The sequence below is a fragment of the Halopseudomonas salina genome (assembly GCF_014637955.1).
Lineage (GTDB): Bacteria > Pseudomonadota > Gammaproteobacteria > Pseudomonadales > Pseudomonadaceae > Halopseudomonas > Halopseudomonas salina.
Map to the genome: position 1 here is coordinate 1 of NZ_BMFF01000001.1, position 55,228 is coordinate 55,228.

61 protein-coding genes (1 of these 61 cut by a window edge) are annotated in these 55,228 nt (G+C 55.9%); 44 read left to right on the plus strand and 17 right to left on the minus strand.

Annotated features, from left to right (window positions below):
- The first annotated feature begins 103 nt into the window (after positions 1-103).
- From IEV54_RS00005 to IEV54_RS00030, 6 genes are all read left to right on the plus strand, one after another.
- Positions 104-1,021, plus strand: a complete 918-nt coding sequence (locus IEV54_RS00005; protein ID WP_150277871.1) for an ankyrin repeat domain-containing protein — start codon at positions 104-106, stop codon at positions 1,019-1,021.
- A 102-nt stretch (positions 1,022-1,123) separates the two neighbouring features.
- Positions 1,124-1,990 (plus strand): PSE family carbenicillin-hydrolyzing class A beta-lactamase, encoded by an 867-nt coding sequence (blaPSE, locus tag IEV54_RS00010; protein WP_150277870.1) that lies wholly within the window; start codon positions 1,124-1,126, stop codon positions 1,988-1,990.
- Positions 1,991-2,146: 156 nt separating this feature from the next.
- On the plus strand, positions 2,147-2,425 hold the full coding sequence (locus IEV54_RS00015; RefSeq protein WP_150277898.1) for a type II toxin-antitoxin system RelE/ParE family toxin: 279 nt from the start codon (positions 2,147-2,149) through the stop codon (positions 2,423-2,425).
- Positions 2,426-2,435: 10 nt separating this feature from the next.
- Positions 2,436-2,750 carry a HigA family addiction module antitoxin gene (locus IEV54_RS00020; RefSeq protein WP_044385058.1) on the plus strand — a complete coding sequence of 105 codons (315 nt, stop codon included), beginning with the start codon at positions 2,436-2,438 and terminating at the stop codon, positions 2,748-2,750.
- A gap of 145 nt (positions 2,751-2,895) precedes the next feature.
- Complete coding sequence (locus IEV54_RS00025; protein WP_150277869.1) at positions 2,896-3,138, plus strand: type II toxin-antitoxin system Phd/YefM family antitoxin; 243 nt, start codon at positions 2,896-2,898, stop codon at positions 3,136-3,138.
- On the plus strand, positions 3,135-3,398 hold the full coding sequence (locus IEV54_RS00030) for a Txe/YoeB family addiction module toxin (protein ID WP_150277868.1): 264 nt from the start codon (positions 3,135-3,137) through the stop codon (positions 3,396-3,398). The genes IEV54_RS00025 and IEV54_RS00030 overlap by 4 nt, the downstream gene beginning before the upstream one ends.
- 79 nt (positions 3,399-3,477) lie before the next feature.
- Here the strand turns inward: IEV54_RS00030 and IEV54_RS00035 are convergent, their stop codons facing one another.
- Together IEV54_RS00035 and IEV54_RS00040 are read right to left on the minus strand one after the other, a co-directional pair.
- A complete protein-coding gene (locus tag IEV54_RS00035; protein WP_150277867.1) occupies positions 3,478-3,732 on the minus strand; it encodes a Txe/YoeB family addiction module toxin in 255 nt (84 codons plus the stop codon).
- Positions 3,729-3,980, minus strand: coding sequence for a type II toxin-antitoxin system Phd/YefM family antitoxin (locus IEV54_RS00040; RefSeq protein ID WP_150277897.1), 252 nt, complete (start codon positions 3,978-3,980; stop codon positions 3,729-3,731). Before IEV54_RS00040 ends, IEV54_RS00035 begins: the two co-directional genes overlap by 4 nt.
- A gap of 207 nt (positions 3,981-4,187) precedes the next feature.
- Between IEV54_RS00040 and IEV54_RS00045 the strand changes: the two genes are divergently transcribed.
- The 10 genes from IEV54_RS00045 to IEV54_RS00090 all read left to right on the plus strand — a co-directional run bounded on the left by IEV54_RS00045 (position 4,188) and on the right by IEV54_RS00090 (position 14,249).
- Complete coding sequence (locus IEV54_RS00045; RefSeq protein WP_150277866.1) at positions 4,188-4,412, plus strand: addiction module protein; 225 nt, start codon at positions 4,188-4,190, stop codon at positions 4,410-4,412.
- Positions 4,413-4,773: 361 nt separating this feature from the next.
- Complete coding sequence (locus IEV54_RS00050) at positions 4,774-5,403, plus strand: LysE family translocator (protein WP_150277865.1); 630 nt, start codon at positions 4,774-4,776, stop codon at positions 5,401-5,403.
- Positions 5,404-5,845: 442 nt separating this feature from the next.
- A complete protein-coding gene (locus IEV54_RS00055; RefSeq protein WP_150277864.1) occupies positions 5,846-6,130 on the plus strand; it encodes a hypothetical protein in 285 nt (94 codons plus the stop codon).
- A 77-nt stretch (positions 6,131-6,207) separates the two neighbouring features.
- Positions 6,208-6,879, plus strand: a complete 672-nt coding sequence (locus IEV54_RS00060; protein WP_150277863.1) for a PspA/IM30 family protein — start codon at positions 6,208-6,210, stop codon at positions 6,877-6,879.
- A 1-nt stretch (position 6,880) separates the two neighbouring features.
- Positions 6,881-7,567: a YqiJ family protein gene (locus IEV54_RS00065; protein WP_150277862.1), complete on the plus strand. Its 687-nt coding sequence runs from the start codon at positions 6,881-6,883 to the stop codon at positions 7,565-7,567.
- Positions 7,567-9,258 carry a flotillin family protein gene (locus IEV54_RS00070; RefSeq protein ID WP_150277861.1) on the plus strand — a complete coding sequence of 564 codons (1,692 nt, stop codon included), beginning with the start codon at positions 7,567-7,569 and terminating at the stop codon, positions 9,256-9,258. Before IEV54_RS00065 ends, IEV54_RS00070 begins: the two co-directional genes overlap by 1 nt.
- A 10-nt stretch (positions 9,259-9,268) precedes the next feature.
- Positions 9,269-9,655 (plus strand): hypothetical protein, encoded by a 387-nt coding sequence (locus tag IEV54_RS00075; RefSeq protein WP_150277860.1) that lies wholly within the window; start codon positions 9,269-9,271, stop codon positions 9,653-9,655.
- Between the two features lie 219 nt (positions 9,656-9,874).
- Entirely contained in the window at positions 9,875-11,041 is a 1,167-nt protein-coding gene (locus IEV54_RS00080; RefSeq protein ID WP_188434268.1) for a DUF2314 domain-containing protein, read from the plus strand.
- A gap of 205 nt (positions 11,042-11,246) precedes the next feature.
- Positions 11,247-12,806 carry a BCCT family transporter gene (locus tag IEV54_RS00085; protein ID WP_150277858.1) on the plus strand — a complete coding sequence of 520 codons (1,560 nt, stop codon included), beginning with the start codon at positions 11,247-11,249 and terminating at the stop codon, positions 12,804-12,806.
- Positions 12,807-12,869: 63 nt separating this feature from the next.
- Positions 12,870-14,249, plus strand: coding sequence for a C13 family peptidase (locus IEV54_RS00090; protein ID WP_150277857.1), 1,380 nt, complete (start codon positions 12,870-12,872; stop codon positions 14,247-14,249).
- Positions 14,250-14,258: 9 nt separating this feature from the next.
- Here the strand turns inward: IEV54_RS00090 and hemN are convergent, their stop codons facing one another.
- On the minus strand, positions 14,259-15,647 hold the full coding sequence (hemN, locus tag IEV54_RS00095; RefSeq protein ID WP_150277856.1) for an oxygen-independent coproporphyrinogen III oxidase: 1,389 nt from the start codon (positions 15,645-15,647) through the stop codon (positions 14,259-14,261).
- 236 nt (positions 15,648-15,883) lie between these two features.
- Here hemN and IEV54_RS00100 point away from each other — a divergent pair, with 236 nt between their 5' ends.
- The 3 genes from IEV54_RS00100 to IEV54_RS00110 are packed head-to-tail and all read left to right on the plus strand — an operon-like array spanning position 15,884 to position 18,997.
- Complete coding sequence (locus IEV54_RS00100; RefSeq protein WP_150277855.1) at positions 15,884-17,206, plus strand: diguanylate cyclase domain-containing protein; 1,323 nt, start codon at positions 15,884-15,886, stop codon at positions 17,204-17,206.
- 48 nt (positions 17,207-17,254) lie between these two features.
- Complete coding sequence (locus IEV54_RS00105; RefSeq protein ID WP_150277854.1) at positions 17,255-18,334, plus strand: T6SS phospholipase effector Tle1-like catalytic domain-containing protein; 1,080 nt, start codon at positions 17,255-17,257, stop codon at positions 18,332-18,334.
- 3 nt (positions 18,335-18,337) lie between these two features.
- On the plus strand, positions 18,338-18,997 hold the full coding sequence (locus IEV54_RS00110; RefSeq protein WP_150277853.1) for an NADPH-dependent FMN reductase: 660 nt from the start codon (positions 18,338-18,340) through the stop codon (positions 18,995-18,997).
- A 102-nt stretch (positions 18,998-19,099) separates the two neighbouring features.
- Here the strand turns inward: IEV54_RS00110 and IEV54_RS00115 are convergent, their stop codons facing one another.
- Positions 19,100-19,324, minus strand: coding sequence for a hypothetical protein (locus IEV54_RS00115; RefSeq protein WP_150277852.1), 225 nt, complete (start codon positions 19,322-19,324; stop codon positions 19,100-19,102).
- A 307-nt stretch (positions 19,325-19,631) separates the two neighbouring features.
- On the opposite strand from IEV54_RS00115, the gene IEV54_RS00120 reads away from it, so the two are divergent.
- Positions 19,632-21,899, plus strand: coding sequence for an ATPase, T2SS/T4P/T4SS family (locus IEV54_RS00120; RefSeq protein WP_150277851.1), 2,268 nt, complete (start codon positions 19,632-19,634; stop codon positions 21,897-21,899).
- A complete protein-coding gene (locus IEV54_RS00125; RefSeq protein ID WP_150277850.1) occupies positions 21,896-22,984 on the plus strand; it encodes an ATP-binding protein in 1,089 nt (362 codons plus the stop codon). The genes IEV54_RS00120 and IEV54_RS00125 overlap by 4 nt, the downstream gene beginning before the upstream one ends.
- A gap of 21 nt (positions 22,985-23,005) precedes the next feature.
- On the opposite strand, the gene arcC is transcribed toward IEV54_RS00125, so the two are convergent.
- The 6 genes from arcC to IEV54_RS00155 all read right to left on the minus strand — a co-directional run bounded on the left by arcC (position 23,006) and on the right by IEV54_RS00155 (position 31,641).
- Positions 23,006-23,911 carry a carbamate kinase gene (gene arcC / locus IEV54_RS00130; protein WP_150277849.1) on the minus strand — a complete coding sequence of 302 codons (906 nt, stop codon included), beginning with the start codon at positions 23,909-23,911 and terminating at the stop codon, positions 23,006-23,008.
- A 15-nt stretch (positions 23,912-23,926) separates the two neighbouring features.
- On the minus strand, positions 23,927-24,928 hold the full coding sequence (argF, locus tag IEV54_RS00135) for an ornithine carbamoyltransferase (protein ID WP_150277848.1): 1,002 nt from the start codon (positions 24,926-24,928) through the stop codon (positions 23,927-23,929).
- A gap of 18 nt (positions 24,929-24,946) precedes the next feature.
- Entirely contained in the window at positions 24,947-26,176 is a 1,230-nt protein-coding gene (locus tag IEV54_RS00140) for an arginine deiminase (RefSeq protein ID WP_150277847.1), read from the minus strand.
- A 20-nt stretch (positions 26,177-26,196) separates the two neighbouring features.
- A complete protein-coding gene (locus tag IEV54_RS00145; RefSeq protein ID WP_150277846.1) occupies positions 26,197-27,642 on the minus strand; it encodes a YfcC family protein in 1,446 nt (481 codons plus the stop codon).
- A gap of 169 nt (positions 27,643-27,811) precedes the next feature.
- Entirely contained in the window at positions 27,812-30,157 is a 2,346-nt protein-coding gene (locus IEV54_RS00150; RefSeq protein WP_223825454.1) for a DUF2309 domain-containing protein, read from the minus strand.
- On the minus strand, positions 30,154-31,641 hold the full coding sequence (locus IEV54_RS00155) for an NADH-quinone oxidoreductase subunit L (RefSeq protein WP_223825453.1): 1,488 nt from the start codon (positions 31,639-31,641) through the stop codon (positions 30,154-30,156). Before IEV54_RS00155 ends, IEV54_RS00150 begins: the two co-directional genes overlap by 4 nt.
- A 106-nt stretch (positions 31,642-31,747) precedes the next feature.
- On the opposite strand from IEV54_RS00155, the gene IEV54_RS00160 reads away from it, so the two are divergent.
- Positions 31,748-32,608 carry a LysR family transcriptional regulator gene (locus tag IEV54_RS00160; RefSeq protein ID WP_150277845.1) on the plus strand — a complete coding sequence of 287 codons (861 nt, stop codon included), beginning with the start codon at positions 31,748-31,750 and terminating at the stop codon, positions 32,606-32,608.
- Positions 32,609-32,643: 35 nt separating this feature from the next.
- Here the strand turns inward: IEV54_RS00160 and IEV54_RS00165 are convergent, their stop codons facing one another.
- Positions 32,644-33,252, minus strand: a complete 609-nt coding sequence (locus IEV54_RS00165) for a Crp/Fnr family transcriptional regulator (RefSeq protein WP_150277844.1) — start codon at positions 33,250-33,252, stop codon at positions 32,644-32,646.
- A gap of 128 nt (positions 33,253-33,380) precedes the next feature.
- Here IEV54_RS00165 and IEV54_RS00170 point away from each other — a divergent pair, with 128 nt between their 5' ends.
- Positions 33,381-33,578, plus strand: a complete 198-nt coding sequence (locus IEV54_RS00170; protein ID WP_150277843.1) for a YgaP family membrane protein — start codon at positions 33,381-33,383, stop codon at positions 33,576-33,578.
- 17 nt (positions 33,579-33,595) lie between these two features.
- Positions 33,596-34,060 (plus strand): DsrE family protein, encoded by a 465-nt coding sequence (locus tag IEV54_RS00175; protein ID WP_150277842.1) that lies wholly within the window; start codon positions 33,596-33,598, stop codon positions 34,058-34,060.
- Positions 34,061-34,130: 70 nt separating this feature from the next.
- Here the strand turns inward: IEV54_RS00175 and IEV54_RS00180 are convergent, their stop codons facing one another.
- Positions 34,131-34,673, minus strand: coding sequence for a rhodanese-like domain-containing protein (locus tag IEV54_RS00180; protein WP_150277841.1), 543 nt, complete (start codon positions 34,671-34,673; stop codon positions 34,131-34,133).
- Positions 34,674-34,795: 122 nt separating this feature from the next.
- Between IEV54_RS00180 and IEV54_RS00185 the strand changes: the two genes are divergently transcribed.
- Entirely contained in the window at positions 34,796-35,107 is a 312-nt protein-coding gene (locus IEV54_RS00185) for a YqfO family protein (protein ID WP_150277840.1), read from the plus strand.
- A 53-nt stretch (positions 35,108-35,160) separates the two neighbouring features.
- On the opposite strand, the gene IEV54_RS00190 is transcribed toward IEV54_RS00185, so the two are convergent.
- Positions 35,161-35,661 (minus strand): L,D-transpeptidase family protein, encoded by a 501-nt coding sequence (locus IEV54_RS00190; protein ID WP_188434269.1) that lies wholly within the window; start codon positions 35,659-35,661, stop codon positions 35,161-35,163.
- Positions 35,661-36,218, minus strand: a complete 558-nt coding sequence (locus tag IEV54_RS00195) for an NUDIX hydrolase (RefSeq protein WP_150277839.1) — start codon at positions 36,216-36,218, stop codon at positions 35,661-35,663. The genes IEV54_RS00190 and IEV54_RS00195 overlap by 1 nt, the downstream gene beginning before the upstream one ends.
- A gap of 120 nt (positions 36,219-36,338) precedes the next feature.
- On the opposite strand from IEV54_RS00195, the gene IEV54_RS00200 reads away from it, so the two are divergent.
- Genes IEV54_RS00200 through purT form a run of 4 tightly spaced genes read left to right on the plus strand, consistent with a single transcriptional unit; the run spans position 36,339 to position 38,875 of the window.
- The gene (locus IEV54_RS00200; RefSeq protein ID WP_150277838.1) at positions 36,339-36,947 is read left to right on the plus strand and encodes an NUDIX hydrolase; all 609 of its coding nucleotides are present in this window, start codon (positions 36,339-36,341) and stop codon (positions 36,945-36,947) included.
- Positions 36,944-37,468: a gamma carbonic anhydrase family protein gene (locus IEV54_RS00205; protein WP_150277837.1), complete on the plus strand. Its 525-nt coding sequence runs from the start codon at positions 36,944-36,946 to the stop codon at positions 37,466-37,468. The genes IEV54_RS00200 and IEV54_RS00205 overlap by 4 nt, the downstream gene beginning before the upstream one ends.
- A gap of 11 nt (positions 37,469-37,479) precedes the next feature.
- On the plus strand, positions 37,480-37,683 hold the full coding sequence (locus IEV54_RS00210) for a DUF1289 domain-containing protein (RefSeq protein ID WP_223825450.1): 204 nt from the start codon (positions 37,480-37,482) through the stop codon (positions 37,681-37,683).
- Positions 37,684-37,693: 10 nt separating this feature from the next.
- Positions 37,694-38,875 (plus strand): formate-dependent phosphoribosylglycinamide formyltransferase, encoded by a 1,182-nt coding sequence (purT, locus tag IEV54_RS00215; protein ID WP_150277835.1) that lies wholly within the window; start codon positions 37,694-37,696, stop codon positions 38,873-38,875.
- Positions 38,876-38,897: 22 nt separating this feature from the next.
- Here the strand turns inward: purT and IEV54_RS00220 are convergent, their stop codons facing one another.
- The gene (locus tag IEV54_RS00220; RefSeq protein ID WP_150277834.1) at positions 38,898-40,205 is read right to left on the minus strand and encodes an HlyC/CorC family transporter; all 1,308 of its coding nucleotides are present in this window, start codon (positions 40,203-40,205) and stop codon (positions 38,898-38,900) included.
- 37 nt (positions 40,206-40,242) lie between these two features.
- The gene (locus IEV54_RS00225) at positions 40,243-41,040 is read right to left on the minus strand and encodes a cytochrome C assembly family protein (RefSeq protein ID WP_150277833.1); all 798 of its coding nucleotides are present in this window, start codon (positions 41,038-41,040) and stop codon (positions 40,243-40,245) included.
- 155 nt (positions 41,041-41,195) lie between these two features.
- Here IEV54_RS00225 and ffh point away from each other — a divergent pair, with 155 nt between their 5' ends.
- The 11 genes from ffh to IEV54_RS00280 all read left to right on the plus strand — a co-directional run bounded on the left by ffh (position 41,196) and on the right by IEV54_RS00280 (position 50,576).
- Positions 41,196-42,590 carry a signal recognition particle protein gene (gene ffh / locus IEV54_RS00230; protein WP_150277832.1) on the plus strand — a complete coding sequence of 465 codons (1,395 nt, stop codon included), beginning with the start codon at positions 41,196-41,198 and terminating at the stop codon, positions 42,588-42,590.
- A 160-nt stretch (positions 42,591-42,750) separates the two neighbouring features.
- Positions 42,751-42,999, plus strand: a complete 249-nt coding sequence (gene rpsP, locus IEV54_RS00235; RefSeq protein ID WP_150277831.1) for a 30S ribosomal protein S16 — start codon at positions 42,751-42,753, stop codon at positions 42,997-42,999.
- 1 nt (position 43,000) lies between these two features.
- On the plus strand, positions 43,001-43,543 hold the full coding sequence (gene rimM / locus IEV54_RS00240) for a ribosome maturation factor RimM (protein ID WP_150277830.1): 543 nt from the start codon (positions 43,001-43,003) through the stop codon (positions 43,541-43,543).
- A gap of 3 nt (positions 43,544-43,546) precedes the next feature.
- Positions 43,547-44,296: a tRNA (guanosine(37)-N1)-methyltransferase TrmD gene (gene trmD / locus IEV54_RS00245; protein ID WP_150277829.1), complete on the plus strand. Its 750-nt coding sequence runs from the start codon at positions 43,547-43,549 to the stop codon at positions 44,294-44,296.
- A 32-nt stretch (positions 44,297-44,328) separates the two neighbouring features.
- Complete coding sequence (rplS, locus tag IEV54_RS00250) at positions 44,329-44,676, plus strand: 50S ribosomal protein L19 (protein ID WP_150277828.1); 348 nt, start codon at positions 44,329-44,331, stop codon at positions 44,674-44,676.
- Between the two features lie 136 nt (positions 44,677-44,812).
- The gene (xerD, locus tag IEV54_RS00255; protein WP_373286412.1) at positions 44,813-45,724 is read left to right on the plus strand and encodes a site-specific tyrosine recombinase XerD; all 912 of its coding nucleotides are present in this window, start codon (positions 44,813-44,815) and stop codon (positions 45,722-45,724) included.
- Between the two features lie 46 nt (positions 45,725-45,770).
- Positions 45,771-46,490, plus strand: a complete 720-nt coding sequence (dsbC, locus tag IEV54_RS00260; protein WP_150277826.1) for a bifunctional protein-disulfide isomerase/oxidoreductase DsbC — start codon at positions 45,771-45,773, stop codon at positions 46,488-46,490.
- Positions 46,491-46,569: 79 nt separating this feature from the next.
- Complete coding sequence (locus IEV54_RS00265) at positions 46,570-47,874, plus strand: homoserine dehydrogenase (protein WP_150277825.1); 1,305 nt, start codon at positions 46,570-46,572, stop codon at positions 47,872-47,874.
- Between the two features lie 103 nt (positions 47,875-47,977).
- The gene (gene thrC, locus IEV54_RS00270) at positions 47,978-49,387 is read left to right on the plus strand and encodes a threonine synthase (protein ID WP_150277824.1); all 1,410 of its coding nucleotides are present in this window, start codon (positions 47,978-47,980) and stop codon (positions 49,385-49,387) included.
- A gap of 129 nt (positions 49,388-49,516) precedes the next feature.
- Positions 49,517-50,101 carry an exopolysaccharide biosynthesis protein gene (locus tag IEV54_RS00275; protein WP_150277823.1) on the plus strand — a complete coding sequence of 195 codons (585 nt, stop codon included), beginning with the start codon at positions 49,517-49,519 and terminating at the stop codon, positions 50,099-50,101.
- 40 nt (positions 50,102-50,141) lie between these two features.
- The gene (locus IEV54_RS00280; protein ID WP_150277822.1) at positions 50,142-50,576 is read left to right on the plus strand and encodes a HemJ family protein; all 435 of its coding nucleotides are present in this window, start codon (positions 50,142-50,144) and stop codon (positions 50,574-50,576) included.
- Between the two features lie 29 nt (positions 50,577-50,605).
- Here the strand turns inward: IEV54_RS00280 and IEV54_RS00285 are convergent, their stop codons facing one another.
- Entirely contained in the window at positions 50,606-51,085 is a 480-nt protein-coding gene (locus IEV54_RS00285) for a DUF2231 domain-containing protein (RefSeq protein WP_150277821.1), read from the minus strand.
- 128 nt (positions 51,086-51,213) lie between these two features.
- On the opposite strand from IEV54_RS00285, the gene ctaD reads away from it, so the two are divergent.
- The 4 genes from ctaD to IEV54_RS00305 all read left to right on the plus strand — a co-directional run.
- The gene (gene ctaD / locus IEV54_RS00290; protein ID WP_188434270.1) at positions 51,214-53,745 is read left to right on the plus strand and encodes a cytochrome c oxidase subunit I; all 2,532 of its coding nucleotides are present in this window, start codon (positions 51,214-51,216) and stop codon (positions 53,743-53,745) included.
- The gene (locus IEV54_RS00295) at positions 53,745-54,104 is read left to right on the plus strand and encodes a hypothetical protein (protein ID WP_150277820.1); all 360 of its coding nucleotides are present in this window, start codon (positions 53,745-53,747) and stop codon (positions 54,102-54,104) included. Before ctaD ends, IEV54_RS00295 begins: the two co-directional genes overlap by 1 nt.
- Positions 54,101-54,922, plus strand: coding sequence for a cytochrome c oxidase assembly protein (locus IEV54_RS00300; protein WP_150277819.1), 822 nt, complete (start codon positions 54,101-54,103; stop codon positions 54,920-54,922). The genes IEV54_RS00295 and IEV54_RS00300 overlap by 4 nt, the downstream gene beginning before the upstream one ends.
- Before the next feature lie 83 nt (positions 54,923-55,005).
- Positions 55,006-55,228, plus strand: partial view of an MBL fold metallo-hydrolase gene (locus IEV54_RS00305; RefSeq protein ID WP_150277818.1) — the start only. 761 nt of this gene lie beyond the right edge of the window; 223 of the gene's 984 nt are visible here — the first part of the coding sequence; it begins with the start codon at positions 55,006-55,008; its stop codon lies beyond the right edge, outside the window.

Consider the following 55,228-nt stretch of genomic DNA (forward strand, 5'->3'; position numbering starts at 1 on the left):
CACTCTGCTCTCGGCAATATCAGTCCAGCAGAGTTTGAGCGCAGATGCGCATAACAGTGTCTACTTTTTGTGGGCAGGACCAGTTTTAAGGTAGCATCTACTAATGCCAACTTTCTTTAAAATTGTAGTGGTTTGCATAGCAATTAGCGTGACGCTGGTGAACGTAGTTTTGGTGACCGGCGACTCTGCAATGGAATCTTCTATTGCTCAAGCTAAGGACGAGAAACATTCAGAGTTAATCGAAAGTGGTGCTTCACAGAATGAAATTGACAAGGAGCTTATTTACGTTGAGAAAAAGATTAAATTGATCAATCAGTGGGAAAAATCTCAATTTGAAGATTTTGTGGCAGCCACAATGTTTGCAAGCATTTTGGGGTTCTTGGCTGGCGGCTTTATTTTTGCCTTTTTTGTTCGAAAGGTGTTCCGAAAAACGCAATTGGTATTGATATTTTTTGCATCATTAACCCCAGCGTTATGGCAAGCGTTTTTGTTTGGCACAGACGCAAGAGGTTTAACCATTCTATCTTCAATTGAATCAAAAGATTTCTCTTTCAATCCTTATGCAAAAGATGGTGGCTTCATTAGTCCTACAATGGCTTCTTGGCTCTTTATAAATCACCCTGAATTATATAATGAATGCGGAATGCTTTCCGAAAAGTTAGATCAATGTGATATGCCAATCATTTTTTACATAGGTAACACTCTTGAGTTTGGTAGTAGCGAAGTAACCGAGCGGCAATATAGCCTTCTAGAGGCGGCTATTAGCGACGGCGCTTCTTTAACTGAAGATTACGATGGCTTGGCACCTATACATCAAGCCATTCTATTCAATAACCCCCGTTATACCAAGCTGCTACTTGATTCTGGTGCCGACATTGGGCAGAGAATTAATAGGCCAGATAAATCTTACAATGGATATGACGCGGTAGAGTATTTGAATTATCTTGATCAGAAAGGCAAGCAAGACTTCAATCAATTGAAGTTGGTGATCAATGAGAAACTTAACAAACGCGTCAATTAGGACGCTCGCAAACTCGCGCCTATTACGCGGGCGTTAGCCATGTCATGGAGCCTCATACTTTCAGACAGAATGTTTACAAATAAAAATCATGGGGTTACGCACATGAAGTTTTTATTGGTATTTTTGATTTTGATACCATCTGTGGTTTTTGCAAGTAGTTCAAAGTTTCAGCGAGTTGCACAAGATGTTAAGGCGATTGGAACTTCTCTTTCTGCTCGTATAGGGATTTCCGTTCTTGATACTCAGAATGGAGAATACTGGGATTACAATGGCAACCAGCGGTTCCCCCTAACAAGCACTTTTAAAACAATAGCTTGCGCTAAGTTGCTCTATGATGCTGAGCAAGAAAAAGTTAATCCCAGCAGTACGTTCGAGATTAAGAAAACAGATCTAGTGGCCTATTCCCCTGTAGTAGAAAAGCAAGTAGGACAGGCAATCACACTCGATGATGCGTGCTTCGCAACTATGACTACAAGTGATAATACTGCGGCAAATATCATCTTAAGTGCTGTAGGGGGCCCCGAAGGCGTTACTGATTTTCTAAGACAAATCGGGGACAAAGAAACTCGTCTAGACCGTATTGAACCTGAGTTAAATGAAGCCAAGCTCGATGATTTGAGGGATACGACAACGCCTAAGGCAATAGCCAGTACTTTAAATAAATTATTATTTGGTTCCGTACTTTCCGAAACGAACCAGAAAAAATTAGAGTCTTGGATGGTGAACAATCAAGTCACTGGTAATTTACTGCGTTCAGTATTGCCAGTGGGATGGAATATTGCGGATCGCTCAGGAGCCGGCGGTTTCGGCGCTCGGAGTATTACAGCGTTTGTGTGGAGTGAGCATCAATCCCCAATTATTGTAAGTATCTATCTAGCTCAAACAGAGGCTTCAATGGCAGACCGAAATGATGCGATTGTTAAAATTGGTCGTTCAATTTTTGACGTTTATACATCACAGTCACGTTGATAAGGCTAACAAAGCCAATCACGGCGACAGCTTATCCGTTGCGGCTACGCCTCCACTACAAAGCTGCGCGTGTTGGCGACGTTATGCCCTTCTTTCAGTGTCCTTTGCCATACATTAACGCTTGACGTTATTAACGCTCTGCGTCACTATTTCTTTATGATCATATCGTTCAAGTGTAAGGATACCGAGAAGCTGGCAGGCGGGCGCCGCGTCAGACGCTTTGTCAATTTCGAGCGAGTTGCCTTGCGGAAGATCCGGCAACTCCAGGCTGCAAGTCAGCTTGATGATCTTAAAGTACCGCCCGGCAATATGTTGGAGCCGTTGCATGGTGACCGCCAGGGTCAGCACAGCATTCTAATCAACAGGCAGTTCCGGGTTTGCTTCCGCTGGACCAAGGCTGGTGCGGAAGATGTCGAAATTGTTGATTACCATTAGGAGGTGACTCATGCGCAACATTGAAGCTGTAACGCCAGGCGAGTTACTGAAGGAAGAGTTTCTTGAGCCAATGGGTATTTCTCAATACCGTTTGGCCAAAGAAATTGGGGTGCCTGCTCAGAGAATCGGCCAGATTATTGCTGGAAAGCGTTCGATAACCGCAGACACGGACCTGCGACTTTGTCGCTTCTTTGGTTTGTCCAATGGCTATTGGTTGCGAGCTCAGGCGGCCTACGACACTGAGATTGCGGAAGATGCCCTTGAGGATCAACTGAAGAACATTCGTCCGTGGAGTGCTGTATCAGAAATCGGGCACAGGGCATAACCAACGGCTGCACAGCGACCGATTTTCCGCCGCTTCGCGGCTACAAACCGGTCCATGAGTTCGCACGTTATGCATGACGTGCGTCTTGACGTACGTGCTTGGAAGCGTACACTTGGTGAAAAGTTGATCACGCAAGAGGTGCGTCATGACTGGAATCACAGCAACTGAGGCGCGCAGCAACCTTTATCGGTTGATTGACGAGACTGCCGAATCCCACCAGCCAATCGTCATTATGGGCAAGCGAAACAAAGCTGTTCTGATCTCGGAGGATGACTGGTCTGCCATTCAGGAAACGCTTTACCTACTGTCCGTACCGGGTATGCGTGAGTCTATTCGTGAGGGAATGGATACCTCCGTGGATGAATGCGATGAGGAGCTGAACTGGTGACATGGAAGTTGGTTTACACCAAACAAGCCCAGAAGGACGCAAAGAAGCTGGCCTCCAGCGGCCTCAAGCCAAAAGCCCAAGAGTTGTTGGCACTAATTGCAGAAGATCCGTATCGCAAGCCACCCCCGTTTGAGAAGCTTATTGGTGATCTTGCGGGTGCTTATTCACGCCGCATCAATATCCAGCACCGCCTGGTATACCAAGTGCTTGAAGAGGAGAAAGTGGTAAAAGTGCTCCGCCTCTGGAGCCACTACGAATAATGCATAACCAGTAGCTGTTGCCGGACAATTTCTCCGCCGCTCCGCGGCTACAAACTGGTCCGTGAGTTCGGGCGTTAGATCAGTAGTGATACCGGAGCTGGGCGATAAGCAAAGCGTCATCCGTGGCCTTGTAAACTATTCGGTGTTCTTCATTTATCCGGCGAGACCAGTACCCCGCAAGGCTGTGTTTGAGGGGTTCTGGTTTGCCAACACCTTCGAATGGTTCTCGCTTGGTCTCTTTGACCAGCTTGTTGATTCGGTTAAGAATCTTTTTGTCGGTTTTCTGCCAGTACAGATAATCTTCCCAGGCATTCTCGGAGAAGATAAGTTTCATTCAAGAAGTTCCTTCTCTTGGCCACCGCCTTGCTCCAGCTCGGCAGCGGAGTCCAGCAAACGCCTTGCGTTTCTTGGTGCGCGCAGGAGGTATGCAGTTTCTTGCAGGGCCTCGTAGTCATCAAGGGAGATCATTACCACGGACTGCGACTTGCTCCTTGTGATGATCACAGGGGAATGGTCTTCACAGACCTGTTCCATGGTTTTTGCTAGGTTGGTTCTAGCGGCTGTGTAGCTAATGGCATCCATAAGGCTTTTCCTGTACAGGATATTGAACATGATCAGGATACCGTACGTAAAAGGATTTAACAATCGACTGCATGGCGACCGATTCTCCGCCCCTCCGCGGCTACAAACCGGCGCGTGAGCAAAGCGTTAAAGCCAAAAAGCTGAGCCGTGGCACCAAGCGCCCATCCGTGCCAGAATTGGCCGATACGCGAACGAGAGGTTTCTTCCATGAATCTCCAGAAAATTGAAGACGAGGCGCTCCACCTTCCCAGGGAGGAGCGAGCCCAACTGATCCAGCGACTGGTTCTGAGTCTTGAGTCTCCGTCAGAAGAAGAGCTCAGGTCCGATTGCTTGCTTGAGGCTCGGCGAAGAAGCAAAGAACTCGATAATGGCTCAGTTCGGGCGGTGTCCGGTGAGGATGTCATGCGGAAGGCTAAAGCCCTGATCAAATGAATTATTATTTTCACCCGGCAGCGTAAGCCGAGTTTCTCGAATCAGTTGGCTATTACGAGTCAAAGGTTCCGGGATTGGGTGGTGCCTTCACGGAGGAATTTGAGGCCCTAGCCAGTTTACTTGGTGCGTCACCAAGAGCCTGGCAAGTCGAATTGCCGCCAGATATTCGTAGAGTGCCCCTTCACAGATTTCCGCTATCCATCCTTTACCGAGAGAAGCCTTATGGCTTTCAAGTTCTGGCTGTTGCCCATGACCGGCGACGTCATCAGTACTGGCTTGGCAGGCTTTGACAATTGGCTGCACACGTGCCGGGCGTTAGCGCGTAATTCAACTATCACCATGCGCTACAGGAACATCTTCCATGACCCTCTCCACCTGGCTTATCTATGTAACGGCGGTCGTTGTTCTCACCGTCACCCCTGGGCCTAGTGTGCTGATGTGCGTCTCTACTTCAGTCAACCACGGGGCGCGCAAAGCACTCATTGCTTCGCTAGGGAGTACAACCGCAATCGTGGGGATCATGGCGTTGTCGGCTCTTGGCTTGGGCGCAGCCCTTGCAGCGTCAGAGGTGCTGTTCACCGCCCTTAAATGGTTAGGCGCGGCCTATCTTGCATACCTCGGCATTTCGTCCATTCTTTCTTCCACCAGGGATATTGACGTCTCCGGCGCTGCAGTGGTGTCCACAAGAAAGCGCCTCTTCGCTCAAGGTCTACTAGTCGGAGCGAGTAATCCAAAGGCTCTTCTCTTTTTTGGCGCACTCTTTCCGCAATTCATCATCCCGAGTGAGCCTCACGCTCCGCAGTTTCTACTGCTCGGTGTCACATTCATATTCTTTGAGTTGATGTGGCTTACCATCTATGCGCTTTCAGCGTCCAGAGCCAAACATTGGCTCCAGCAACCACTTCGCGCCAAGCTTTTTAATCGAATCACTGGCGTCGTATATCTTGCTGCTGCTGGTCTGCTCGCAGGAAGCAAACGTGCGAGCGCCTAACCAAATGTTCAAGATGTTCGCTACGCTCTCTGGGACTGGCTAAAACCAGCCCTTAACCAGGTGTCAGCTGTGATTGCCACCCCTTCCTCGCGCAATTGAACGTGACCCCCGCGGCGGCATGCGGCAGTGCGAATTAGGCGCGAGGATGCGCTAGCCCTCCAGATCATTCCCCGGCCTCTGCCGGGGTTTGTGTTTTTGGGCGCGCATCACAGCCGCTGAAAATTATCTTGGACGTCTAATAGCCCCCTGGATTAATCTCGTCCTACGCAAAGGAATGCGAGCTACATCCCGCCTCCAGGCAAGAGTCGCCTGCACTCCTTTCAAAGCTGATTTAACGCAATTCTTCTACTCCCTCGGGAACAGGGCCGCGCGTAAGTGCGCCTGGGTTATGGCGAATAGAAAAAGGCGTTTCCATGCCGATCAAATTTAGTGGAGCCAAGACATGATTGACGCTGCCAGATTATTCGCTGCCGTTGCGCTTTTCTGTTTTGGCCTCTATCTGGTTTTCGACCTGTTTGTGAATGGCTTTGATTTCCTGGTCCTTGCCTGGGCCATAGGCTGCTTTGTCCTTGCCCATTACGTTAAGCCAAGGCGTGATAGCTCCGACAAATTTTCCGTTCTCGATTGTATTGAATTGGCAATCGATATTCCTTTCAGGGTGCTTTCTGGCGGGCTCCGTACGGTCTGCAAGCCTTTCAAAGATGATATCGATGGTTTTGATATTTAGAGGATAAGAAGAGCAGCACTATTGCGGGCTGGTAGAAGCAAACAATTAACGGATGGAACCCCTAAGGAGATACACCTATGAGCGAATCATTACTTGGCCGTGTTGCCCGGCTGGTTGGCGGAACTTTTACCTCGGTGGTCGATGCGACAGAGAATGTGGCGCCGGAGGTGGTGGCCCGTCAGGCGATCGAAGAAGTTGATCGGGCTATTGATGAAGTACGGGCGGAGATTGGGCGCAAGCAGGCCAATAGGCACAATGCCAACCGGGAGCTGTCGTCACTGAATAGGCGGGCGGAAGATCTCAAGGCTCAGATACAGACGGCCTTGCAGCAGGGGCGCGACGATCTTGCAGAAGCAGGAGTGAATGAACTTGTGGGCATAGAGGACCGGCTTCCTATTATCGAAAGCCTAGTGGCAACTACCCAGCAAGAGGAACAGGAACTGAACCGCTATTTGTCGGGGTTGCGTTCCAAGCAGGAAGAAATGGAGCGGGATCTGCAGGTTATCCGTGATCGCAAGCGCGCGGACGCGGGACAGCTGACGGGTGAAACTGGAAGCTCTGCCAGCGGCTCTTCAATCGAGCGCCGGGTCGAGAAAGCTGGAGGCGCAGTTGCCCGTGTTAAAGCCTCTGTCACGGGGTTGCCCACTGGAGCTGAGACCGGTGACGCTTCCGCGCGCGCCGAGTTGGAGGAGTTGCACCGTAAAAACCGGGTTGCGGAGCGGTTGGCGGCACTGAAAAAGGAAGGCTGAGGTGCTCGATCTACTATTGGCAAACGCCAACATTCCGTTCGCGATCGCGCTGACACTGATGGTGATCATCGGAGTGTTCGAGGGTGTGGGGGCCGTGGTGGGTGTCGGCCTGGGAAACATGCTCGATTCGTTCATTCCGGACTTCAGCGTCAACTCCGATTTCGAAGTGGCAGATGCAGGATCAAACTCGGCTTTGTCGCGGCTTCTGGGCTGGCTGAAGGTGGGCAAGGTACCCATTCTGATGTTGTTGGTGATCTTTCTGACCGCCTTTGGCTGTATTGGTCTGGCCATGAATTTTGCGCTCAACAGTGCGCTTGGCGTCATGTTGCCGGCACTGGTGTCCGTCCCCCTCGCTTTTCTGATAGCGCTGCCGTTCACGCGCTGGGGGGCGTCTGCCCTCGAAGCCGTCATGCCAAAAAACGAGACCTCCTCGGTGTCGCTGGAAACGCTCATCGGCCGTGAAGCTGTTGTCACCATTGGTCAGTCAAGCAGCGGCCATTCGGCCGAAGCGCGAGTGCGCGACCAACATGGCCAAACGCACTATGTAATGGTGCTGGCCGAGGAAGGGCACGGACCCTTCGGGCCAGGCATGCCGCTGCTTATAGTGCGGCGTGAGGGCAACCAGTTTGTTGTAATAAAGGGCGACTCCTCCGTTCTGGATAACGAAAAAAATCAAGGAATCAGATAATGGGAAATGCAAGTAACCTCGCTTTTGTATTGATTGTTGCAGGTGTCAGTTTTTTTGCTCTGTTAGTGCTCGGCGTCATTCTTGCGCGACTTTATACCCGCGCAAACAAGGAACGGGCGTTTGTACGGACAGGTTTTGGCGGGGAGAAAATAATCAAGGACGGCGGCGCCATGGTGTTCCCGGTGCTGCACGAGATCATCTACGTGAACATGAACACCTTGCGGCTGGAGGTGCGGCGGGCAAATGATCAGGCGCTGATTACCAAGGACCGCCTGCGCGTTGATGTGACCGCCGAATTCTACGTGCGGGTTAAACCTGATAACGAGTCCATTGCCACCGCTGCGCAAACCCTTGGAGCGCGCACGCAGCGTCCCGAGGAGCTCAAGGAACTGATCGAGGGTAAATTTGTGGATGTACTCCGGTCTGTGGCGGCGGGTATGACCATGGAACAACTCCATGAAGAGCGGGTGTCCTTTGTGCAGGAAGTTCAGACCAGCTGCGCCGAAGACCTGTTCAAGAACGGTCTTGAACTGGAATCTGTTTCCCTGACTGGCCTGGACCAAACGGCCAAGGAATACTTCAACGCGGAAAACGCCTTTGACGCTGAAGGTCTTACCAAGCTTACCGAGCAGCTTGAATCGCGCCGCAAGATTCGCAACGACATTGAACAGGAAACCATGGTCGAGATTCAGATGAAATCGACCGATGCCGCCAAGCGCAAACTGGGTATCCAACAGGACGAGGAATTTGCTCGCCTGGAGCAGACACAGCAGATTGAAAACCGTCGTGCCAGTCAGCAATCCGATATAGCGCGGGTGGGCGCAGAACGCCGTCGCGAAGCCGAGGAGGCGGACATCACCGCCAACCGCGCGGTGGAGCTGGCGCGCATTGCCATGGAAGAAGAAACCCAGAATCGCGACATCGAAAAGAGTAAACGTCTGGAGCTCTCCAAGCAGGATCAGAAAATTGCTGTCGCAGAGAAGTCGAAGGATGAGTCCCGCGCCGCGGCGGAGGCGGATGAAGCTCGCGCCCAGGCAGTCGCCAAGGAGGAGGGAGTAATCACCGTGCGTGAAACCGCACGTGCTGAGCGGGAAAAACGCATTGTCGTGATCAAGGCACAGGAAAGCGCCGAGCGCGAAGCCATTGGCGTGACAGTAGAAGCAGAGGCGCGCAAGGCAGCCGCTACTGATGAAGCTGACGCCATTCGTGTGACCGCCGATGCGGAAGCCGGCGCGATTAAAGTCAAAGCTGAGGCGGAGGCTGAGGGCGCGCGTCAGCTGAACGAAGCGAAAAACCTGCTGAGTCGGGAGCAGGTGGCGTTCGCCGAGAAGATGGAGATGATTGCCCAACTGCCGAAGATCATGGAGCAGGCCATGAAGCCGGCCGAGAAGATCGACAGCATCAAGATCTTCGATATAAGCGGCGCACCGGGTTTCAACGGTGGGGGCGCGGCTGAAGGCAGCAGCAACGGAGGTGGATCAAACCTCTCGGATCAGCTGGTTAATGCCATGTTGAAACATCGCGCCAACGTGCCACTGCTGGATTCCATTCTCAAAGAAGTGGGGCTTGAACACCTGGACCCACGCTCAATCATCGATGGCAAGGTGTTTGACAGGAAGGATTCGGAAGAAAATCCGAACCAGCATACGGGTACAAGCAAACCGACGCCGCCTCAGCCTGTGACCAATTAAGGAGTCAGTAATGAAAGCAATCAGATCTCTAATTGTTCTTGCCGCAGTAGCAATCGTAACCGGCTGCACGACCATGGCCGACTCCATCGCAGAGAAAGGAACAGGCCCCTACAGGATTTATGAAAAGCCTAAGTCCGAGGTGTGGGCTGCGACGGTAGAGGCTGTGCCATCGGTGGGTTTGAAGCTGGTTACAGCTAACGAGTCGTCAAATATGATTCTGGCTCAGCGGGGCGTCACCGCTTTCAGCTATGGTGAGAACGTCGCCATATTTATCGAAAATTACAATGGTAATCAGTCCCGGGTAGAGATCGTTTCCAAGCGGGCAATGGAAACCAACGTGTTTGCGCCTGATTGGTCCAGATCACTATTCGCTTACCTTGACTCCAAGCTCAAGTGAAATAGAGCGAATCCGATTGAATAGTGCGCTTATTGTCGACCGGCTACTGGAGCGTTACCCACCATGAAGTTGTTCAACTTCAGAAATACGATTGTTTTTGTATGTGTACTCAACTTCAGCGGTCTGGTGCTTGCGCTTGAGCCGGCGTCGGAACCCGACATCCGGTTCAGGTCGATTCTGTACTTTTACCCGGAGGTGAAGGCACCGGCCGACGGCGTAGTGGCAGCTTTCTTCGATAGATTTGAGATCGTGGGTGAGCTGCCTGCGGCGTCGACAAAGCCGGTGGTGACTTACCGCTTGATTGAAGACTTGCAGGACACTTATCCGGTGCCCGATCTGGATTACCTTGCCTATTTTGGAAGGGGGCTGGATAGGGAACAGGCAGTGCGAATTCAGAATGCCAGGGTTGGCCTGGTGGTTGATATTGCCTACCCAATGCCTATGTCTGTAGACGGCATGAAGGCGGCGAATCTGACGCTGCTGGAAATCGCCGAGGCTACTGGTGGCGTCATCTGGGATTCAGAAACGCGGGAGCTGTTTACGCCTGACAGCTGGCAGGCTAACAGAGTCGCCCCCTGGGATGGCGACTTACCCATTCTTGAAAAACACACCGTTATTCATGCCTATCAACATGCCGGAGGCGTACGGGCGATTTCACTGGGGATGGCCAAGTTCGGTTTGCCAGACATTGTGGTCAACGATTTCTCCTGGTCCTTGAATCGGTCCATGGGGAATTTGATCAACCTGGTTGCTCAATCGTTTCTCGAAGGGCAGTTCCCACAGGAGGATGGGACCCTGGGTATCAGTATTAATGAGCTTGCAGATACCCGGTATAAACAAGAGCTGGTGGCCAGTCTGGGCATTAACGCACAGCGTGATGTGGTGATTCAGACAGGAAAGGGCGTTCGGGAGGAGGGTGATCCCTATAACTATATTGTTGAATTGCTGTTCCACGACCAGGAGGGGCGTCATTCAAGCGAGATTCAGACCAACCTGCTTTCCTCGTTGTTCGGATGGGAGGATCAGGTCGCTTACGTTCAGCATAACGCAATGATAACTGCCGCGAGTGAATCAGCACGCCAGAAGCTGGACGGCTTGAAAGCGGACTTTAACGCCGGGCTGGCCCCGGGTGAATTTATTCTGCTAAAAGCTCCCTTCGATATTCCTGAGGGTGGAGCAGAGTGGATGTGGGTTGAAGTATTGTCCTGGGATGACGATGCCATATCCGGTTTATTAAAAAATGAGCCGGTGAATATCCCGGATTTGAAGGGCGGCTCTGAAGTGACTGTGATGCAGCAGGACATATTTGACTTCATTCGCCACTATGCCGATGGAACCTCAGAAGGTAACGAAACGGGCGAACTCATACTCAAGTATCAGAATTGATCCGACCGGATCAGTGCGTCGACATAAACGGATGTTCGCTGTTGTGCTGGAACAACGCACCTATCGCTGACGTATTTGATTACATTGAATAATTTCAACGTTTGAGAATGCGACGTAGGATTACCAGCTGACTTTCACCCGTTAATCGTCGTGGCATTCCGCTGGTCCAAATGTCTGCCCGGCTTGCTCTCAAAAGGCAGATTCCATGACTTCTCGATCTGATTCATCTTCGCGGACTAAATACGAGGTCCTGCGCAGTGGCAGCGACCCGGTGGTACTGGTACTCACCGTCGGTTTTATTCTGCTGTTTGTTGGCGCTTCAATTATCAATAGTGAATATGTGGCCGATTTGATTGGCCGCGGCTTCGCGTGGACGGCGACCTATCTGGGCTCCTTCTTTCAGCTCCTGTTGTTACTGACATTCTTTATTGCGGTGGGTACGGCTCTCAGCGGCGCTGGGCGGGCGCGCATAGGTGGGCTGGATCGACCAGAGATAGGCCGTTTCCGTTGGCTGTCGATGATCATGTGTACCTTGCTGGCCGGCGGTGGTGTGTTTTTCGCTGCCGGAGAGCCGGTTTATCATTTTGTGGTTACGCCGCCGGCGTTTGGTACGCAGGCGGGTACGTCTGCTGCCGTCGGGCCAGCTCTGGCCCAGTCGTTTACACATTGGGGGTTTCTGGCCTGGGCTGTGCTCGGCTCACTTACAGCCCTGGTATTGACTCGTGCTCATTACGATCAGGGCAAACCTCTGCAACCAAGAACGCTGCTGTATCCGGTTTTTGGTGAAAAGATGATCCAGGGGCGGGTTGGGGGTGTGATCGACGCTTTTTGTGTGATTGCCGTGGTGGCCGGAACAGTTGGCCCGATCGGGTTTCTGGCCACACAAATGAGCTTTGGTTTACACGAGCTCTTCGGCTTTCATGACGGGTTCGGTACCCAATTGACGGTGTTGGTCATTCTTGCTGCGGTGTACATGACCTCGGCAATGACCGGCCTGCACAAGGGTATTCAGCTGCTCAGCCGTTTTAATGTACTACTGGCGCTGGCCATAGCAGCGGTAATTTTCATCTTTGGTCCGACCCTGTTTCTGGTTAACAGCTACACCCAGTCGATGGGTGAATACGTGACGTCATTTTTTGCCATGGCGACCATGACGGCCGAGACAGCACCTGCCTGGTGGATGAAGTGGTGGACGGTGTTTTTCTTTGCCTGGTTTATTGGTTATACCCCGTTGATGGCGGTATTTGTGGCGCGAATCTCACGCGGCCGCACTGTGCGGGAGATGATCTTAGCGGTGGCTATTCTTGCACCGATCGCCACCACTATCTGGTTTACCCTGCTAGGTGGCTCGGGTATTTACCATCAGCTTGCAGGCACCTTCGATCTTACCGAGGCGTTGAATAATTTCCGTTTTGACGTGGCGACCCTGACTGTGGCGCAGGCTCTTCCAGGAGGCACCTGGATGGCAGCGGCAATCTTGCTGCTGACGACCATTTTTGTGGCCACCACCGGTGATTCGATGAGTTATTCAATTGCCATGGTTGGCGCCGGGCACGACGAGCCAAGTCCGTGGCTGCGTGTATTCTGGGGTGGGGCCATGGCTCTGATGGCGGCCATTCTTCTGTACATGGGAGCGGGTCAGATTGGGGTCCTGCAGCAGTTTATTGTGCTTACTGCCATACCCGTCTCGCTTATTATTCTACCTTCGCTTTGGACGGGGCCTCAGGCGGCGATGGCGATGGCCCGCGAGCAGGGACTGGTTTAGTCTTCTTGGGGGCAAGCAATTTTCGACTTGCCCACACACATTCCTCTGCCACGGCGAAATATTATGCCACTTGTTCTTTCGCGCGTTGTGCGTGCCACCTTGTCACTGATTGCTGTCGTGTTGCTTACAGCGTGCGACCCGCCACCGTTGTTGCCACCCGATGCCCGTTTGCCGGATGGCAGCACCTATACCGGCGCTCTTCAGGAAGGGCTTTTTCATGGCCAGGGTGCGCAGGAGTTTGCCAGTGGCCTGCTTTACCAGGGGCAGTTTCGTGAAGGGTACTGGCATGGCCAGGGGGAGCTTGAGTCGCCGGCTGGCTGGCGTTACGAGGGTGAGTTTCGTCAGGGTCTGATGGCGGGCCAGGGCGTTTGGGAAGACAAACAAAGCCGCTACGAAGGTGCATTTGCAGACGACAACTTCAATGGTCGCGGGCGTTATGAAGTCAATGGCAGCGTGTATGAGGCAGCGTTTGCCGATGGCATGCCTGTAGAGGGCAAACACATTACCGACTATGGCATTTACGAGGGTGAGTTTCGTGACTGGTATTACCACGGTGAGGGAACCTACTCTTATCCGGATACCCCGGAGGGTTCTGGAGCTTTGTCCGGGGTCTGGGAGTACGGTGAGCTTGTCGACGCCGATGAAAGCGCTCCAGCGGATTCACCCGCGCCGCTGACTGAGACTATTCTGGCTGAGGACCGTCAGCGACTGGATGAGCAGATCGACAGCCTGGCTGCCGAAACGCCTGGTGTATCAGATGCCTATTTTCTGGCGGTTGGTGGTGACGGGACCGAATCGGTTTTCATGCGAGATATTCAGGTGGCCAGAGCAGGGCTGCAGGAGCAGTTTGATGTCACCAACCGCGCCATCATGCTGCTCAATCACCGAGATTATGCGACCTACCCCCTTGCTACCCGGCCTTCGATTGCCACCGCACTCCAGGCGCTGGATGAACGGCTGAATCCGGAGGAAGACGTGCTGGTTGTGCATCTGGTCAGTCACGGTGGTAAAGACGGCCAGCTGCTGTTGCGCCAACCGGGCATTGATCTGCCCGGTCTGTCGCCACAGGATTTTGCCGAAATGCTGAATAGGCTGAACGTTCGTCGCAAGGTGCTGGTGGTTTCAGCGTGTTATTCCGGCCAGTGGATCGACCCACTCAAAGACGCGCACACGTTGATCCTGACCTCCGCTCGCTCGGACCGTACCTCATTCGGCTGCGGCGACGACTCGGAAATGACCTGGTTCACCAAGGCCGTGTATCAAAGTGTTGGCCTGTCGTTCGATGACCCTGATGCGATGTTTGAGCAGATCAACGAACAGGTGCGGGAGTGGGAAGAAGAAATCGGCATGGATGAAGACAGCTGGTCCTATCCCCAGTTCTGGCTTGGTGAGGATCTGCGGGCCTGGTGGGGGCTACGAACACCTGGCCACCACCGGCCATAACAGTTCCAATTACACCGTGCGTGAGAAGCGGCCTTTCTGTTCCTCGCCAAGATAGGCATCAAAGGTCATCGCTACGCTGCGCATCAACAGGTGGCCCTGGGGCAACAATACGAGGGCGTCTTTGTGGCGCTCCACCAAGCCATCACTTTCGTGCTCTGCCAGTAATGCCAGTGCATCGGCAAAGTACTCGGTGAATTTGATCTGATAACGCTGTTCGAACTTGCTGTAATCCACGCGCCCATGGCACATCAGGTCGGTGATCACATCTCGACGCAGCTTGTCGTCTTCGCTTAGGTGGTAGCCGCGCTGTACCGGCAGCATGTCGCTATCCATGCGCGCGTAGTAGCGTGACAGCTCTTTTACGTTCTGGCTGTAGCTGTCGCCCACCTTGCCGATTGATGACACGCCGATACCGATCAGGTCGCAGTCGGCATGGGTGGAGTAACCCTGGAAGTTACGCTGGAGGGTGCCATTGGCCTGGGCACGGCTGAGCTCGTCTTCCGGGAGGGCAAAGTGATCCATTCCGATGTACACGTAGCCGGCTTCGGTGAGGCGCTGGATGGTGAGCTCCAGAAGTTCGAGCTTGCGTTCCGGCGGCGGCATGTCTTCCATGCGAATCAATCCCTGCGCCTTGACCTGTTCCGGCAGGTGAGCATAGCTGTAAGCCGCTATACGATCAGGGCGCAGTTCGATGATTTTGGCTAACGTAACATCAAAACTGGCGACAGTTTGCAGGGGTAAGCCGTAAATCAGGTCGACACTGATTGATTTGAAGCCAGCATCACGGGCAGCCATGACCAGGTCACGGGTTTGTTGCTCGCTCTGGATGCGGTTAACAGCTGCCTGCACGGCCTCGTCGAAATCCTGAACACCGAAGCTGAGCCGGTTGAACCCGAGCTCTCGCAGCGTATGAATCTGAGCTGGCGCTACCGTGCGGGGGTCCACCTCAAGGGAGAACTCATGGGCGTCGCTGTTGTCCATATTGAAGGTGTCGCGCAGCGTCTGCATGAGGTCAGCCAACTGCTCGCTGGTGAAATAGGTAGGTGTCCCGCCGCCGAGGTGTAGCTGGGTCAGCCGGCGTGACGAGTCAAAGAGGCTTGCCTGTTGGGTTATCTCTCGTTTGAGGTAGGCCAGATACTCTACTGCACGCTCGGTCTTGTGGGTGATGATCTTGTTACAGGCGCAGTAATAGCAAAGACTTTTGCAGAACGGGATGTGGATATAAACCGATAACGGTTTGGGCGTCACATCGTTGTTGCTGGCCTTCGCCGCCGCCTGATAGTCGTCCACGGCGAAGGCTTTATGAAACTGCGGTGCCGTGGGGTAAGACGTATATCGAGGGCCCGGACGATCATATTTCTCGATCAGATCCCGATTGAAGCTCAATGGCTGGTTCATACCTACTCCGTATCTTTTGCTGATTGTGACACGGTTACCCTAGCGTCAGTGTGCGAACTCTACATCTGTACAACAGACTTTGGCAAAGCGGGCGAATGATCTGATTGACCTGTCTGCAACCGTGCCTGTTCGCCAGACTTTTCAGTGTGCAGAGCGCCGGGGCCTTATAGGACATTGAGTGAGATCTGAAATGCTGCTGTTCCCCTTTCGATAAGCCTCAACCTTGCAGGCAAACCATGCGATTAGCTGATTTTATCCGGACCGAAATAGAGCCCATTCTTCAGGACTGGGAAGCATTTGCAAAAACGCTTTTGCATGCTGAAGATATGGACCAGGTCGGATTGCGTGATCATGCCAGGAATATGCTGCTGGAGATCGCGGATGATCTTGAGTCGGTGCAAAGCGAGACTGAACAGGTAGCCAAATCAAAGGGCCATGAATTCAGAGACAGGGAGTCCTGGGCCGAGATCCATGGCGAGGACCGGCAGAGCAGTGGTTTCAGCGTTATCGAGACGGTGTCTGAATTCCGTGCCTTGCGAGCGAGTGTGGTCTCGCACTGGACCAAGGCGTACCGAGCCAAGACTGGCCAGCACATTGAAGATCTGACTCGTTTTCACGAAGCGATCGATCAGGCTGTGGCTGAATCGCTGGAACAGTATGCAACGGTCAAGGAGATGGAAACCCGTCTGTTTGGTGCCATATTGCTAGCCTCACCGGACCCTATTTATGTGCTGGATCTGGAAGGTCGGTTTGTCTATGCCAACAAGGCGACTGCAGATCTCTTTGCGCTCAGGCTCGAGGAAATCATTGGCAACTCTACCTTCGATCTGGGTTTTCCATTTGCTATGGATTTTCAGCGCAATCTGGAGAAAGTCATTGCCGAGCAGTCCACCCATCGTGGCAAGTTTGTTCATACCTTTGCCTCTGGGCATGGTGAGAAATTTGAATACCTTCTGGCACCAGTGCTGGACGAACATGGGAAGACAGAGGCCACGGTATGCATTTCTCGGGATATTACAGCCCAGACCCTTGCCGAAGAAAAAATATGGCACAGCGCACACCATGACCTGTTGACCGGACTGCCCAACAGACGCTTGTTTCTGGACCGCCTGGAGCAGGCGATCAAGCACTCGAGACGCAGTAACGCCGATTTCGCATTGCTTTTCCTGGACCTGGACGGTTTCAAGGATGTGAACGACTCCCTTGGTCACGATATGGGGGATCGGCTCCTGGTGGCGGTGGCCAGGCGTCTGAACGAGTGTGTTCGTGAGGAAGATACGGTGGCCCGTTTGGGGGGCGATGAGTTTACCGTGCTGCTGGTAGGTGCCAGTGAACAGGACGACGTTGTCACCGTAGCTCAGAATATCATTGAGCAGCTGGCCAAACCCTTCTGCCTGGATGAAGAAAACATCCGGATATCCGTCAGCATAGGGATTACCGTTTTTCCTCAGGATGCGGCGACCCCTGCCACGCTATTGGAAACGGCCGACAAGGCGATGTATAAAGCCAAGAGGGCAGGTGCGAATCAACTCTGTTTTTACCAGCCAGCACCGGTGTGAAAATGTTTGCCTGCTTTGTTTGTTGGCCAACTGAATGGGAAGGAAACCATGACACAAAGACTGATTCTACTCTTTGACGGTACCTGGAATGATCCGGAAGATCAGACCAATGTGTACCGACTCACGCGGCGTATCCAAGACTACGATGGCACGATCAGGCAACGTTTTTTCTACGATCCGGGTGTGGGTACCTCGAGCTTTGAGCGTTTTAGTGGTGGCGTGTTTGGCTATGGTCTGAGCAGGAATCTGCTGGAAGGCTACGAGTGGCTGGCAAAACGCTACAGCGAAGGAGAGGAAATCTGGATATTCGGCTTCAGCCGTGGTGCCTACACAGCCAGAAGCCTGGTCGGATTGATCCGCAAGTGCGGGTTGCTGCATATCGTGACCCCGTGCCTGTTGAAAAAGGCAGAGAAGATTTACCGCAACGACAGCCTGGCACCGGATTCCGAGGAGTGCAGGGCGTTTCGGGAAACCTACAGCCGCTCGCCCAGAATTCATTTTATCGGGGTGTGGGATACGGTTGGTGCGCTCGGAGTGCCCGGCACGCTTATTTCCGAACATGGGAAATTCGCCTGGCACGATACCGAGCTTTCCAGCATCGTGGATCGTGCCTACCACGCGGTGGCCCTGGATGAGCATCGAGCTACCTATGATGTGCCATTGTGGACCAGTGATGACGGTAAGCAAAAGCCCCGCAATCTTGAGGTAGAGCAACGCTGGTTCATTGGCGCCCACGCCAACGTTGGCGGTGGATACGGCTCGGATGATCGGCTCGCTGATATTTCACTGCAGTGGATGCTTGGCAAAGCGGAGAAGGCCGGATTAAAGCTTGACCGCTTTACTGCTGCAGAGGATGCCTGGAAAACCGAGCCGAGGGATTCATTCCAGGAGTTTCTCAAAGGCGGCTACGCCTGGTTCCAGAAAATCAGACGTGGCGAAGAAGAGGCTCGCTTCAGCCGCAGATATGCCGAGGATAAAAAAGGGCGCCCAGCAGTGAATATTTCCATCGATGAGAGCGTTTGGCAGCGATGGCAAGATGCCGGTCTCAACTATCGGCCACCAACGCTGACCGATGCGGGCCAATCGCCCCCTGAGCCGTTGGTTATAGGGCCCAATACAGAGAGCTGAAAAATGAAATTCCTGGTCTTTCTTGGCACGGTAAGAGACAGCACCCCGCCAAAGCCCCCGCGACTCGGGCATCGTGTGGCGTTAGCATGTCTGCAGTTTCTGAAAACCCGGTACGAGGGTCATCAGTTCGAGCTGGTGGATGCCCTTGATTATCCGCTTGATCACGTCTTCAAACCGCACTTTGCCTATCCGAAAAGCAGGGCTCCGGAGGGTCTTGATGCGCTGGCGGATAAAATCGAGTCCGCTGACGGCTACATCATGATCAGTCCGGAATATAACCACTCGCTCAGCCCGGCATTGGCGCACTTGCTCAACCATTTCGGTAGCTCATTGTTTGCCTATAAACCAAGTGCAATCGTGACCTATTCCGCCGGCCAGTGGGGCGGGATGCGCGCGGCGATAGCGATGCGTACCTTTCTGGCAGAGCTTGGCTGTTTGCCGGTGTCTGCGATGATCCACGTGCCTCGGGCACAAGAAGTATTTACCGAGGACGGTGGCCCCCAGCAAGAGGTGAAAATGGACGGCTGGTTTGACTATCTGGGCCGTACTTTCAATCAGCTGATATGGTGGGCCCAGGCAACCAGCGAGCATCGCTCAAGGGTTGATCCCCACCAGGAAATTGGTGACTTCAAGCGTTCGCCATCTCAGAGGAATGCGCCCTAGGCTTATGGGCGGCAGGCGGAAATCAGAAAAGCCTCCAGTCTGCGAAGACTAGAGGCTTTTCTTTGTGGAAGTCCTGTTATTGACCTCCATCTGCTAACGCAATCAGTTAGTCGAGATTTCGGTCTTTACGCCGTCTTTATCTTCAAACTTGAGGCTCAACCCTTTGTCCTGTTCGGCAGGGGCCTCAATAACGGTGGTGCTCGTTGTGCCGCCACTGCTATCGAATGCGCCGGTGTAAAATAGTACGCCGGCCCCAACAATGAGCAGTCCGACTACAATAATTGCCACGATTGCGACGCTGCTGCCATTAGTTTGGGTGTTTTCCATATGAACCTCGGGATCATCCTGATATCACAGCTTCCTTTGCAGAGTATCGACTCCGCTATGTGCTCAGGTGCCGCAGTATGCGCTTTAATCTGAAAGGACCAAGGGTTATTTCCGGACGGGATGGACAGAGGTCCCAAGCGCTAAAACCGATTCTGTCCGAGGAGTCACTCTGTTCTGGTAGTTCTGGCTGGCAGATTGGTTAAAACATGACTTACGTCGTATTTAAGGCCGTAATTACCGGTTATCTTGGGATTATGAGCCTTCTTGTTCGCTGGTTGATATCCGGCGACGTATAGCGGAGAAAACCGTGAGTACACATAATCCCAAGATCCAGGTTGTCCTGCGGGCGGTTCCCCGGGAAGCTTTCATTGCTTCTTCGGATCTGGCCCAGCATATGTCTGGTCACAGCATTCCTACTCGTTCTGCCTTGCAGCAGATCCTGACTGCGCTGCCTCCCATGGGCAGGAACCAGAGCGTTTTGTACGTGGGTGCGGGGTCTGGTTATGTACCGGCCGCCTTGTCGCATCTGTTTTCCAGGGTCCATGTAGTGGAAAAGGAGGCAGCGATTGCCGATATTGCAGCTACCAATCTGGCCAAGTTCCACATCAAGAACGTAGAGATCAGTATTGCGGATGTGCAATCGGGCTTTCACTTGGACGCCCCCTGCGACTTCATACTCAGTGGCACATTTCTCAAGCATCCCGAGGCGCTTTTGGGCCTGCTCAAGGAAGGTGGAGTGTTAATCAACCTTGAGCCTGAAGAGGGCCGGTCGCCCTCGCTGGTGCAATATCGTCGCCGGGAAGAACAGCTCGAGCGAGCCGGCACGCTGGGCTGGGTCGATTTCAGACGCTCTACGGCCGACGTTCTGATAGACCTGGGTGTCGCCGACGAACAGACCGTATCCAAAGCCCGAGAGGAAGCACTTGCCAGTGGCAAGCCCCTGATGCGGATTTTGCACAGGCTGGTTAATTATGAGGATGCCGAGCTTTATCGTCGACTTGCGGCGCAAAAGCGCAACGTATCCTTTATCGAACTGGAGAAGTTGCTGCCCAGCCTGGACGTGCGGCTTTTTGCGGGTTTCTCGCGGACTTTTCTGGACAAGCACCGCTTGATTCCCGCCTACATGGAAGGCAACGAGCTGGTGGTTGCCAGTGACGACCCGGATGCACGCCTGGATGCGATCGAAAGGCTCACAGAAGGGCATACCACCCGATTGCTGTTGGTAACACCAACCGATTTCCAACGCCTCTGGTCTCATCTGGCTATCACCCTGCGCGGCGACATGCTGGGGCGTACCCACCTTGCCGAAGTTGACGAAGCGGAGGAGGAAGAGGGGCGTGAAGAAGACGCACATAACCGTATCAGCCCCTATCTTGTTTCAATCTATGAGGGAATTCTGCTTGAGGGTGTGACCAACCAGGCAAGCGATATTCACCTGGAGCGCTATGATGATCGCATTCGTATACGCCTGCGTATTGACGGCGAACTGCATGACCTCAACCATTATCGATTGACCCCCGGTGAACTGCTGGGAATTGTCAATGTGATCAAGCTGCGGGCGGAGCTGAATATCGCCGAGCGCCGCCTGCCTCAGGGCGGACGCTCCATGTTGCGCTTTGGCGACGCGTCCTATGATTTGCGGGTGCAGACCCAACCTTCACTGCATGGCGAGCATGTGGTGATTCGTCTGCTACGTCAGACCGGCCGTGCGATGACCATGCAGGAGCTGGGAATGTCGCGCAAGATTTCCGGCCATTATCGCCGGTTGCTGAATAACCCCGCCGGTCTGGTTCTGGTGGTAGGACCGACTGGCTCAGGCAAGTCCACCACGCTGTATGCGGGTCTGCAGGAACTAGCCGATGATGGTCAGCGCAAGGTCATCACGGTGGAGGATCCGATCGAGTATTCCATCGACAACATTCAACAGACGCGGGTGCGGCCTGACATAGGGTTCAGCTTTGCCAATGCCATGCGTGCCTTCGTCCGCCAGGACCCGGACGTGATCCTGGTAGGCGAGATCCGTGACCAGGAAACGGCGCTGGAGGCTATGCGGGCGTCACAAACCGGTCACGTGGTGCTGTCCACGCTGCACTGTAACGACGCGGTGGACTCCCTTCAGCGGCTTTATGACCTGGGTGTGCACCCCAATTCGATTGCCAGTGAGCTGCTTGCGGTTATTGCCCAACGCCTCGCCAAGAGAATCTGCAAGGAGTGTCGTACAGAGGCGAAGCCAGACCCGGTCATCATGGCGGAGTTGTTCCCCGAAGGTGCACCTGCCGGCTTTCGCTGCTATGCCGGAACCGGTTGCCCAGCCTGTAACGGTAAAGGTACACGGGGCAGGGTGGCGGTTGTGGAGTATCTGCACGTGAACCAGGACATTCGCAACGCAATATCCCGTCAGCCGCCCATTGGTGAAATGCGTTGGCTGGCGCTGGATGCAGGCTTGAGCACCATGCGTGATAGCGCCCTTGATCATGTTATCGCCGGCACCATACCCATGTCGGAACTGCCACGAATTCTGCCTGAGGAGCGCATGGCTCCTGAGTCGCGCGGTGGCCGGAGAGAAGCCCAATGAGCAAGTATGAAAACAAGCAACGTCTGCCGGCCGAGGCTGAATATCAAGAAGAGCTGGAGCGCCTCAAGCAGCTTGACGAGCACCCGGTTCCTCCAGGTTGGCGCATGTCTCCGGTTGCGGTGGGCAAGTTCGTCGAGGGTGACAAGAAGCTGGGTATTGAGCGCAAATTTGTGTGTGAGCCCGAGGTGGTTACGCGCGTGGTGATAGCGTTGTGCACCAACCGTGGCGCCCTGCTGGTGGGCGAGCCAGGCACCGCCAAGTCGCTGCTCTCGGAGTTGATTGCCGCTGCCGCCTCGGGCGACTCGTCCCTGATGATTCAAGGGGGGGCAGTCAACAGCGTCAACCAGTTGCTCTATACCTGGAATGAAGCCTTGTTGCGCCAGCATGGGCCCTGTGTCGAGGCACTGGTTCCCAGCCCGCTGCTACGGGCCATGCGTGATGGCAAATTCCTGCGTTTCGAGGAAATTGCGCGTTGCCCTCAGACGTTGCAGGATTCGGTGCTCTCCATTCTGTCGGATCGGGTAATCAGCATTCCCGAGTTGGCTGGGGATGATGGCGTGATCTATGCCAGCGAGGGTTTCAATATCATCGCGACATCCAACAGTGTGGATGAGGGTGTCAACCGCATGAGCGCGGCTCTGAAACGTCGCATGAATTTCGAGCAGGTCAAGCCGATTGCGCGACTCGGCGATGAAATCGACGTGGTGGTTCGACAGACAGAAAAGCTTAATGCCAAGGCAGGTATTACCTTCAAGCCCGATCCCATGGTGCTGGAAGTGCTGGTCACGGTTTTCCATGAGCTGCGCAACGGTCAGTCGATCGCCGGGCGCAGTACTGACCGTTTGGCGGGCTCGGCAATGTCTACCGCCGAGGCAGTAGCTGTGGCCCACGCCATGAGCGTTCACGCCTTTTACTACGCCGACGGGCGTATGACGGTTGAAAGCCTGGTGCATTTCCTTCTCGGGTCCGCTCTGAAAGACAAGCCCGAGGATCGCCGGCGGCTCAGGCACTATTTCGATACGGAAATAGCCGAACGCAGGGGTGATCACTGGAAAGCGCTCTATGCCCAACGCCACCTTCTCTGAGGACTGGATTCTGTCTGCTGATCAGCCGCTTATACAGGTACCTGCCTTGCGTTCCAGGATCGCTAGAGCATCTTCCAGCCGACCGATACCGCTAATGCCTCCATGCTCGGCAAACTCGGCTGCAGCCTCCAGCTTGGGGCCCATCGAGCCGGCTGGCAGATCGAGTTCGCGGGCCTGGGACACCGTCAAAGCCGAAATCGGGCTGGCGCTATCCTTGCCGAAATCCCGGTATATTGCATCCACGTCGGTAAGCAGCAGCAGGGCGTCAGCTCCCAACTGTCGGGCCAGCAGCGCGGTGGCGGCGTCCTTGTCGATGACGGCTTCCACCCCGATCATGCTGCCGTCGTCCCGGCGCAGAACGGGGATGCCGCCGCCCCCAGCGCAGATAATGACTACATTCTGATCCAGTAACAGCTTAAGCACCCGCATGTCGGGTATTTCCAAGGGTTTGGGAGAGGGAACCACCCGCCGCCATTTATCACCGTCCTGGGCTATATGCCAGCCTGCAGCACGGGCCTTGGTTTCGGCTTCTTCCCGCTCGTAAACCGGACCGACGAATTTGGTGGGTTTCTGGAAAGCGGGATCGTTCTTGTCGACCAGTATCTGGGTCAGCAGGGTGGCTACCGGTCGGTCATGATCCAGTGCGTTCTCCAGTTCCTGCTCGATGATATAACCGATCATGCCTTCTGTTTCTGCGCCCAGAACGTCAAGGGGATAGGCTTCGTCTGGCTTGTAGGCTGCGCCCTGCAGGGCCAGCAGGCCGACCTGGGGACCGTTGCCGTGGGTAACCACCAGCCGGTGGCCGGCACGGATGATACCAGCCAGTGACTGAGCGGCAATTTTTACATTGGCACGCTGCGCCTGCGCGGTGAGCGGTTCGCCGCGGCGTAGCAGTGCGTTGCCTCCGAGGGCTGCGACTACGAGCATGTCATCACTCCCTTGTCATGATCCGAGGGTGGCGACGAGTACCGCCTTGATCGTATGCATGCGGTTTTCCGCCTGATCGAACACGATGGATGCGGGGCTTTCGAAAACCTCGTCAGTCACTTCCATGGCATCAATGCCGAACTCTGCCTGTATCTCCTTGCCCAGGGTGGTTTCCGTGTTGTGGAAGGCCGGCAGGCAATGCATGAATCTGGCCCTGGGGTTGCCGGTCTTTGCCATCAACGCTGCGTTGACCTGATAGGGCTGCAGCAGCTTGATGCGCTCGGCCCATTTTTCCTTGGCCTCGCCCATGGAGACCCATACGTCGGTATAGACGAAGTCCACGTCCTTCACGGCGGCATCGATATCGTCGGTAATCATGATTCGTGCGCCGGTGGTTTCGGCGATCGTCTGCGCTTCCTTCTGAATGGCCTCGGCAGGCCAACAGGCTTCGGGAGCGCAAAGGCGCACATCCATCCCCATCTTGGCACCACCGATGAGCAGACTGTCGCCCATATTGTTGGCGGCATCACCTATAAACACAAAGGCTACCTCGCGCAGGGGTTTGTCCACGTTCTCCTGCATGGTCAGAAAGTCGGCCAGTATCTGCGTGGGGTGGAATTCGTTGGTCAGACCGTTATAGACCGGCACTCCGGCGTACTGTGCCAGCTCTTCCACGACTGCCTGGCCGAAACCGCGGTATTCAATGGCGTCGTATACGCGGCCCAGCACCCGGGCGGTGTCCTTTACGGATTCCTTGTGGCCGATATGCGTGCCAGTCGGGCCCAGGTACGTCACCCTGGCACCCTGATCAAAGGCGGCGACTTCAAAACCCACCCGCGTTCGGGTTGAGTTTTTTTCGAAGATCAGGGCGATGTCCTTGCCGCGTAACTGCGGTACTTCGGTGCCCGAGTACTTGGCGGTTTTGAGGTCTGCGGACAGCTTGAGCAGAAACCCGATTTCCCGCGGGGTAAAGTCCCGCAGGGTCAGAAAATGCCGGTTCTTGAGATTGAATGCCATTGCCTTGCTCCTGACTTGTCAGACTGCGTCTCGTATGGTCGGGCAACTCATGCAGCGCCCGCCGCCCCTGCCCCGACCCAGCTCGGCACCGGGTATGGCAAGCACTTCTATGCCTGCCGCTTCGAGGGCGGCATTGGTGTCGTCGTTGCGATCGTAGCCAATAACGACTCCCGGACTCAGGGCAAGCACGTTGTTGCCATCATTCCACTGCTCCCGTTCCCGCTCGGCAGGGGTGTCGCCACCAGTGGCGATGACTTCCAGCGAGCTGTAGCCCATCACATCGGCCACCACATCGAATAACGGGCGGCTGTCCTGCCGGAATGACAGATGCTTGTCCCCTTGGCCGGGCCGCAGGTCATAACAGACCATCTGGTCGGCAACTTCCTTGAAGGTGGTCACCACATTGCCGCCACAGAAAGTAAACACCGTGTCCAGGTGCATGGCTGAGCGGGTCTTGGGAATCTGACAGGCGATCACCCGGTCGGCTGTGCCATTGTCAAAAAGGGCCTTGGCCAGTTGACCGATTGCCTGTGGCGAGGAGCGCTCGCCCATTCCCACCAGTACGGCGCCATTACCCACCGGCATGATGTCTCCGCCTTCCAGCGTGGCCAGGGCGTGGTCCTTGAGCGGATCGCCCCAGTGAACCTTGACCTTGCCGGCGAAGGCTGGATGGAACTGATAGATGGCGCTCATCAGCAGGGTTTCCGGTTTGCGCGCAGCCCAGTACATGGGATTGAGTGTTACGCCCCCGTAGATCCAAGCGCTGTTATCGCGCGTGAACAGAAAGTTGGGTAGCGGCGGCAGTACGAATCCGTATGGCCCCAGATGGTTGCCGAACAAACCGGAGGGGTCGAAGGGCAGATCGCCCACCTCCAGCCCGCCGATCAGAAATTCCGCCAGGGTTCGGCCGGGGAGCTCGTCCATCCAGGCGCGCAGGTCGGAAACCATGCCGACGCCGATATGATCCCAGGTAATACGGTGGTCCAGAATCCAGGCGCGGGCCAGGGGGATATCCAGGGTTTCTGCCAGCAGGTCGTTGACGTCCAGCACCTCTATGCCACGTGCACGCATGACATCGGCGAAAATATCATGGTCTTTCTGCGCCTGTTTGACCCAGAAAACGTCATCAAACAGTAGCGCATCACAGTTCGAGGGCGTCAGTCGCCGGTGGGCGAGCCCCGGCCGGCAAACGATGACCTGCCGCAGGATGCCGGTTTCAGAATGTACGCCCAGGCTATGATCTGTCATGTTGCCTCCGGTTCGGGTTATCAAAGGAACGCGCCAACACTGATCACTACAGTGATGAACACAGTCAGAATCAGCAGCAGAGGCCAGATAAACACCAGCCAGCGATCATAGGACACCCGGCCAATAGCCAGACCACCCACGACCACCGCGAAGGTCGGGTTTATCAGATTAACCAGGCCGTTGGCTGACTGGTAAGCGGTCACTACAAGATCACGGCCCACGTTGGCAAAATCCGCCAGTGGCGCGAGGATTGGCATTGACAGAACAGCGAGACCTGAGGAGGAGGGGACGAAGAAGCTCATGCCCACCTCTATCCAGAACATCAAATTGATAAAGGCCAACTCGGGTAATCCGCCCAGGCTGTTTTCGGCGCTGTGCAGGATAGTGTCAGCAATCATGCCTTGTTCCATGATGACGACGATGCCCCGGGCAAGACCCACTACCAGCGCAACCCCAAGCAGATCACGGGCGCCGTCGACAAAGCTGCCGGTGAGTTTTTTCTCTCCTAGTCGCGAAATCAGGCCAATCACGATGGCCGACCCCAGAAAAAGAGCGCCCATCTGAGCCATCCACCAGCCCTGGGACGAGACGCCCCAGATCATGACCACAAAGGTCAGAGCGAAGATAATCAGGGCGATTTTCTGAATGGCGCTTAGCTCGAAGTTGTCCAGCTCGTCATGGCCTTGCAGAAACAGCTTGCGGTGCGCATCTCTCTGTTTGGCGACCACCGACCGGGACGGGTCGGCCTTGACCCGCTTGGCATAGCGCATGACGTAGGCCGCACAAATGATCAGACCGCCAACCAGCAGCACAAAGCGCAGCATGATGCCGTCGGTGAAAGGAATGTTGGCGGCGTTGGATGCGATAACGGTGGCAAAAGGATTTATGGTGGAGCCTAGTACACCAATGCCGGCACCCACCAGAATGACTGCGACACCGGTGACGGCGTCATAACCGGCTGAAATGATGACGGGGATCAGGATGGCGTAGAACGCGAGCGTCTCCTCCGCCATGCCGTAGGTCGTCCCCCCCAGCGCGAATAGCGTCATGAGGATCGGGATCATCCATATCTCCCGGCCCTCCAGATGGTGCATGGCACTGCGTATGCCGGTATCAATTGCGCCAGTGGCGTTCATTACGCCCAGAAATCCGCCCAGGAACAGAACGAAGAGCGCCACATCTATGGCGTTGGCTGCATAACTGTCGGGGTCGTAGAACCCGGCCGTGGGGGCCAGCATGATGTCGACAAAGCCCTGGGGGCTGGGATCGACGGTCTGGTAGGTGCCTGGCACCGCAACTTCGCGCCCGACTTCCTCATTCATGGATCGCTCATACTGCCCCGCGGGTATGATCCATGTGAGCGCCGCGACCAGAATGATCAGAAGAAAAAGAATGGTATAGGCTGTAGGGAACCGTGATGCCAGGTCGCCTTCAGGGTTTGGTGGGGGCTGCTTTTCCTCGGTCATGAGCTTCTCCTTGCTGGGTGAAGGAATAATCATCCAGACTCAGAGTAGGCCTCATTTTGTGAACCTGACATGACCAGGATCAACCTGATTGCATGTTTCACGTCTTTGTAACCCAGTGTTGACGTCCTGCCCGCCGGGTATGCTGACGGGCAGGTTGTGGGTAGCAGCCTTACTGGGCCTGATCAGGCTCGGCCCACCGATCCTCGAAGAACCGGCAAGCGCCCGCATCGGTCAACTGAAACAGGTATAGCCACTGGTTATCCACCAGCCAGCGCACTTCATCATGGGCTGCAACGATCCTGGCGATGGCTGCGCGAGGGGCATTGACATACACACTCAGCCGCAACGGCTGATGCATCCAGGTCGTGCCGTTGTGCACGGACTGCAGGGGCAGTCCGATGCGCAGGTCCCCGCCGTTGCCCTCGAATACTCCCAGACTGCCACCCACTATGTTATGCAGCGTCTTGTTCCCGGCCCCGTACAGAAAGGGCTCGGTTACCGATGCGTTGTATTGCATGTTGATCCAATTGGTTACAAGCATGGGCGCCGTGAGTATCTGCGTGAGCAGGGCGTTATCAGGGTCGTCACGCCACTGATAATCATGCAGGAAGCTGCGCCCGGCAAGGTCCAGGTGCCGGGTCCTCTCCCTGGGTGCAATGATAAAGCAGGCATTGTTGGCCAGACCCCACTCAGGGCGTACCTGGGACCAGTCCCTGGCTCGCTTTGCCAGAGCCTCAACAACCGGCGCGCCACCAGTGTCCAGGTACCTGGACCGTTCTGTCGCGCATTGTGTTCTGGCCGCCTGCAACCACAGCATGATCTGCTGATCGGGCTGGCCGGCCAGTATCTGAATCTTATCGGTTGTGGTGTTATGCAGCGCTGGAAAAAAACGGCTGTTTACCGGGAGTTCCAATCCCCTGTCGGCCAGGGCCTGGCGAATGGAGGTGTCGTTTAACAACTGCGCAAGCAGACGCACGTTTACCTCGCCGGTTTGCCCGCCGCAGGCGCCACAATCCAGAGCCGAGGCGTGGGGGTTGTTCTGGCAGTCACTGCCATGTCCAACCAGTAACACGCGATTGGCCACCCTTTTATCCAGGCCCATGGCCTTGAGTATCCCCAAAGCCAGATCAGCTTGCGCAGCGGTAGACAAGGGTTGGCCGTCGCGATGCAGATGCAACCGGGTGGCAGGTTTGACTGCGTTGGCCGATGAGCGCCAGCCAAAGGTGTTACGGAGCAAGCCAAGGCTGTAGCCCATGCCCGATGATTCGACCAGGCTGAACCCGCCGTTGGGTGATTTGCCCATGGCCAGCCAACGGCTGTAGAGGCTGGTGGGTGTCGGCTCCTGATAACGCTGGATATCATCTATTACCTGCAGCTGTGGGGCCAGCAGACCCGGAAGTTGCGGCCGGTGATAGGCGCCGCTGTGATAGGCGATGGGCAAGCCGAAAAATCCGGCAAAGCCACGCGTCTCGATTGTCGGGTGCTGGGCCTCAAGCGCCCGCCGCATGATTTCCGAGCGAGTGTCGATACAGAACACAGCCTGCAGCGACGGCGCGTCGGCCGGCGCTGAAGGCGCATTGGCGGTCCCCCGCGGCTTTGTCAACTGGGCTTGCAGCCCGCTCTGATAAACGCGCTCGCTTGCCAACTGCCAGCAGTGCAGGTGTCTGGCGTGGGCGAGATGCGCTGCGCGCTGGCGGTCGGCTTGTGCCAGTTGGCGAGTCCATGCGCCGGTGACCGAGCCCGCCCATTGCCCAGGCTGACGCCACAAAACAAGTTCCCAGGCCAGGCGGGCGGCGAGCAGTTCCAGCAGGGTGTGGTCCAGTGCGCCGTGCATTCCGGCCTGCCAGCTGCGGTAGGCCGCGGTGCTGGCCCAGCCATTGAGGCTCAGAAGCAGCGCGTGGGCGTAGTCGGTCTGCCGCTCCGCTGGCACCATGAGTTCATCCATGGCTACGCTCAGTAGCTCCTGCGCCGTGTCAGGTAAGGCGTCAAATCGCCGGACCAGGTTGGGCTCGCCCATCAGAATCGAAAGGCCGTGATCCCTGCGGGTCTGAGATAGCCAGGCCTGGTAGAACCCAGACTGTTGATCGACGAAATATCGCCCGGCGAACTGGCTGAGTTGATGCTGTATTTCCTCGCGCCAGCTTATCTGCCGAGACAGGTCACGGTGATCATCGAACAGTTGATCGAGATTTTGCCAGGTGGCAGGCCGTACCGGATTCGCTGCAACAAAGTGGGCAACTGGCATCGGCATGCCCTGTTCGGCCAGCACCCTGGCTATGACATCCTGGGGAATGCTCTGGGCCCGGTATGCTTCGGGGTCGAGGAAACAGCGTACACCTGCCAGCCATGACAGCTCGCCGGCGACGACTTCCATCGGCTTATCCCGCATTGCCCACCAGGGATTGACCGCAATCAATTGATCCAGGGGCCAGTTGGGTGCGATGCGTTTGCAGGCGTTGCTCACGGCATCCAGTACCTGAGATGAAGAAGCTTTTTTTTCCGCTGCCATGGTCATGGACGTGTCTCCTTTGCGAGTACGGGGTTTAGCATCGGTGAGGGTTCCGGCAGCCGTGCGGGCCAGAGTCTCAGTGTCAGGCGGGTGGCCCACTCATCTAGGTAGAGTCCGGCGTAGAGGCTGCGATACAGGTCCTGATGCAGGGTGGTGTTGCGACCGAACATCACCAGCCATCCGCCGGCACCCAGGGCGGCAATAACGGTTGCAGTCCAGATCAGTGCCCAGTCACCTGCAGGGCTTGCCGCAGGTTCCAGATGCATTTGTGCGCCGGCTTTGAATACAAGGTGCAAGGCCACCAGGGCAACGATCATGCCCAGTGACAGTAGCCAGCCGCGGCGACGCCACAGACAGCCAAAACCAATACTGTAAAGCGCCAGGAGAAGCCATTCGGCTGCGCTGACTGGCAGGGAAAACCACTGGGTGAGAGTCAGGTAGGCAGTCATGGCGATGAGGCTGCCCAGCATGGCGGTGCGCAGCTTCAGACCGCCGCCGGGCGCCACCCGCGCCATCACTGAATGCTGTACCTGGCTGCCGGAATTCAGGAAGGAATAGGCCTTGTAGCAGGAATGGGCCACCAGATGCAGAATGGCTAGCGCGTAGAGACCCAGTCCAATCTGGAGCAGCATCAGCGCCATTTGAGCCACTGTCGACCAGGCCAGTGCGACCTTGATACTGATGCGTGTGACGGCAACCAGACCCGCAAGCACCAGGCTGGCGCCGGCAACTATCAAAAGTACGCCCGTGGCGACCGCAGCCAGTTCCAGGAGCCCGGCCAGGCGGAGCAGCAGAAACCCGCCCAGATTGACGACGCCTGCATGTAGCAGTGCAGATACCGGGGTGGGCGCTTCCACAACCTGAATAAGCCAGCCATGAAAGGGTAACTGAGCGCATTTGAGTAACGCTGTGATTACCACCAGGACGGCTGCAAACTGCATCGACAGGGGTAACGTATCCAGCTCCCGCCAGATTCCGTCCAGTGCAGTGATCGAGAGTGTCTGGTGCTGCCAGTAGATCAGGCCGATGGCAACAAGCAGGGCGAGATCGGCGAGCCGTGCGAAGACAAATTTCTTGTGCGCGGCCAGTGCAGCCCGCGCACGCTCCGGATAGAACACAAGCAGCTGATGCAGACTCAGGCTGATAGCTACCCAGGCGGTCCAGAGCAAAAGCAGGTTATCTGCCACCACCACAACGAGAACGCTGGCCAGCAGCGCATTGAGCCAACAGTAGAAGCGCGGCTGGCCTGGGTCGCCGGCCAGATACTGTTCGCTGAACCTGGACACGATCCAGCCCAGCCCGGTGACCAGTAGCAACATGATCTCCTGCACGGATGACAGCGTGAGTGTCAGCAGATTGAAGGCGGCGAGTATTGTCACTGCTACTGCCAGCACAAAAGCCGCCAGCGCGCTGGTGCTGCGCCAGAACCTCAGCATGGCAACTACATAGACGAGCGGCACTAGGGCGGTAACAACGATTGTAGATTCCATACGATCATCCTCCGGTGGTCTGAACGGAGTATCGATTGATCAATTCATTCTGTGAAATTCATAATAGGGATGGTAACGTTCTATTTAAAAGAACGCTGGAACGCTCATGAGCAGGCTCAACTACCGTCACCTCTACTACTTCTGGCACGTTGCAACGTCCGGTAATCTCACCCGTTCAGCCGAGCAGCTGCATGTCTCCCAGTCGGCCCTCTCCACTCAGATTCGTAGCCTGGAGGAGAGTCTCGACTGCCAGCTTTTCCTCCGAAGTGGTCGTAAACTGGTACTTACCGAGGCTGGTCAGCAGGCGATGCGTTTTGCCGAGGACATCTTTCATCGGGGCGAAGAACTTGAAGTCCTGCTGCGCCATGGCGTCAGCCTGGCGAACAAACGTTTGCGCATTGGCACTACCAGTCACATGTCACGGAACTTCATCGAGGAGTTCATCGGTCCTGCGATGTACGATTCCGAGGCCAGCATTGCGCTGATATCGGACAACCAGGCCAAACTGTTGAGTGACCTGACCCGGCACCAACTGGACGTGGTTCTGACCAACGCGCACATTGAGGTTAGCGATAACCAGGTATGGCAGATTCATCTTTTGTCTCGCCAGCCGGTCACCATAGTCTGTCCTCCGGCTCTGGCAGCCGCCAGCCTCAAACAGCACCCTTGGGTCTTGCCCAGCCGCAAGCACGGGATACGGGGTGAATTCGACGCCTTCTGTCTGCGTCAGGGGTTCCAGCCGACGATCAAGGCAGAGGTGGATGACATGGCGATGTTGCGATTGATGGCCAGGGACAGCCAGGCTTTTGGTCTGCTTCCCAGGGTCGTGGTGAGGGACGAACTGGCGAATGGCGTTCTGGTCGAGCGGGAGGCGTTGAGCGGAGTGGACGAGCGATTCTACGCCGTCACCGTTGAGCGGGTTTTTCAGCCGGAGTTACTGGATGTACTGTTAAGCCGATATCACTGATCCACATGCAGGTATTCAATAGTCGCCATCAGGCTTCATTTGATACCACTGATTCGACCGCGTGCGAGCACTACGCGTCCCTGTCTTTCAAGTTCTTTTAGCAGGCGACTTACCACTTCACGGGCGGTTCCCAGCTCTTCGGCAATGTCCTGATGCGTGGCATGGATTTCACCCTGGTTGGCCCTGGTGGCGAGCCATTGTTCGAGGCGTTCATCCATCCGCCGGAAAGCCACCTCTTCTACCAGCAGCATCAGGTCGTCCAGACGTAGGCCGTAAGAGGTCATGATTCCGGCCCGGAATGCGGCAGAGGCGGCCATCATTCGGTCAAACAGGCCTCGGGGCAGCATGATTGCTTCGCCGCTTTCTTCCACTACCGCTTCGGCGCGATGTCCGCGTCCGGACATGAGGCAGCCAATCGATAGAGTACATATATCGTTGGCGCCCATCCGGTACAGAACAATGCGGTTGCCTGATACCGCGGTCATCTGCACTTTCACCGAGCCACCCAGTACCAATGGCAGGCCGCCACAGGGATCGCCCGGACTGAAAAGGACCTGGCCGACAGGAAGTGGCATTGTCCGCAGTGTTTTTTCCGCTTCTTGCCTGAGCAAGGGAGGCAAGGTCTCAAGAATGGGGTGCTTCATGGTCGACTTCTGCCCGTCTGGTTATTGGTCAAATCCGCAGCCCTGGTATGTGACTTAGTCACCGTGTTTCCTGACGCATGCTCGCACAATACAACCTCGCACATCGTATAGAGAAGGGAGACACCGTAATGACAGTCAACATGGGAACAGCAGACAGAGTCATCCGGGCCATCGTCGGACTGGTACTTATAGCACTGGTTTTTTTAGGCCCGCAGACGGCCTGGGGCTGGATTGGCCTCATACCGCTGGTCACTGCTTTTATCGGCCTTTGCCCGGCTTATTCACTCTTGGGTATCAAAACCTGCAAGGCCAGATCCGTTCGTTAATCAAGGGAGCTCTTATCATGATCAGATTAAACACAGGTTTGCTGTTGGCCGCCCTGGCTGCAGCCACGTTTGTCCTGCCAGCCCTTGCTGATAATCACCAGAAGACCGCTGATTCTCAGGCGCCAAGCGCCAAGGCCCTGGTGATTCTGTCCGACAGTTCCGTCCAGACTCAGGGCATGGCCATGGTGTTGGGTAATACAATGTCAGACCAGGGCGCAGAGGTGCACGTCCTTTTGTGCGATCAGGCCGGAGATCTGGCCCTCAAGTCATACCAGGGTGTTGCCCTGAAACCAAAGGATCTGACCCCGGGGCAGATGCTGCGACGGCTGATCAAGGAGGGTGCTACGGTCAAGGTATGTGCGCTGTACCTGCCCAATAGTACACACAGCCAGGCGGATCTCCTTGAGGGTGTCAGCGTTGCCACTCCCCCTGAGATGGCCGCGCAGATGCTGGATCCCGCATTTCGTATTTTCAGTTTCTGATACTTAAATCGTTGTCGGGAGGTCGCGCCCCAGTGTGCCCTCCCGCATCTTTGCGCACTTAATGGTGTGATCAAGGACGATGAATTTTTGTTGGGTTGATGTCGGTAGACCATGGCAGGCCTGAATTCATCCAGCCATTGACTACCCGCATTCCCTGCTGAGCACCCTCAGCTGCCTTGTCGCCCTGGAAACCGTTCTCCACATACTTGACGTTGGTGAAGCCCTGTTCCAGAAGAAATTCTGCGCTGGGTTTGCCGCGATCTGAGCCGGACCGGCACATGGTGATAATCAGCGCGCTCTTATCCAGCCCTTTATGAGCCAGCGCCCTCTCGATGCCGGATACAAAATCAGGATTTGCTTTCATGGCAAAGTGCTTCTTGTCCTCCAGAAACTCGTATCGGTCGGCGAGTTTGAAGGGCACGTTGATATCCACTGCATCAGTAAAGCCGACAAACATGATCTCCACTGGGTCTCGCACATCCACGAAGAGGATCTGGTCTGCCTTTTCTTTCGTAACCTGCCAGGTCTGTTCGGGTGTCAGGGCTTCGGTCTGTGCGGCTGAAATCGTTGTAGAGAGTAATGTGACAATAAGACTCAACAATAGATTTTTCATAATGATCTCCGGTTTCGCTTTGCGTATGTTTGAACCATAGCAACCTGAGCGTGTTTCTATTTGATCTGGAGCAAGCGGTTGAGGTGTTTTGATGGCTTCGATCACAGCAAAAGGTAAGCAAAATGTACAAACTGTGTTTTTACGTGCCGGAGTCACATCTCGAAGCCGTGAAGCTGGCGGTATTCGGGGCAGGGGCAGGACATATCGGAAATTACGAGCATTGCTGCTGGCAGACCGGGGGTACGGGGCAATTTCGTCCGATGCCGGGTAGCCAGCCGTTTATTGGCGAGTCTGGTGCGCTTGAGAGAGTAGAAGAGTTCAGGGTCGAGATGGTCTGCGCGGATAAGTCAATTCAAACGGCTATAGCCGCGCTGCGACAGGCACATCCCTACGAGGAGCCGGCATTTGATTGCTGGTTGTTGGCAGAGTTCTAGATTGCCGGCTAGGAGAGTCTGAGGTTCGCGGAGGGCGCTCACGGATTGCAGATTCAAGGTCTGATTTCGACCAAGGTACCGTCGGGTACCAGGTCCCAAATTTCACGCATTTCCGCGTTTGTGAGTGCTATGCAGCCGTTGGTCCAGTCGAGGCCCTCGAAATACCACTCGGGGTATTCTTCGTCTATGGGTGTACCGTGGATCATGATCATACCGCCCGGGTCGACGCCCCGCTTGTAGGCTGCAGTCTGATCTTTCAGGTTGGGATAATCCAGGTGCATGCTGAGGTTGTAGTCGGCGCTTCTGTGACGCCAGTCGATGGTGTAGATCCCCTCGGGAGTGCGCTGATCGCCCACCTCCTGCTTGTGCCCCACAGGTTCGCGACCCAGTGAGATGCGGTAGGCGCGTATGACTTCGCCCTGGCTGATAACCTCCAGTTTTCTTGCGTGCTTGTGTACCAGGACTTTGTCGATGACCGGCTCTGCTGCTGCGGATTGGCCTGAATGAAGCAGCAGTCCCAGCAAAGCAAGCAATAGATAAACGAATGAACGCATCAACCGACCTGACGTGATTGCCCGGGGCGGTAGACAATATCCCGCATGCGGATCGGGTAGTGGCTGTGCTGACGGTCGTGAAAATACTGCTTGAGCGTCTTGCCGACAGTGGGGAAGGCCAATTCGTCCCATGGAATTTCTGACTCGGTGAAGAGTCTGACTTCCAGGCTCTCTTCGCCTGCTGCAAATGCGCGATCAATCAGCTTGCCCCGAAAAAACATGTAAACCTGATTGATGTGCGGCAAATTGAACAGCATATAGAGCTCCTGCTCGCTGACGCGGGCCTGTGCTTCTTCCCAGGTTTCGCGCAGGGCTGCCTCTTCGGTAGTTTCGCCGTTCTCCATGTAGCCGGCTGGCAAGGTCCAGTAACCGACTCGAGGCTCGATGGCTCGGCGACACAGGAGAACCTGTTCTTCATGGATGACCAGGCACCCGGCGACTATGCGCGGATTCTGGTAGTGGATGGTCTCGCAGTGGTTGCAAACGAATCTGGACCGGTTGTCGCCGTCCGGGATGCGCTGGCTGACCTGCTGACCGCAATCGCTGCAGAACTTCATGATTCGCTATCTCGTAAGCCGATATGTTTTGTCCTATCTTGAGGCGCATTTGCCGGCTGGGCAACTGGTTCTACGTAAGTGATCATGACATCATTATTGAAAACACAAGAGGTGAATTGAATGCTGGACAAGATGCGCCTGCGGGTTGGCGAACATCGTCCGCGCGAGATTGAAGGTGCGGGATTGCCGGAGGCCGGCGTATTGATCCCGGTCACCTGCGTGCACGACCGGCCGGAGATTATCCTGACCGTTCGCTCCCAGCGCCTGTCGACCCACTCCGGCGAAGTCGCTTTCCCCGGCGGGCGACGTGATCCTGGTGATGTGGATCTGCAATACACTGCACTGCGCGAGACTCACGAGGAAATTGGCCTGTTGCCTGAGCTGGTGGAGGTGGTTGGTCCGCTCGGCTCCCTGGTGTCACGTTTTGGCATAAAGGTAACGCCCTATGTAGGCATTGTGCCTGATGTGTTTGATCTGGTGCCCAACGCAGGTGAGATCGAGACGGTATTCCGGGTGCCCGTGAGCTTCTTTCTGGAAGACCGCAGGGAGATGACCCACCGGATAGACTACGAAGGCCGTAGTTGGTACGTACCCAGCTATCGTTTTGATGGCCACAAGATCTGGGGCCTGACCGCGTTGATGCTGGCCGAGTTCGTCAATATCGCTTTTGATGCCGACATAGAATTGAACACCCCCTACGATGAAGATCGCAAGCAGGAGAGAAGATGAAATACAGCCTGGGTAACGACCGAGTAGAAATGGCAGATGATGCCTGGATCGCCGATTCTGCTGCAGTAGTGGGTAAGGTGCGGCTGGAGGCCGGTGCCAACGTGTGGTTTGGCGCGGTGCTGCGCGGCGACAACGAGCTGATTCTCATCGGCGAGCATAGCAATGTGCAGGATGGTGCGGTGATGCATACGGATATGGGTTATCCGCTGACTTTGGGCAAGGGCGTGACTGTGGGCCATAACGCCATGCTGCATGGCTGTACTGTGGGCGACTATAGTCTGGTGGGGATCGGCGCCGTGGTGCTCAACGGCGCGAAGATCGGTAAGCACTGCATCATCGGCGCCAATACGTTGATTGGCGAGGGCAAGGAGATTCCCGATGGATCTCTGGTGGTAGGTTCTCCGGGCAAGGTGGTGCGCGAGCTGAACGAACAGCAGAAGAAGATGCTTGAGGCCAGTGCCGCCCACTATGTGCACAACGCCCAGCGCTACCAGCGCGATCTCAAGCCCCAGGACGACTGAAGGTGTCCGGCGTGGTTGCATCCCCGTGTATAGGGGTATGTGCGCTGGACGAGCGTGATATATGCACCGGCTGCCAGCGTAGCGCAGTGGAGATCACGCAATGGTTTCGCATGAACGAGGAGCAGCGCCGCGAGGTGCTTGCCCGCTGTGAAGAGCGGGCTCGCGCGCAGGGGCTGTGGTTTTCGATCAATAAGGACAAGGGATTTCAGGCATGAGTCAGCCAGCATGAGTAAAATAGGAACGCCGGGTACCCAGGGCGCAGTGCGCGTTCTGTTATTGGGAGCTGGAGAGCTGGGCAAGGAGCTGGTGATCGAGCTGCAGCGACTTGGCTGCGAGACCATTGCGGTGGATCGTTACGACCAGGCTCCGGCCATGCAGGTTGCCCATCGCAGCCATGTGATCAGCATGCTCGATGGTGCAGCGTTGAGGGCGGTGATCGAGCAGGAAAAACCGCATTATATCGTGCCCGAAATCGAGGCAATTGCTACCCAGACCCTACGCGATATGGAAACCGAAGGTTATACGGTGATTCCAACCGCCCGCGCAGCCTGGTTGACCATGGATCGTGAGGGTATACGCCGATTGGCGGCCGAGGAGCTCGGTTTGCCAACCTCTGCCTACCGTTTCGCCGGTACCCTTGATGAATACCGTGCTGCCATCGAGGCGGTCGGTCTCCCCTGTGTCGTCAAGCCGGTCATGAGTTCGTCGGGCAAGGGGCAGTCCCTGGTCAGGGATCAGGAGCAGGTTCAAGCAGCCTGGGACTATGCCCAGTCAGGCGGGCGTGCCGGTGGCGGACGGGTCATCGTCGAGGGTCTGGTTGAGTTTGATTATGAGATCACCCTGCTTACTGTCAGACATATCGATGGAACCGTATTCTGCGATCCCATCGGTCATCGACAGGCCGGCGGTGACTATCAGGAGTCCTGGCAGCCACAGGCAATGAGCGAAGCAGCTCTGCTTGAATCCAAACGCATTGCCGGCTCTGTGACCGACGCGCTTGGTGGTCGTGGGGTGTTTGGTGTCGAGCTTTTCATTCGCGGTGATCAGGTATGGTTCAGCGAGGTTTCACCTAGGCCCCACGATACCGGGATGGTGACGATGATTTCCCAGGACCTGTCGCAGTTTGCCTTGCACGCACGGGCGATTCTGGGATTACCTGTGCCCTCGGTACGGCAATTGGGTGCCTCTGCCTCAGCGGTGCTGATCGTTGAAGGGGAGTCCCAGTCGGTCAGTTTTTCCAACCTGCATGACGCCTTGGTGCAACCGGATACGCAGTTACGTCTTTTCGGCAAGCCTGAGGTCAGCGGTCAGCGCCGCATGGGCGTAGCGCTTGCTCGCGCCGACGACATAGCTCTTGCGCGGGAAAAGGCCATGGCAGTGATCGGGGCCATCAAGGTTCAGCTCTGAGGGCGGCGCAGCCGCGCCCGCGTCAATGTTCGGGCTCTGGCTCTGCTTCCGTGCCGGGTAAAGGGCCCTGTTGATCCAGGCCGCGGTCCCACACCCGAACACTCTTGACCATGTTGTCCTTGGTTTGCAGTATTTCCATGCGGTACGGTCCGACGGCCAGGCAAACGCTGGTTTCCGGAATGCTTTCCAGTTGCTCGGTGATCAGGCCATTCAGCGTCTTGGGCCCATCGGCGGGCAATTTCCATTTCAGCTGACGGTTAATCGCCCTAATAGCTGTGCCGCCTTCGATGACAAAGCGGCCGTCATCCTGAGGGTGAATATCCTGGCTGGGCAGGAGCATGTCGCTGGTGAATTCACCAACAATTTCTTCCAGTATGTCCTCGAGCGTAACAAGGCCAATCACATCGCCATATTCGTCCACCACAATCGCAATGCGTCGCTTCTGCTTCTGGAAATTGAACAGTTGGGTATGTAGCGGTGTGCTTTCCGGGACGAAGTAGGGCTCCTTGCAAGCGTTGATCAGGGAATCCTTGGTCAGGTCGCCGCGGCTTAACAGACGTGCTATGGAGCGCATATGAACTATGCCGGTCACATTGTTTATGTCGCCCTGAAATACCGGCAGGCGGGTGTGATGGCAAGTGCGCAACTGACTGTTGATACTCGGCAGGCTGTCTTCCAGGTCGATGCCAATGGCTTCGTTGCGCGGGATCATGATGTCATTGACGGTCATTTTTTCCAGATCAAGGATGCCAAGTAGCATATTCTGACGACTACGAGTAATGCCCAGTCCTGCCTCGCGCACCACGGTACGGAGCTCTTCCACGCTCAGTTGGTCATTGTTCGACGCGAGGTTGATACCCATCAGGCGCAGCAACACGTTGCTTATGCTGCTGCACACCCAGACGATCGGATACAGGATTTTCTGTAGAACCTGCAGGACGATGCTTACTGGAAAGGCAATCAGTTCCGGGCGAACGGCTGCCAGTGTCTTGGGCGTGATTTCCCCGAAAATCAGAATGATAATGGTCAGGCCGATGGTCGCGATGGCTATGCCGGCTTCGCCGAAAAACTCCACCGCAACTACTGTTGCGATAGAGGCGGCAAGAATGTTGACGATGTTGTTGCCGACCAGGATGGTGCCGAGCAGGCGGTCGGGGCGCTCCAGTAGCCGTGATGCCCGTCTGGCGCCTCTGTGGCCTTCCTTGGTCATGTGTTTGAGACGATAGCGGTTGAGGCTCATCATGCTGGTTTCGGAGCTCGAGAAAAACGCCGAAAGCATGATCAGCACAACGAGGCTTATCAGCAGGAAGGTCGTATGCGAGTCGTTCAAGAGGGAACCTCAAGGACAATAGAAGATGGGAGCATGATCAGGCGAGGAAGAACTCGCTAACCAGCTTGCTACCAAAATAGGCCAGGGCCAGCAACAGGAAGCCCGCGAGAGTCCAGCGAATTGCATTGCTGCCGCGCCAGCCACGGAAGTGCCGACCCCAGAGCAGAACGCCAAATATTACCCAGGCAAGGCATGAGAGCAGGGTTTTGTGAGCCACGTCCTGAGCAAACATATTGTCGAGGAAGACAAAGCCGGTAATCAAAGCCAGTGTGAGCAGCAGCTCGCCACAAAACAGGAACTGGAACAGCAGGCGCTCCATGGTCTGTAGCGGCGGAAAAGTGCGGATGAAGCGAGTGGGGTGCTTGTGCTTGAGCTGATAGTTCTGGATGCCCAGCAGGCCCGCTTGAAAGGCGGCAATGGTCAGAATGCCGTAAGCCAGAATGGACAGCAGTATATGGGCGACCAGCATGCCATCACCTGCCACCAGTCGCGTGCCATGGCCAGGAAATAACCAGGCCAGCAATACGGTGACTACAGCGAGCGGGAAAAGGGCCAGCAGCAGGCTCAATACCGGGGCGCGAAAACTGAATGCCAGGGTGATGGCAATGATGAGCCAGGCTACCAGCGAGCCCGCATTGAAGAAGCCCAGCGCGAGTCCGGTATCGGTAATCAGTTGCAGATAGAGGCTGCCAGCATGCGCAGTAAGTGCCACCAGGCCGATGGCCCGCAGCAGGGATGTGTTAACGGCCAGGCGTTTGGCCAGGCAGCGGATCTGGTAGATGCTGCCGCCCAGATACAGGAACACGGCAAACAGGCTGGAAATGAGGGCTGTCATACATCCTTGCAATGGAAATCATTGGAATCGAAGTGTCGCATAAGCCGCGCCGCTGTTAAAGCGCTCCCTGTCATCCACAATCGCCGCAGGGTATACTGCGGCGCTTGATCGCTTCGCCCGTCTGTCCGGTTTACGGGAAGCATAGGAGATTCAGCATGTTCGACAATCTTACCGAACGCCTTTCCCATAGTCTGCGTGGTGTGACTGGGCGGGCCAAGCTCACCGAAGAGAATATCAAGGACACCCTGCGTGAAGTGCGCATGGCGTTGCTTGAGGCAGATGTTGCGCTGCCGGTGGTCAAGGCATTCGTTGATCAGGTGCGCGAGCGCGCCGTTGGTCAGGAAGTGTCCCGCAGCCTTTCGCCAGGGCAGGTGTTCGTCAAGATCATCAAGGCCGAGCTCGAAGCTGTCATGGGTGAGGCCGAGGGTCTCAACCTGGCCGTCACGCCGCCTGCAGTGATCCTGATGGCGGGTCTGCAGGGTGCGGGTAAAACGACCTCTGTCGCCAAGCTGGGTAAGACCCTGCGCGAGCGGCAGAAGAAAAAGGTCATGGTGGTCAGTGCCGACGTCTATCGTCCGGCTGCTATCAAGCAGCTGGAAACCCTGGCGGCAGAAGTCGGGGTGAATTTCTTCCCCTCCGACGCTGGCCAGAAGCCTGTCGATATCGTCCAGGCAGCTATGCGCGAGGCGCGCAACCGCTTCATGGACGTGCTGATCATCGACACCGCCGGCCGTCTGGCCATCGACGCCGATATGATGGACGAGATTCGTGCTGTGCACGCAGCGGCCAAGCCAGCTGAAACGCTGTTTGTGGTCGATGCGATGACCGGCCAGGACGCAGCCCTGACTGCCCAGGCGTTCAACGAAGCGCTGCCTTTGACCGGCGTGATCCTGACCAAGGTCGATGGCGACTCGCGTGGCGGTGCGGCGCTGTCGGTGCGGCACATTACCGGCAAGCCGATCAAGTTTCTGGGTGTGGGTGAGAAGACCGACGCGCTGGAGGCTTTCCACCCTGACCGGATTGCTTCGCGCATCCTTGGCATGGGCGACGTGCTCAGTCTGATCGAGCAGGCTGAACAGAAGCTCGACAAGGATAAGGCCGAGAAGCTCGCCAAGAAGCTGAAGAAGGGCAAAGGCTTTGATCTCGAGGACTTTCGCGACCAGCTGCAGCAGATGCGCGGTATGGGTGGCCTGGGATCGATGATGGAAAAGCTGCCGATGATGGGCAAGATCAATCCGTCGCAGATGGAAACCGCGCAGACCGAAGCGGAAAAGCAGTTCAGTCGCATGGAGGCGATCATCAACTCGATGACTCCAGGCGAGCGGCGCAATCCCGACATTATCAGCGGCTCGCGCAAGCGCCGCATTGCCGCCGGCTCAGGCACCCAGATCCAGGATATCGGGCGGGTTATCAAGCAGCACAAGCAGATGCAAAAGATGATGAAAAAGGTCAGCGGCAAGGGTGGCATGGCCAAAATGATGCGCGGAATGGGTGGTATGGGCGGCGGCGGTGGCATGATGCCCCCTGGCGGCGGGATGCCTAAGTTCTGACCGGATTGCTGGTCCTCCAGCTACAATGCAGAAAACAGTTTTCAATGGCTGCGATATTCCGTAGAATACGCGACCTTTCGGGCACAACAGACCTGCAATGCAGATAGTGGTCCGTAATTGATTCAATGAGCGTTACTCAAATACAGGAAACAATGTCCACATGGTAACCATTCGTCTAGCTCGTGGTGGCTCCAAGAAGCGCCCCTTCTATCACCTGACTGTCGCAAACAGCCGCAACGCCCGTGATGGTCGTTTCGTTGAGCGCGTTGGCTTTTTCAACCCCGTTGCCAACGGTGCTGAAATTCGCCTGTCCGTTAATCAGGAGCGGGTAAGCTACTGGTTGAGTCAGGGCGCGCAGCCGTCCGAGCGCGTTGCTTCCCTGCTGAAGGAAAATCAGGCTTCCGCCTGATATGAGCAACCTGCCGGAGTCGTCCGGATCGCCCCTGGTGGTCCTTGGCGAAATTGTCTCGGTGCACGGCATTCGCGGTTCGGTCAAGGTCAAGTCTGACACTGATCCGCTGGATAACGCACTGGACTACCCCGAGTGGATACTCCGCAAGGGTGATCAGACACACACCATCAAAGTGCTTGATGGTCGGGTGCAGGGTCGGGTGTTGGTAGTCGATCTCGAAGGGGTAACCGACCGGGATCAGGCGCTGGCACTGGTGGGTAACGAGATTTGTGTGGCTGAACAAGCGCTACCAGATCTCGAAGCGGGTGAGTACTACTGGCATCAGCTGGAAGGTTTGCAGGTGATAACGGTGCAGGGGCAACTCCTGGGCCTGATTGATCATTTGCTCGAGACCGGCTCCAACGATGTGATCGTGGTCAAGCCCTGTGAAGGCAGCCTGGATCAGCGCGAACGTTTGCTGCCCTATCTGCCGGATCTGTATGTTAAGGCCATCGATTTGCAGGCAGGCGTAATGCAGGTTGATTGGGATCCGGAGTTCTGACCGGTGTGGGCCGGTGTAGTAACGCTGTTTCCGGAGATGTTTGCGGCGCTGACCGAGTACGGGGTAACCGGACGAGCAGTTAAGCGTGGTCAGCTTGAAGTTGCCTTCAGCAACCCCCGTGAGCACGCCCACGATAAGCATCGCACGGTAGATGACCGACCCTTTGGCGGTGGTCCCGGGATGTTGATGAAAGTCGAGCCGTTGCTGGAAGCGATCGAGTCGATCACAGCGCAGGCTCCTTCGAAGCCCAGGGTGATCTATCTGTCACCCCAGGGCCAGCCACTGACTCAGAAACGGGTGCAGGAGCTGGCGGTGTTGGACAGCCTGGTGCTGTTATGCGGACGCTATGAAGGTATCGACGAACGTATCATCGAGATGTGCGTAGATGAGGAAATTTCCCTCGGCGATTACGTGTTGTCGGGGGGCGAGCTGGGAGCCATGGTGCTGCTGGACTCGGTGACCAGACTGATTCCCGGTGTGCTCGGGCATGCGGATTCGGCGGTTGAGGATTCATTTTCGGAAGGGTGGCTGGATTGTCCGCACTACACCCGGCCGGAAGAGATTGCAGAGCGGCGCGTACCGGAGGTGCTGCTCAGTGGTAACCATGAATTGATCCGGCGCTGGCGTCTCAAGCAGTCCCTGGGCAGAACCTGGCAACGTCGGCCAGAGTTGCTCGAGGATCTAACGCTGAGCAAAGAACAGCAGCAGCTGTTGGCGGAATTTATCCGCGAACGGGAAACCGATAACCATTGATTCAAGTCCGACGGCTTGTGCAGGAGTATTAAATGTCCAACATTATTGCCCAGATCGAAGCTGAGCAGATGAGCAAGAAGTTGCCCGAGTTCGCTCCGGGTGACACTGTAATCGTTCAGGTTAAAGTGAAGGAAGGCGAGCGTGAGCGTCTGCAGGCCTTTGAAGGCGTGGTTATCGGTAAGCGTAACCGGGGTCTGAACTCCGCGTTCACCGTGCGCAAGATCTCCAGCGGTGTAGGCGTCGAGCGTACCTTCCAGAGCTACTCTCCGCTGATCGACAGCCTGACCGTCAAGCGTCGTGGTGATGTACGTAAAGCCAAGCTTTACTATCTGCGCGCCCTGTCCGGTCGTGCCGCTCGTATCAAGGAAAAGCTGGGCTGATCAGCCTGCTTTTCCGGTACGAAAAAAAAGCAGCCTGCGGGCTGCTTTTTTATTGTCTGGCGTATGATGACTGTGAATTTACAGCGTTCGAGATATTTTTATGGCCAAGCCCGGCGCAGCGCCCATGCAGCATCCTATGCCCCGCGCAGTGATCAGCGACACCGAGCAGCGCATAATTGCCGGCTATATCGATAATCTTTGGCTGGAGCGCGGCCTGGCAAGGCCCACGCTGGAAGCCTACCGCACCGACCTGGAGCATCTGGCCGGTTGGCTGGCTGGGCGTAAGCTGGTATTGCTCGGGGCAAGCCGCGCCGATCTTATGGAGCATCTGGGCTGGCGCATTGGCAAGGGTTATCAGGCCCGCTCAACGGCAAGACTGCTGTCATGCCTGCGTGGATTTTACCGCCATGCCCTGCGTCAGAATCTGATTGTGGAAGACCCGACGCTGGATATCGCCTTGCCGAAGATGGGGCGACCCTTGCCCAAGGCGCTCAGCGAGGCGGACGTCGAGGCGCTGCTTGATGCGCCGGACGTTGAAGACAGCCTGGGGCTGCGTGATCGCTGCATGCTTGAAGTGCTCTATGCCTGCGGGCTGCGCGTGAGCGAGCTGACGGGCTTGCGCCTGGATCAGTTGAATCAGCGCCAGGGCGTGATCCGGGTGACCGGCAAAGGCAGCAAGGAACGTCTGGTGCCCCTTGGGGAAGAGGCCCTGAGCTGGATCGGGCGTTACCTGCGTGAGGGCAGGGGTGCATTGCTTGGAGGTCAGGCGGGAGATGTGCTTTTCCCCAGCCGCCGCGGTACTGAAATGACGCGTCAGACCTTTTGGCACAGAATCAAGCTGCACGCCAGTCAGGCGGGTATTCGCGCTAACCTGTCCCCGCACACCCTGCGCCATGCGTTTGCCACTCACTTGCTCAATCATGGTGCCGATTTGCGGGTGGTACAGATGTTGCTGGGGCACAGTGACCTGTCTACCACGCAGATCTATACACATGTAGCGCGTCAGCGTCTGCGCGATCTGCACGCCAGCCATCATCCCCGTGGGTGAGGCGGGTGTTTCATGCTAAGCTTGACCGCCTTGAAGAGGACCTCTGATGCGATTCAAATACTACATGACCTTGTTGCTCGCTCTTGGCGCCCCGGCCGTAATGGCGGCCCCCGCTGATGACATTCGTGCCAGTCTGGATAAGCTCAATCTACCGATGCAGGTGCAGACCATCAGTGAGTCCCCCATGGAGGGTCTTTATCAGGTGCAAATGGACAGTGGTCGCATCATATATGCTAGTGCTGACGGGAAATTTCTGGTCCAGGGGGCATTGTTTGATGTCACCGATGGCGGGTTGAGCAACCTGACAGCCGCGGCCGAAGCCAAGACCATCGGTGAGTCACTGAACAAGCTGCCGCGTGAGGAGATGGTCATATTTGCGCCCGAGAAGCCTGAGACCCATGTCACCATTTTTACCGATGTGGATTGTGGTTACTGCCGCCTGCTGCACAGCGAAGTAGACGAGCTCAACGCACTTGGGATAGAAGTGCGTTATCTGGCTTTCCCGCGAAGTGGGGCGTCAGGCGAGAGCGCCGCGACCATGGAATCAATATGGTGCGCGAAGGATCCGCAAGAGGCAATGACCCAAGCCAAGCTGGGCAATACCATCGAGCAAGCCAGCTGCGCCAATCCTGTGGCCAACCAGTATCAGTTGGGTGTGCAGCTGGGAGTTCAAGGTACGCCTGCCATTTTTCTGGCCAACGGAACTCTGGTACCGGGCTACAAGCCTGCGAAAACACTGGCTCAGGAAGCGCTGGCCAACCAGTAACGGCTTGGACACTAAACGAATGCCCAAGGGCGCGTAGCCCGGGCGATCTTGAATAATTTGATCAAATGGAGAACATGGTTTGAAACCGGTGAAAGTAGGAATATGTGGTTTGGGCACCGTCGGCGGTGGCACCTTCAACGTTCTGCAGCGCAATGCGGTCGAGATTTCCCGGCGCGCCGGACGCGGCATTGAGGTTGCCCAGATTGCCGCGCGGCATCTGAATCCTGCCTGCGATACCGGCGACACGCCGATCACGGATGACGTTTTCGACGTGGTCAATAATCCCGAGATTGAAGTAGTCATCGAGTTGATCGGTGGCTATACCGTGGCCTTTGACGTAGTAATGCAGGCTATTGCCAATGGCAAGCACGTAGTGACGGCCAACAAGGCATTGATCGCGGTTCACGGCAACGAGATTTTCGAGGCGGCGAGCAAGCAGGGTGTTGTGGTGGCGTTCGAGGCTTCTGTCGCTGGCGGTATACCGATCATCAAGGCGTTGCGCGAGGGCCTGGCAGCCAATCAGATCGACTGGGTGGCCGGTATCATCAATGGCACCGGCAATTTCATTCTGACCGAAATGCGCGACAAGGGCCGCACCTTTGACGACGTGCTGGCCGAGGCGCAAATGCTCGGTTACGCCGAGGCCGATCCGACGTTCGACGTCGAAGGGATTGATGCGGCGCACAAGCTGACCATCCTGGCATCCATTGCTTTCGGCATTCCGCTGCAATTCGACAAGGCCTACACCGAAGGCATCAGCAAGCTCACTACAGCCGATGTGCGCTACGCCGAGGCTTTTGGCTACCGTATCAAGCACCTGGGTATCGCCCGACGGACCGCTGACGGCGTTGAGCTGCGTGTGCACCCGACACTGATCCCGGCCGACCGGCTGATTGCCAATGTGAACGGTGTGATGAACGCCATCATGGTCAATGGTGACGCAGTGGGCTCTACGCTGTATTACGGCGCTGGCGCTGGCGCTGAGCCCACCGCATCCTCGGTGGTTGCCGATGTGATCGATGTGGTCCGTGCTCTGACCACCGATCCGAACAACCGCGTGCCGCACCTGGCCTTCCGCGCCGAGTCGCTTTCTGATCTGGCAGTGTTGCCTGCTTCGGCTATCGAGACCGCCTATTACCTGCGGATTCAGGCCAAGGATCGTCCCGGTGTGTTGGCCAAGGTGGCGACCATTCTTTCCGAGCGTGAGATCAATATCGAATCGATTCTGCAGAAGGAAGTCGAGGAGCAGGCTGGTCTGGTACCGATCATCATCATGACGCATCGCGTTCGCGAGCAGAAGATGAATGATGCTATTGAGGCGCTCGAGGCGCTCGACGAAGTGGTCTCGCCGCTGATGCGGATCCGGGTAGAACAACTGAATTAATCGCGGCAAGCTACAAGCTGCAAGCGACAAGTGGTCCGGTGTTGGTCCGGCTGCTTGGCGCTTGAAGCTTGTGACTTGAAGCTCAAACCGAAGGTTTGCAACGATGCGCTACATAAGTACTCGGGGCCAGGCTCCGGCTCTGAATTTTGAAGATGTTTTACTGACCGGTCTGGCGACAGACGGTGGATTGTATGTGCCTGAGAACCTGCCGCACTTCACCCAGGAAGAGATTGCTTCCTGGGCGGGGCTGCCTTATCACGAGCTCGCCTTCAATGTAATGCGCCCCTTCGTGGCAGGCAGCATCAGCGATGCCGACTTCAAGCGGATCCTCAAGGAAACCTACGGCGTCTTCGCCCACGAGGCTATTGCTCCTCTGCGCCAACTGGGTGCGAACGAGTGGGTTCTGGAGCTTTTCCATGGACCGACTCTGGCGTTTAAGGATTTTGCCCTGCAGCTGCTTGGTCGCTTGCTCGATCACTTCCTGCTCAAGCGTGGCGAGCGGGTGGTCATCATGGGCGCGACCTCCGGTGACACAGGTTCGGCCGCGATTGAAGGCTGCAAGCATTGCGAGAATGTGGATATCTTCATTCTGCATCCGCATAACCGCGTCTCGGAAGTGCAACGCCGGCAGATGACGACCATCAAGGGCGACAACATCCACAACATTGCCGTGGAAGGCAATTTTGATGACTGCCAGGAAATGGTCAAGAACAGCTTCGCTGATCAAGGTTTCCTCAAGGGGACGCGGTTGGTTGCGGTGAACTCGATCAACTGGGCGCGCATCATGGCGCAGATCGTCTATTATTTTCATGCGTCCCTACAGCTGGGTGGCCCCGCTCGCTCCATGGCGTTCTCGGTGCCCACCGGTAACTTTGGCGACATATTTGCAGGCTATCTGGCCCGCAATATGGGACTGCCGATCAGCCAGCTGATTGTTGCCACCAATCGTAACGACATTCTGCACCGTTTCATGAGCGGCAACCGCTATGCCAAGGATACTCTGCACCCTTCCTTATCGCCGTCGATGGATATCATGGTGTCCTCCAACTTCGAGCGTTTGCTGTTCGACATGCATGGACGTAACGGTCCAGCGGTTGCCGAACTGATGTCGGAGTTCCGCAAGACTGGCTTGCTCAGTGTTGAAGACGAACGCTGGACTGAAACACGCAGACTCTTTGATTCGCTCGCAGTAGACGATGACGCCACTTGCAGCACGATCACCGACGTCTATCGCGCCACAGGCGAGTTGCTGGATCCGCATACGGCTATTGGGGTGCGTGCGGCGCGGGAATGCCGCAGATCAATGTCGCTGCCGATGATCACTCTGGGTACGGCCCATCCGGTCAAGTTTCCCGAAGCGGTGATCAAGGCTGAGGTGGATGTGGAGCCAGTCCTGCCAGCACATCTCAAGGATCTGTTCGAGCGTGATGAGCGCTTTACTGTACTGGCCAACGAGTTGCACGAGGTCCAGTCCTTTGTGGCCCAACACGGTAATCGCGGCAAACCCCTCTGATAACTGTGCGTTGTCGAAATGACTTTCGGCAACGCACCTGGGGTGCCTGTCGAACCTTAAAGCTCAATAAGCATCAAAGCAGTAATCAGGAGTTGCGCTGTCTGCTCCATCTGCTGAATAGAGGATGTTATGGTTCAGGAATTGCGGAACCTTGAGCAGTTATTCAATCACATAGCGACCCTGGCAAGCGAGAACGGCGAGGTATCTCTCGGTATTGTGGTTGAGTCTATTGGCCACCGCTCATTTGGCCCTTTGCTTTTGATTATCGGACTGACCTTGTCATCCCCCCTGAGTGGCATCCCCGGGATGACCTCGATCAGTGCGGCATTCATCTTCCTGATTGCAGCACAGCTACTCATGGGGCGGCGATTCTTCTGGATGCCCCATTGGTTGCTGGATCGTTCGTTGGACAGGAAGCAGATCATGACAGGGTTACGCTGGATCACTCCGCCGGCCCGAGTGGTCGACCGGTTGACGCGTCCCCGCCTGTTTTTTCTTGTCAGCCGCTCGGGTGCTTATGTTACGGCCGCGTTATGCGTATGTATCGCAATGATCATGCCCGTGTTTGAGCTGGTTCCCTTCAGTGCCTCTGCCGTGGGCGTTGCCCTCGCTGCTCTAGGCCTGGCGCTGGTGGCGCAGGACGGTCTGCTGGCTTTGATCGCCTTCTGTGTCATCGGGGCAACTTTTGGCCTGGCTGTTGTCAATATCCTCTGATCCGTCATAAAGGTGGACCAACAGGGAGATCGTCAACCGAATGCTCTGGATTCTGCTACTACACATCATAGGCGTGCTGTTCTGGGCTGCCGCGCTGTTATATCTCCCGGCCCTCATCGCCGGAGAGGTCATGCATGATGAAAAGCTGAAAGAGCCACCGGTCACTTACGATTCTATCGCCAGAGCCGTTTTTACCTTCGTGGCAACACCCGCAGCCCTGGTAGCGATTATCGCGGGAACCCTGGTTTTCGTGCTTAATCACACCATCGTTCCCTGGCTTATATTCAAGCTGACGCTGGTGTCATTCTTGGTGATATGCCACGCCCTTGCGGGGTTGCTGATCCTGCGGGCAGAGTCACGCAATGGCAAGCCGGTTGTCCCCTGGTGCATGTTACTCGCGGTAGTCAGTGGTTCGCTGATGTTCACAATTGTCTGGCTGGTGCTTAGCAAGCCCCAAATCGAGGCCTGGCTATGACTGCTAAATTCCCCATGGCTCCAGGATTCTCACAGGTTCTCGCGCCGCTCGGCCATTTTTTCCGGCGAGACCCCAACCGCGTGATCGTATACGAGAATGCCGCCAAGCAGGCTGGTAAGGGATATCAACAAGCCAGTCAGCAGGCTGGTATAGAGTCCCCAGGGCATGATTGCCAGATCCGGTTCCCCTACACGCAACAACCAGTTGAGTGTAGCCAGAGACAGCATCATCACCGCCAGAATCGCGTGGCACCAAGCCGTTATCAAGCTGCGTATTTGTGCCACGATAGTCAGATCGAGCATGCCGATGAAGCCCGATACCCAGCCTCCCAGAGCTCCGATACCTGCCAGCCAGAGGCTCAGGCGAGCCCAGAAAAAGTCCCCCGTGACCAGGTAGGCAATATCGGCTCCGATCAGTCCGAGCAGAGCTGCCACCGGAAAGTGAATCAACATCGGATGGATAGGATGCCCATGAATCGACATCTTGCTGCGAATTTTCTCTTCAGCCATGAAACTCTCCGACTGTGTTCAGCTGTATTACAACCTGGAAGAGTGTGCTCCGTCGGTTGCCAAAAGGTTAGCAATGCTCATTGTGGCAGCTATCCAGCATTTGGACCGGCAATTGGGGAGAGGGTTGCATGAAGCCTGACCAGATGACAGATCCACTGATTCAAAGTAACCAGGAACGCCATAGGACCTTCGACCGTGTGTGGGGCAATCTTCCAGGCTGGCGGGCACTGTCGGCGGTTAATCACACGACGATCGGCCTGCGGTTCATTGTTACCGGGTTCATGTTCTTCCTGGTGGGTGGATTGCTGGCGATGCTCATTCGCACACAACTGGCGTTACCCGAACAGGATATTGTCGGTATCGAGCTGTATAACCAGCTGTTCACCATGCATGGCACAGTGATGATGTTTCTCTTTGCCATTCCGGTGTTGGAAGGTATGGCAATGTATCTGATTCCCAAGATGATCGGAGCGCGGGATCTGGTTTTTCCGCGGCTGAGCGCATTGGGTTATTACTGCTATCTTTTTGGCGGGCTGATCATCCTGTCCAGCCTGGTAATGAATATTGCGCCGGATACCGGCTGGTTCATGTATACGCCGCTGAGCAGTGCAAATTACTCGCCTGGGCCCGGCTCTGACTTCTGGCTGCTTGGCATCACATTCGTGGAGATTTCCGCCCTGTCGGCGGGTGTGGAGCTCGTGGTGTCTATCCTGCGCACGCGAACCCGGGGGATGGCCCTGAGCAAGATGCCGGTCTTCTGCTGGTACATCCTGGCAATGGCCTTGATGATCATCTTCGGATTTCCACCGCTTATTCTCGGCAGCATACTGCTGGAGCTCGAGCGTGCTGCCGGTATGGTGTTCTTCGAAGTGGCCGGGGGAGGGGACCCGCTGTTATGGCAACACCTGTTCTGGCTGTTCGGACATCCTGAGGTCTATATCCTGTTTCTGCCCGCTGCGGGCATCGTATCCACACTCATACCCGTTTTTGCCCAGCACCCGTTGGTGGGATACCGCTGGATCGTGGTGGGCATCATCCTCATGGGTTTTCTCAGCTTTGGTTTGTGGGTCCACCACATGTTTACGGTGGGTATCCCGCAACTGGCGTTATCATTCTTTTCCGTGGCAAGCATGCTGGTAGCGATCCCTACGGGGATTCAGGTTTTCGCCTGGTTGGCGACGCTCTGGGCGGGACGAGTGGTATTTCACCTGCCTATGCTGTGGATACTGGGTTTCATCGTAATCTTCGTCAATGGCGGGCTGACCGGGGTGATGCTGGCGCTGGTGCCGTTCGACTGGCAGGTACATGACACCCATTTTGTGGTCGCCCACATGCACTATGTGCTGGTTGGCGGGATGCTGTTTCCCATGGTTGCCGGCCTCTATTACTGGCTGCCCCATGTCTCGGGACGGATGCCTTCAGATACCCTGGGCCGCTGGGGTTTCTGGCTGGTTTTCATCGGATTCAATCTGACCTTCCTGATCATGCACCTCACCGGCCTGCTGGGTATGCCGCGGCGGATCTATACCTACGAAGCCGAAATGGGCTGGGGATGGTTGAATCTGATCTCGTCGATCGGTGGATTTGTCATGGCTATCGGTGTCGCGGCGGTCATTCTGGATATCGCATTGCATTTTCGTTTCGGCAAAAGAGCAACCCTCAATCCCTGGAATGCGGACACGCTGGAATGGGCCATGCCCATGCCGGTCCCCACCTATAATTTTGCCAGTCTGCCCACCGTAGAAACCCGCCATCCCATGTGGGAAAACACCGATCTGCCGCAAACCATAGCCTCGGGGCAGCATGGCCTGGCTGAAATTCAGCACAATCGCCGTGACACATGGGGCTCGGACGCTATTACAGGCAAGGTCCGTGAGATTATTAACCTGCCATCCAATTCCTGGATACCATTGCAGTGCGCTGTGGCAATCGGCGTGCTGTGTATCAGTTTGCTCGTCAAGGCCTATCTTGTCGCCGTGCTGTCGACAGTGGCTGCGGTCTTTCTGTTGCTGCGCTGGAGTTGGCACAACGGAGGCCATCCGTCAGTGACGCCCCTGCGTGAAGATGATCCCACCGATCCGCCACTGCATTCGAGGACCTTCGACGGCCCTGGGCTGTGGGGTATGGTGGTTTCGTTGATGGCTAACGGTACGCTGTATCTGTCCTTGTTGTTCGGCTGGTTTTATCTTTGGACCGCCTCACCCCTGTGGACTGTGCCTGAAAACGGGCCCCTGGCCCTTATGCCGCTGGTGGCCAGTGGCGTGCTGCTGACGCTGGCGGTGCTGCTCTACGGCCGGGGCCTGACGCGGCTACGCAAGCGTAATGCCGACAGGCTGGGTAGTATGTTCTGGTTGGTGAGCTTGCTAGGTGCCGCGCATGTATTGTTATTGCTCTGGATATTGCTGGATGCGCCGTTGCAGCCTACGCAGACAGCGCACGATGCAGTGCTGACCGTAATGGTCCTCTACCAGTTGATCCATAGTGGGCTGGCTGTGATCCTCACGGCGCTTCAGGCGGTGCGTCTCAGGCTGGGTTATGTGAGCGCACAAATACCCTATGAGCCCGTCGTGATTGGCCCGTTCTGGCTGTATACGCTGGGTGTCTTCTGGATGAGTTTTGCGGCCTTTGTTCTGCTACCCATGGCCTGGGGAGGGAGCTGATGTTTTCACCATCCCATCCTTTGCAGATGTTTTTCGGGCTGATCGTCTGGAGCGCCTGGTTCGTCAGTCTGTATGGCGGGCTGGGAGTTGTCTGCAAACTGGCGCCGCCGAGCCCGGACCAGGGCGTTATGACCTGGGTCAACGCTCTGGTGCTTGTCCTTGGCATGGCGTTATCGCTGTTCCTTTTGTTTTGTGCCCGTCGTTGCTGGGCAGTCCGGTCGGCAGCACAATGCCTGTCCGCCAGGGAGCGGGACAATCAGCGCTTTATCGCCAGCGCCGCTGCGGGGGTTTACCTGGTGGGAGCTTTTGCGACCCTGGCAGTGGCATTGCCGGCCGTTATGTTGGCCCCGTGCGTGTGACCAGGCCGCGCGCAATCCTCTGGCTGAGCGTGTTTGTGCTTGGTAGCACGAGCATCCCGGCTTGGGCTCACAGCCCGCTATCGGGCAGCCTGGAGGAGCGGATATCCATATTGCTGGGTGCAGCCATCTTGAGTATTTTCTGGATTTTCTACATCCTTGGATCAGTGCGCAGGGCCGCACCTGTCTGGCACCCGATCTTTTTTCATGTGGCAATGCTGCTGAGTTTTTTTGCCGTGGTCGGGCCGCTGGACGAATGGGCGGAAACCAGTACTACCGCCCACATGATCCAGCACATGTTGTTCATGGTTGTGATCGCCCCTTTGTGGGTGCTCAGCAGTCCTTTGAGCCAGCTCGTCGCGGGGGGAGGGCGATGGCTAGTCAGCTGCTGGACCCCCTTTCTGCGCCTGCCCCGGCATCCGATGCTTACCGCCTACCTGCATGGCCTGACGGTGTGGTTCTGGCATACGCCGCGGTTCTACCAACTGGCGCTGGATAATCCCTGGTGGCATGTGGTGGAGCACGGCATGTTTCTACTGACAGCCGGATTGTTCTGGTGGGCGGTCTTGCAGGGCAAGCGGCGGAATGTGCATTGGTCGCTGTTTGCTTTGTTGCTCACTCTAATGCACACCGGTTTTCTGGGGGCTTTGCTGACATTTGCCCAGGCGCCGCTGTACGGAGAGTCGCGGAGCCTGGAAGATCAGCAATTGGCCGGCTTGATCATGTGGGTGCCAGGCGCTGTCCCTTACCTGCTGGCTGCTGCGTGGGTGGGCTATCGCTGGTTCCGTGACATTTATCGAAACACGGGTGCGACCGATTAGCTGCTGGTGCGTTTTGCCCCGACTTGCACAGTGCTGCAAAAGATCCGATGCTTGAGCACCATAAAGTGGCACGGAGAAGTCTGATGAGTCTGAAACACCCTTTGATTCGTTCCATTGGGCTGGCTGCAGCCGGTCTGACGCTGTTTTCCTCTTTTGCACAAGCGCAACCGGTTCCCAGGCAACAAGAGCAAGTGCCTGGCTACTACCGCATGAATCTGGGCGAATTTGAAGTAACTGCACTTTACGATGGGTATGTTGATCTGGATCCGGCGCTACTCAAGGGCATTGATGCAGATAACCTGCAAA

Excerpts from the sequence above, each read along its gene's own strand:
- IEV54_RS00005 (WP_150277871.1), top strand. The coding sequence starts at position 104 with ATGCCAACTTTCTTTAAAATTGTAGTGGTTTGCATAGCAATTAGCGTG.
- blaPSE (WP_150277870.1), top strand. The coding sequence starts at position 1,124 with ATGAAGTTTTTATTGGTATTTTTGATTTTGATACCATCTGTGGTTTTT.
- IEV54_RS00015 (WP_150277898.1), top strand. The coding sequence starts at position 2,147 with ATGATCATATCGTTCAAGTGTAAGGATACCGAGAAGCTGGCAGGCGGG.
- IEV54_RS00020 (WP_044385058.1), top strand. The coding sequence starts at position 2,436 with ATGCGCAACATTGAAGCTGTAACGCCAGGCGAGTTACTGAAGGAAGAG.
- IEV54_RS00025 (WP_150277869.1), top strand. The coding sequence starts at position 2,896 with ATGACTGGAATCACAGCAACTGAGGCGCGCAGCAACCTTTATCGGTTG.
- IEV54_RS00035 (WP_150277867.1), bottom strand. The coding sequence starts at position 3,732 with ATGAAACTTATCTTCTCCGAGAATGCCTGGGAAGATTATCTGTACTGG.
- IEV54_RS00040 (WP_150277897.1), bottom strand. The coding sequence starts at position 3,980 with ATGGATGCCATTAGCTACACAGCCGCTAGAACCAACCTAGCAAAAACC.
- IEV54_RS00045 (WP_150277866.1), top strand. The coding sequence starts at position 4,188 with ATGAATCTCCAGAAAATTGAAGACGAGGCGCTCCACCTTCCCAGGGAG.
- IEV54_RS00050 (WP_150277865.1), top strand. The coding sequence starts at position 4,774 with ATGACCCTCTCCACCTGGCTTATCTATGTAACGGCGGTCGTTGTTCTC.
- IEV54_RS00055 (WP_150277864.1), top strand. The coding sequence starts at position 5,846 with ATGATTGACGCTGCCAGATTATTCGCTGCCGTTGCGCTTTTCTGTTTT.
- IEV54_RS00060 (WP_150277863.1), top strand. The coding sequence starts at position 6,208 with ATGAGCGAATCATTACTTGGCCGTGTTGCCCGGCTGGTTGGCGGAACT.
- IEV54_RS00070 (WP_150277861.1), top strand. The coding sequence starts at position 7,567 with ATGGGAAATGCAAGTAACCTCGCTTTTGTATTGATTGTTGCAGGTGTC.
- IEV54_RS00075 (WP_150277860.1), top strand. The coding sequence starts at position 9,269 with ATGAAAGCAATCAGATCTCTAATTGTTCTTGCCGCAGTAGCAATCGTA.
- IEV54_RS00085 (WP_150277858.1), top strand. The coding sequence starts at position 11,247 with ATGACTTCTCGATCTGATTCATCTTCGCGGACTAAATACGAGGTCCTG.
- IEV54_RS00090 (WP_150277857.1), top strand. The coding sequence starts at position 12,870 with ATGCCACTTGTTCTTTCGCGCGTTGTGCGTGCCACCTTGTCACTGATT.
- hemN (WP_150277856.1), bottom strand. The coding sequence starts at position 15,647 with ATGAACCAGCCATTGAGCTTCAATCGGGATCTGATCGAGAAATATGAT.
- IEV54_RS00100 (WP_150277855.1), top strand. The coding sequence starts at position 15,884 with ATGCGATTAGCTGATTTTATCCGGACCGAAATAGAGCCCATTCTTCAG.
- IEV54_RS00105 (WP_150277854.1), top strand. The coding sequence starts at position 17,255 with ATGACACAAAGACTGATTCTACTCTTTGACGGTACCTGGAATGATCCG.
- IEV54_RS00110 (WP_150277853.1), top strand. The coding sequence starts at position 18,338 with ATGAAATTCCTGGTCTTTCTTGGCACGGTAAGAGACAGCACCCCGCCA.
- IEV54_RS00115 (WP_150277852.1), bottom strand. The coding sequence starts at position 19,324 with ATGGAAAACACCCAAACTAATGGCAGCAGCGTCGCAATCGTGGCAATT.
- IEV54_RS00125 (WP_150277850.1), top strand. The coding sequence starts at position 21,896 with ATGAGCAAGTATGAAAACAAGCAACGTCTGCCGGCCGAGGCTGAATAT.
- arcC (WP_150277849.1), bottom strand. The coding sequence starts at position 23,911 with ATGCTCGTAGTCGCAGCCCTCGGAGGCAACGCACTGCTACGCCGCGGC.
- argF (WP_150277848.1), bottom strand. The coding sequence starts at position 24,928 with ATGGCATTCAATCTCAAGAACCGGCATTTTCTGACCCTGCGGGACTTT.
- IEV54_RS00140 (WP_150277847.1), bottom strand. The coding sequence starts at position 26,176 with ATGACAGATCATAGCCTGGGCGTACATTCTGAAACCGGCATCCTGCGG.
- IEV54_RS00145 (WP_150277846.1), bottom strand. The coding sequence starts at position 27,642 with ATGACCGAGGAAAAGCAGCCCCCACCAAACCCTGAAGGCGACCTGGCA.
- IEV54_RS00150 (WP_223825454.1), bottom strand. The coding sequence starts at position 30,157 with ATGACCATGGCAGCGGAAAAAAAAGCTTCTTCATCTCAGGTACTGGAT.
- IEV54_RS00155 (WP_223825453.1), bottom strand. The coding sequence starts at position 31,641 with ATGGAATCTACAATCGTTGTTACCGCCCTAGTGCCGCTCGTCTATGTA.
- IEV54_RS00160 (WP_150277845.1), top strand. The coding sequence starts at position 31,748 with ATGAGCAGGCTCAACTACCGTCACCTCTACTACTTCTGGCACGTTGCA.
- IEV54_RS00165 (WP_150277844.1), bottom strand. The coding sequence starts at position 33,252 with ATGAAGCACCCCATTCTTGAGACCTTGCCTCCCTTGCTCAGGCAAGAA.
- IEV54_RS00170 (WP_150277843.1), top strand. The coding sequence starts at position 33,381 with ATGACAGTCAACATGGGAACAGCAGACAGAGTCATCCGGGCCATCGTC.
- IEV54_RS00175 (WP_150277842.1), top strand. The coding sequence starts at position 33,596 with ATGATCAGATTAAACACAGGTTTGCTGTTGGCCGCCCTGGCTGCAGCC.
- IEV54_RS00180 (WP_150277841.1), bottom strand. The coding sequence starts at position 34,673 with ATGAAAAATCTATTGTTGAGTCTTATTGTCACATTACTCTCTACAACG.
- IEV54_RS00185 (WP_150277840.1), top strand. The coding sequence starts at position 34,796 with ATGTACAAACTGTGTTTTTACGTGCCGGAGTCACATCTCGAAGCCGTG.
- IEV54_RS00190 (WP_188434269.1), bottom strand. The coding sequence starts at position 35,661 with ATGCGTTCATTCGTTTATCTATTGCTTGCTTTGCTGGGACTGCTGCTT.
- IEV54_RS00195 (WP_150277839.1), bottom strand. The coding sequence starts at position 36,218 with ATGAAGTTCTGCAGCGATTGCGGTCAGCAGGTCAGCCAGCGCATCCCG.
- IEV54_RS00200 (WP_150277838.1), top strand. The coding sequence starts at position 36,339 with ATGCTGGACAAGATGCGCCTGCGGGTTGGCGAACATCGTCCGCGCGAG.
- IEV54_RS00205 (WP_150277837.1), top strand. The coding sequence starts at position 36,944 with ATGAAATACAGCCTGGGTAACGACCGAGTAGAAATGGCAGATGATGCC.
- purT (WP_150277835.1), top strand. The coding sequence starts at position 37,694 with ATGAGTAAAATAGGAACGCCGGGTACCCAGGGCGCAGTGCGCGTTCTG.
- IEV54_RS00225 (WP_150277833.1), bottom strand. The coding sequence starts at position 41,040 with ATGACAGCCCTCATTTCCAGCCTGTTTGCCGTGTTCCTGTATCTGGGC.
- ffh (WP_150277832.1), top strand. The coding sequence starts at position 41,196 with ATGTTCGACAATCTTACCGAACGCCTTTCCCATAGTCTGCGTGGTGTG.
- rpsP (WP_150277831.1), top strand. The coding sequence starts at position 42,751 with ATGGTAACCATTCGTCTAGCTCGTGGTGGCTCCAAGAAGCGCCCCTTC.
- rimM (WP_150277830.1), top strand. The coding sequence starts at position 43,001 with ATGAGCAACCTGCCGGAGTCGTCCGGATCGCCCCTGGTGGTCCTTGGC.
- rplS (WP_150277828.1), top strand. The coding sequence starts at position 44,329 with ATGTCCAACATTATTGCCCAGATCGAAGCTGAGCAGATGAGCAAGAAG.
- xerD (WP_373286412.1), top strand. The coding sequence starts at position 44,813 with ATGCCCCGCGCAGTGATCAGCGACACCGAGCAGCGCATAATTGCCGGC.
- dsbC (WP_150277826.1), top strand. The coding sequence starts at position 45,771 with ATGCGATTCAAATACTACATGACCTTGTTGCTCGCTCTTGGCGCCCCG.
- thrC (WP_150277824.1), top strand. The coding sequence starts at position 47,978 with ATGCGCTACATAAGTACTCGGGGCCAGGCTCCGGCTCTGAATTTTGAA.
- IEV54_RS00275 (WP_150277823.1), top strand. The coding sequence starts at position 49,517 with ATGGTTCAGGAATTGCGGAACCTTGAGCAGTTATTCAATCACATAGCG.
- IEV54_RS00280 (WP_150277822.1), top strand. The coding sequence starts at position 50,142 with ATGCTCTGGATTCTGCTACTACACATCATAGGCGTGCTGTTCTGGGCT.
- IEV54_RS00285 (WP_150277821.1), bottom strand. The coding sequence starts at position 51,085 with ATGGCTGAAGAGAAAATTCGCAGCAAGATGTCGATTCATGGGCATCCT.
- ctaD (WP_188434270.1), top strand. The coding sequence starts at position 51,214 with ATGAAGCCTGACCAGATGACAGATCCACTGATTCAAAGTAACCAGGAA.
- IEV54_RS00295 (WP_150277820.1), top strand. The coding sequence starts at position 53,745 with ATGTTTTCACCATCCCATCCTTTGCAGATGTTTTTCGGGCTGATCGTC.